Consider the following 48,462-nt stretch of genomic DNA (forward strand, 5'->3'; position numbering starts at 1 on the left):
GGGATCGGCCGAACAGCCGACCCCGCGCGAAAATAATAGTTATTTTACTGAAGCGATATAAAGTACCAAATCAAGAACTTTGCAGGAGTAGCCCCACTCATTATCATACCAGGCAACCAGCTTGACAAAAGTATCGGAAAGCTGAATGCCGGCTTTGGCGTCGAAAATACAGGTGCAGGATTCGCCGATAAAGTCGCTGGAAACCACGTCTTCATCGACGTAGGCAATGATGCCTTTCATGGAGCCTTCAGAGGCCTCCTTCATGGCCTGGCAGATCTCATCATAGGTGGCGGGCTTGGCCAAGCGGCAGGTGAGGTCGACCACGGAAACGTCCGCCGTCGGTACACGGAAGGCCATGCCGGTCAACTTGCCGTTCAGTTCCGGAATGACTTTGCCGACCGCCTTGGCAGCGCCGGTGCTGGAGGGGATAATGTTGAAGCCGGCGCCGCGGCCGCCGCGCCAGTCCTTCTTAGAGGGACCGTCGACCGTCTTTTGCGTCGCGGTAACGGCATGAACAGTAGTCATCAAACCTTCAAGAATACCGAACTTGTCGTGCACCACTTTTGCCAACGGCGCCAGGCAGTTGGTGGTGCAGGAAGCGTTGGAAATAATGTCCATGTCTTTGCGATAGGAGGTATGATTTACGCCCATAACGAACATCGGCGCGTCTTTGGAAGGCGCGGTAATGACGACCTTCTTTGCTCCGGCTTTCAGATGCCCTTCGGCCTTGGGAATTTCGGTAAAAGCGCCGGAAGCCTCGATCACATAGTCTGCGCCAATTTGTCCCCAAGGAATCTGGCTCGGCTCTTTTTCGGTAAAAACTTGAATCGGCTTGCCGTTGACGATCAGCTTGTTATCTTCGGAAGTAACGGTTCCTTTAAAGCGGCCATGCACGGAATCGTACTTGGTCATGTACGCCATGTAAGGAGCATCGATAAAGGGGTCATTAATGCCCACAAACTCTACATTAGGATTGTTGATGCCCGCCCGCAAAACCAGGCGACCGATACGACCATAGCCATTAATTCCAATTTTGATTGCCATGTTATCCTCCAAATTCTTTTCTAAGACCGGGCCGGTAGAGCGTCAAACGCTTTCGGCAGATATAAGAGCATGAAATAATTATAAAATAAAATAGCAATCTTTAGGATAAAAGTCAAGCTTTACAATTTGTTAGATCATTCAACGCGCGCCAGCGTGAGCACGTCTATTCGCGCAGCGCCGGCGGCCTTAAGAACGCGCGAGCATTCGTTCAAAGTGCTTCCGGTTGTGAGCACGTCATCCACCAAAACAATGTGACGACGCCGCACTGAGTCAGGATGGCGGACGAGAAATGCTCCCTGCACATTCCTGCGCCTTTCTTCGGCATTTAATTTTGCCTGCTGCTCCGTATAACGAACGCGTTCAAGGACACCGGCGGCGCAGGGCAAGCCGATCTGCCGTGAAAACAATTGCGCCAACACCTCCGATTGATTATAGCCCCGTTCCCGAAGTCGCGCCGAATGCAGAGGAACCGGAACCAGGCAGTCTCCTTCGAGAGTAAGGCTTGCCCAGCGCTTTAGGATTTCTTTTTCGAAAAAAGCATCCAGCCGTGATAGGCCTTGGTATTTGAAAGCATGAATGATCTTTTGCAGTTCAGGAGTGTAAGAAAAAAAAGCGGTGGACAAAGTAAACCAGCAGGGATGCAATAAATGACTGCCCGTCTGTTCAGCAGGAAGAGTCAACCTGGTCGATGGTCTTAACAGAGAGCAGCAGTTCGAGCAGACAAAGTCCCCTGCATTGTCAAGTCGCTGACGGCAGAGCAGGCAAAGCGGCGGATAGAGAAAATCGAGTAGATCGCAAACAAAAATGCGAAGCGGACGAATAATCCGCTTCGCATGCGAATTCCGGTTTCCCCCCATTATAAACGCCGTTAGAATTTGACCGACAAAACCAGTTTGGGTTCGAACCGTTCCTGCGGTTGGAAAACGCCGCTGCCGGGCTCGGTCTCTTCGAAGGTCCAGATATAGTCGACATACAGAATCAGATAGGGATTGATCTTGTAACCGATTCCGGCGCGCGCCAAGCTGCGATTGTCCAGCGTCAGAACGTCGCCGATGGTTTCGATCTGTATTTTATCGTAAGTCGCATGCATGGCCAGCACCGGCATCAGGTTCGGTGCATCGAAAGCGAAATGGAGGGTACCGCCCAATTCTTCTTTGTCATAATAGCTGTACATGCCCAGCAGACGGATTTTGTCGTCCATCACACGGCCCCATAACTCGCCGAACCATCCCTTAACCTCGTCCTGCATGCCGAGCAGCAGATCCGTTTTGTGAAGGTTCAGCTCTTTGTTATAACGTTGTATTTCATAAAAGGCATCGAAAAAGGAGGGGACGAACTCCTTGCTGAGGACTCGTCGTTCGAACTTGGCATGCAGCTCGGTATTGCCGGCCAGGCTGCTTAAATCGAACGCCACGCCGCCGTAATGGCCGTTACCGAAAGTGCGGCTCTTTTGCTCGATCGAGCTGTAGCCGTAAATCTGCGACCAATCGTAGTAGAAATAGAGTCCCAAGCTGCTCTTTTTGACGATCGGGAGCTCAAGATCGGCTCCGTAGACCGAAACACCGTCGGAAGTGGCGGAAACGCCGTCGGGATCCACATCGCGCACCAAAGTTCCGCCGAGGGTGAGATTCTTGAGCACCGGCACATCCAGCACGGAACGCAAAGGTCGTCCGTAGACCCGACCGCCGATAATTTCTGCACGCGCAAAGTTGCTAAAAACCGACTCGAAACCGAAGGAACCGAAATCGATATCAAGCGCTCCGCCGAATTTACGGCTGTCATAGGAAGCAGCATTGGTATAGTAATTGAGAACCGATCCATGTCCAAGGCGGGCGGCATCCATGGTTCCGGCATGTACATAAAGCGGATCGTTCTTTCTTCCCCAACGAATGTAGCGGATTTGCTGAAGGATGTCTGTGGGTTGATCCCAATCCTGCGAGCGAAGCTTACCATCCTTTGTGTTGAACAGCAAATTTACGTTTAAACCGACGCCCAATTTGCCGAAAGCAAATTCCGGACGCAAGTGCACGTTGAAATAAGTCTCCGATCCCTTGTCCGAATCAATGGCGGTAAGGCCGATGCCGCCATAGAAAACGTTGCCCGAACTGCCCATGTAGCTCAATCCCCCATCCGAAATTTGCGCTTTGAGGATCGCCGTTGAAAATACCAGTAACGCCGCCAGACACACTGTCTTTTTCATGTCACGTCCTCCGTTTTGAGATTTTTTGCCCTTTAACGGGAGTGAGAACACCTCTCCTGCTTTTCCATCCTACCACAAATCTTCCATGCCGGGCGGAATATCGAAATGCGTCGCCCACTGGAAATGACCCTGACCGCCTTCCGCAACGGCTTTATCCAATAACAGCAATCGTTTATGCTCCAGCTCTTCGGCTGCCAGGTATTCAAACATTTCCTTGACCTTTTTGCCTTTAGATTTTGCCGCCGCCGCACGATAGAATTCGTAAGCCTTTTCTTCGGCGCGAATTCCAAGATCGACGGCCTGCTCGGCCGTGATGTCCGGCGCAACTGTCTTGCCGCTTAATTCGGTTTTGGAAACATCGACCTTCGGCTCCTTGCCGCCGGAAAGCTTGCGATAGAGATCCGACAACTGCTCAAAGTGCCCCTTTTCGATCGCCGCCAGGTAGGCAAATTTATTCTTTACTCGCGGCTCTTGAAATTGGTTCGAACAATTAGTGTAGAAATCCATGGCGCCCTTTTCACGGCTGACCGCCACCTCAAGCGCCGACAACGGATCAAGGTCTCGATCGGCGGCATCAGTCAAGTGCCCGGCCAATGCTTCGGCGAAAGCCTTATTGAAGAACGGCAAGTCTTCGGGTTTGCGCGAGCTGATCACCTGGCCGTCCACACAAACCGGCTCGTCCACGTAAATGGCGCCCGCGTTAATGACGTCGTCGCGAATACCGACATAGCAGGTCAATTTGACGCCCTCGAGAACCTTTGCCGAAATGAGCACCTGGGGTCCGTGGCAGATCACGCCGATCGGCCGCCCGGTCTTCCAAAACTCGCGTACAAACCGCAGCGCCGTCTCATCGACGCGGATGCGCTCCGGCGCTCCGCCGCCGGGAATAATGATGCCGTCGTAATCCTCAACCTTGATTTGATGAATCGTCTTGTCCGGCTTTAAAGTCAGCCTGCCGTATTTGCCGGTGAGCTCGGAATCGTCCAAACCGACCACGTCTACTTCTGCGCCTAATGCGCGCAAATAGTCGCGCGGCACCGGTGTTTCTTCATCATGAAATTGCGGTCCGATCAATATGGCAACCCGTTTATTCTGCAAATTCATAGAGCATCTCCTGTCTTTTTCAGAATTTCAACAACTTTTCCAAAGCCGCCAGCTTGTCGCGCAGAATTGCTGCGCGCTCGTAATCCTCGATGGATACGGCCCGCTCCAATTCCTGCATCAGCCTTTCTTTTTCAGAGAGCGGTCGCAATTCGGAAATTTCCTTATACCACGACTCCAAAAACTCGAGTTCAGGAAAGTCGGGCCCCACGCGATCACTCCATTTTTCATTAAACTCGCGAATACTTGAAATACCGTCATGTATGATGTCCAACGCCATCTGATAGTCCCCGTGCTCGATTTCCAGCATGGCACGGGCACGCGCGTTGATCATGATCACATACGGACGATGCTGGATGAACTGCCAGACAATTTCGTCATTGTCGCAATAGCGTTCGATAAAAGTAAAAAGGCGTAGATTGCGCGAGGTATCACGAACGACGCGCGGAAAATCGCGCAGCTTCATGAGCGCAAGATAGCGGTGATAGTATTGTACGGCTTCCAACTGCAGCTTGACGCAATCTTCGGGTGAAAGATGAAACATCTTGGGGTGACCCGCGCTGCTCAGCATTTTGGCCTGCGATTCGAAATATTCGAAATAGGAATCGGCGTTATGCGGTCGTTGCCCGTCCGGACGGCCGTCCAATTCCATCTGCATAATACCCAAATCGAGGCGCATCTGCACCTTGATGGTTCCGTCGTCACCCTTGATATAGCGGACGTTAAGGTCCTGCTCGTCGAACGGCCAATTGCGGAGAATATGACTGATGTCTTCGCTCATGTTCAACCCGACCATCGATTTAGGCTTTGAAATAATTGACGGCGTTGCGGAAAACGGTTACTCCATCCCCTTCTTTAGCCAGGCCTAAGCGCGTCCATTGCGGATGATGCGTGGGGTGAAAGTGACGCTCGGGATGCGGCATCAGTCCAAAGATCCTGCCGCTTTCATCGCATATTCCGGCAATACCTTCAATGGAACCGTTCGGATTCATCGGATAGCCTGCCGGATTGCCGTCTTTATCGACGTACTGCAAAACAATTTGCTTTTTTTGTTTCAACTCCTGCAGCACCGTTTCGTTTCGTACGACAAACTTTCCCTCTGCATGCGCCACAGGCAGCCTAACGATCTGAGGCATGCCTTGAGTAAAAACACAGGGGGTTTGGTTTACATGAAGGTATACCCAACGGTCCTCGAATTTTCCCGAGTCGTTGTAGGTGAGCGTCACCTCCTGGCCGGCGCTTAGATCGAGCCGCGGCAGCAAACCTGCCTTGACCAACACCTGAAAGCCGTTGCAAATTCCAATGATAAGCTTTCCGGCGGCATAAAAGTCCTGCAGCTGATCCGCCAGCTTGAGGCGCAGTTGGTTGGCAAGCACCTTGCCCGCCGAAATATCGTCGCCGTAGGTAAAGCCTCCCGGAACGGCCAAGATTTGGTAATCCCGCAAGCTGACGGTCCCCTCGAGGAGACGATTAATATGAACCAAGTCGGCCTGCCCGCCGACGGCATCAAAGGCGAATTTGGTTTCCTGATCGCAGTTCGAGCCGGCAGCTCGGAGAACAAGTACTCTTACTTTTGCCATTACCACCTCAAAGTCGTTTGCCAAGATTCTTTCAGTGCCGCAATCGGTTCAGAGACGATCTCGTCGCCGCCCAGCCCTTTGATGCGCAGTCGGTTGTCTTTTGTGACCCTGCCGATCTTGGCATGCGGAAGACCCTTCAGCATTTCTTCGAACTCGCGGCTCTTTTCTGCTTTCACCTCCACCACGAAGCGGCTGTTCGATTCGGAAAAGAGCAGCAGGTCGTCGCGGTCGACACCCTCAGCCGGTAGGGCGGACAAATCGACATCAGCGCCCAACCCGCCGGCGAACGCCATTTCCGCCAGGGCGACACCGATGCCGCCTTCGGAGCAGTCATGGCAGGCCGCAACCGTTCCCGCAGCCATTGCTGCGGAGAGAGCTTGAAACAACTTTTTGGCCGCTTTTGCGTCTACATGCGGTACGGCGGCAGACGATCCGCCGATGAGCTCCAGATAATGGGAGCCGCCCAGCTCGTTTTTGGTCAGTCCGACCATGTAAAGGGGATTCTCCGGCCTTTTGAGATCCATGCTGACCGCCTTGGTGCAGTCTTCCATGACGGAAATGGCCGAGATCAGCAATGTGGGCGGAATAGCGATGCTTTCGCCGGTTTCGGTCTGGAATTCATTGTTCAAACTGTCCTTACCGGAGATAAAGGGGGTCGCAAAGATCTTGGCCGTATCGTAGCAGGCTTGAGCGGCGCGCATCAGGCCGCCGAGCCGATCGGGTTTGTCGGTGTTTCCCCAGCAGAAATTATCGAGCAGCGCCGTACGTTCCAGGCTGCCGCCGACGGCTATGATGTTGCGGAGGGCTTCGTCGATGGCCGAGGCCGCCATCCAATAGGGATCAATGAGACCGTATTTGGGATTGAGGCCGTTTGACAAAATCACGGCGCGCAGCGAATCGAGACGCGGTCGTACGATGCAGGCGTCGCCGGGACCGTCATTTTCGACGCCGACGAGAGGCTTTAGCACGCTTCCGGCCTGCACTTCGTGATCGTATTGGCGAATCACCCACTCCTTGCTGCAGACGTTCGGCGCCGCCAGGATCCGATGGAGAACTTGCCCCAAGTCATGCGCAGGCTTACCCGGCGATTCGACGATCTGCGGCGGCTGCCAGACGGCCTTACGGACGATTCGAGGCAAGCCCTCATGCAGGAACTCCATATCCAGCTCGCCGACAACCTGCCCCTGATAACGCAGGCGAATTTTTTTGTCGCCCGTAGTCCGGCCGATGACCGTCGCTTCGACGTCTTCGGATGCAAAGAGCGTCAACGCCTCCTCCAGTTTGTCGGGCGGAACAAAGATCACCATCCGCTCCTGCGCCTCTGAAATCCAGATTTCCATGTAGGTCAGGCCGTGGTATTTGAGCGGCACCTTTTCGAGATCGACCTCGGCGCCGGTCGATTTGGCCAGCTCGCCGACGGCGGAAGAAAGCCCGCCGGCGCCGCAGTCCGTAATGGCGCGATAAAGTCCGCGATCACGCGCCTGCAGCAGCGTATCGACCAGCTTTTTTTCGACAATGGGATTACCGATCTGCACGGCGCCGCTCCAGATCTCCTCGCTTTCAGAGTGCAGTTCGCCCGAGGAGGCGGTGGCCCCGTGGATCCCGTCACGTCCGGTTCTACCTCCCACCACGACAATATAGTCGCCAGCCGTGACCGTTTTTTCGATCATATTGCGCGGGATCAAACCCACATTGCCGCAAAAGACCAGCGGATTCCCAAGATAGCGTTCATCGAAAAAAACAGCGCCGTTGCAGGTGGGAATGCCCATACGGTTGCCGTAATCCCGCACTCCGGCGACAACGCCCTGCATAACCCTTTTGGGATGCAGAACGCCTTTGGGCAGATCTTCATGCCGCATGTCGACCGGCCCAAAGCAAAAGACGTCCGTATTGATGATCGGCTTGGCGCCCAAACCGGTCCCCAGTGGGTCGCGAATGACGCCGCCGATGCCGGTGTTGGCACCGCCGTAGGGTTCCATGGCGCTCGGATGATTATGAGTTTCCACCTTAAAACAGACCGCATACTGGTCATCGAATTCGATGACGCCGGCATTGTCCTTGAAAACCGACAAACACCAAGGTTTGTTCAGCTCGCGGGTGACTTGAAAGATGGTCTTTTTCAAGGGATTATCGATCACCTCGCCGTTGTATTCGACCAGGCCGGTTAGGGTTTTATGCGAACAATGCTCTGACCAGGTTTGAGCCAGCATCTCCAGCTCGACGTCGGTCGGTTCGCGGTTCAGCCTGCGGAAATGCTCCTGAATGGCCGACATCTCGGCTAAATTGAGAAACAGATCGCGCTCTCGGCTGATGCGCATCAACTCTTCCGGCGAGGCCTGCAAAATGGGCACGTGCACCAATTCAAAGCGGTCCTCGACCTTCGGCATAAAGATTTCTTCGCCGGGCTGGACAACATGTTCGTTTACCTTGTTCATCAGCAGCTTCTGCACGATCAGCTCTTTCTGTGCATCGGACAAGCGGCCGATGATTTCATAGCGTCGGGCCGTTTTTGCATCTTGAACACCTTCGATGCCGAGATCCCGCACGGCCTTGAGGGTCGTCTCGGCAACCATATCCGTTACGCCGCGATTGTAGGTGATTTCGACCGACCAGGCATCGCCCGCTGCGCGCCGCAAATAGCCGTCGACGGCATAGTCTTGTGTGACGCGATCGGTCAACAATTCCTCGGCAATCCGTCGTTTATCCGCAGGTGTTAAATCACCCAGCAGATAGGTAACATGAAAAAAGAAGACCCGTTCGATCGTTTTAATTCCCAAATCGGCGGCTCCGCTCACAATCGCCTGGGCTTCGGGGTCGAAAAGATCCGCTTTATGCGCTCGTTCGATTCGCGTTATCACAGGATTTTAAGCCTCCACATGTTTAAAAAAATGTAAACAAAAATGCCAGGAAAAGCAATTGCAAAGTGTTTTCGGGCAGAGTATATTGCAGAATAAAAGAGTATCTGTCCAACTGTGGAAAGGGACATGCAGGTTTATCTCAAGGCAGGCCGCGAGGAATCGCTTCTACGGCGCCACCCGTGGATCTTTTCAGGTGCAGTGAGTCGGACGGAAGGCGAAGCCGCTCTCGGCGAGACGGTAAAAGTGGTCGCTGCCGACGGTCGGGTTCTCGGTCGCGGCGCCTGGTCGCCGCACTCGCAGATTCGCGTTCGGATGTGGACGTTCGACGAAGAGACGCAGGTTGATGCGGAACTTGTCCGCAGCCGATGCCGAAAAGCGACCGACCTGCGCGCTCCGCTCGTCGAAAAAGGCAACACAGCTTTCCGTTTGGTGAACTCGGAATCGGACGGCCTGCCGGGTGTCATAATCGACCGCTACGACCGCACGCTCGTCTGTCAGTTTCTCTCCGCCGGTGCCGAATTTTGGCGCGAGACAATCATCGGCGCCTTTGCCGCCGGCGGCGAGTGGCAGTGCATTTACGAGCGCTCGGACGTCAAAGTAAGGCAGCAGGAGGGCCTGCCGATGCGCAGCGGCCGCCTGTGGGGGGAGGAGCCGCCGGAGCTGATCAGGGTCACACAAAACAGCCTAAAGCTGTTCGTCGACATTCGCCGCGGTCACAAAACGGGGCTCTATTTGGATCAGCGGGAAAACTATGCCGCAGCAGCGGATTACTGCCGCGGAGCCGAGGTGCTCAACGCCTTCAGCTACAGCGGCGGCTTTGGATTGCATGCTCTAAACGCTGGTGCACGGAGCGTGCTCAATATCGACTCGTCGCAGACGGCCCTTGATCTATGTCGACGCAATGCCGTAGAGAACGGTTTCGATCCCGAGCGCATGCAGACCCTGCGCGGCGACGTCTTTCAGTTGCTGCGCAGGCTGCGGGAGGAGAATCGTCTTTTCGACGTCGTCATTCTGGATCCGCCGAAATTTGCCGAGAGCAGCCGGCAGGTTCAGCAGGCAAGCCGCGGCTACAAGGACATCAACATGCTGGCCATGCAGCTGCTGCGGCCGAACGGCGTGCTGCTGACTTTTTCATGCTCGGGACATGTATCGCCGGCTTTGTTTCAAAAGATCGTCGCTGACGCCGCGCTGGATGCCGGCCGCGATGCACAAATATTGCGCGTGCTCGGACAGGCTTCCGATCACCCCATCCTGCTTTCCTTTCCCGAAGGCACTTATTTGAAAGGATTGGTCTGTCGAATCTTATGAACATCGACGAGCAGGATATTCGCTTCCTCAAGCGGGCCATTCAATTGGCCGAGGAAAAGTCGAGCGACGGAAAGCACGGCCCGTTCGGCGCCGTGATCGTAAAAGAAGGCCGAATCCTGGCCGAGGGCTGGAATCAGGTTGTAGCAACCTTTGATCCGACGGCTCATGCCGAGGTGGTCGCCATCCGCCAAGCGTGCCGGCTGATCGGCACTTGGGAGCTTTCCCGCTGCACGCTTTATGCGAGCTGCGAGCCTTGCCCCATGTGCCTTGCGGCCGTCTATTGGGCGCGAATCGAGAGGGTGGTCTATGCAGCCGACCGTCGCGACGCCGCAGCGGCAGGCTTTGATGACGAACGGCTCTATCAGGAGTTACACATTCCGCCTGCTGAACGCTCCTTGCCGATGCGGCAGGCGCTGCAGGAGGAGGGGCGAAAGGTGTTGGCAAAATGGATGGAAAATCCCAGGCGTATTCCTTATTGACTTCTCTAACCGAAACTCAATCTCGAAAGGTAATCAATGGCTGAAATTCCTCTCTGGCTCAAGTGGGCGCGGGAAATTCAGGCTTTGGCACAGACAGGCCTTACTTTTGCACACAATGAGTATGAAATAGACCGCAACCGCCGATTGATGGAAATTGCCGCGGAAATTGCCGCTTATCATACCGATTTCGGCAAGGAAGAACTGTTGGCCGATATGCTGGCGCAGCCGGGCTACGCCACGCCCAAGATTGACGTCCGCAGTGCGGTACTGCGCGACGGCAGGATCCTGCTGGTCAAGGAACGTCAAGACGGCTTGTGGTGCATGCCGGGGGGGTGGGTGGATGTGGGCGAAGGGCCTGCAGAAGCCGCGGCGCGCGAAGTACGCGAAGAAAGCGGCTACCTTGTCGAACCGGTAAAGGTGGTGGCCGTTTGCGACGCCAACCGCTCGGGCAGACCTCTGCAGCTGTATCACGCCTTCAAAATCATTTTCCTCTGTCGGTTGGTCGGCGGCGACGCGCTCGATAGTTACGAGACCGAAGGAGCCGACTTTTTCAGCTTCGATGCCCTACCGCCGCTCTCGGAGAACCGTACGCACCGTCGACACCTGGACATGGTCCGCGCCCATCTCATCGATCCTTCGACGCCGACCTTTTTCGATTAACTTTCCCTCTCCCATACAATAACTTAACATCCGCTTTATGCTCTCCTAAATTCTAAGGGTTATCTTTACGCACCCTTAATAAAGGAGAGCTGCATGCTGAAAATTGTTGTCGACACTGTGGCGGTTTGGGATATGCGAATTTTCCACCGCATTTTCAACCTGAACGGTAAAAAGGCTCTCGACGGTTTCATGTATCTGTTGTCGAGACTTGGCGACGGCTATTTTTACGGCTTCATCGGCGCCCTGCTGCCGTTCATCGATCGAAATGCGGCCGTCAAAGTGATCCCCGCCGGGCTGCTCGCTTTTGCCTTGGAGTTGAGTGTCTATAAAATCTTGAAAAGCAAAACAAAAAGATTCCGTCCGTTCGAAAAGATACCGGGCATTCGCTGTCTGCTTCCGCCTCCCGACCGCTACAGTTTTCCTTCCGGTCACAGCGGCGCCGCCTTTTTGATGGCTACGCTTTTCGGCACTCTTGCGCCCGCATTTTTTATCCCGCTTTTCATTCTGGCAGGATTGATCGGATTTTCCCGCATCTACAACGGACTGCATTTTCCAAGCGACGTCATAATGGGAATGACTTTGGGAATCACCTGCGCCAAGATCGGCGTCGGCATCTTTTTCTAAGGATAACTATGAGAGTCGCCTATTTTACCGAAAGTCTACCGCCGAATACCGACGGTGTCGTTAAAACCCTTGTCCGCCTTGTGGAGACGCTGCAGGAACAGAACATCGACTTTTTATTCTTTTCACCGGTCGTACCCGACGAATCCTATTCCTGGCGAGACAGGGTAATCAAAGTCAAATCGGTACCCCTTTTCCTCTACAAGAGCTACCAAGTCGGCCTGCCGTTTTTCGAGGGAATCACACGACGTTTGGATGAATTCTCGCCGGACATTATTCACATTTGCGCCCCGAGCTTTTTGGGGCTTACAGGGTTGAACTATGCGCTCAAGAACTCCCTTCCCGCCGTCACCAGTTATCATACACACTTTGTAGACTATTTTTCCTATTTCGGCCTCTCCTGGCTCGAGCCGACCGGATGGTCTTATCTGCAATGGTTTCACAACAAGTGCGAAATGACGTTTGCCCCCTCTCCAAGCGCCCTCGCTGAACTGCGCCGGCGCGGAATTCAAAATGTCTCGCTTTGGCAAAGGGGCATCGAGCTGGACCGCTTTTCTCCGCACTATTATAATCCTGAATTGCGGCGCTCGATCGGCGCGGAGGACAAACCCATCCTCCTGTTCGTCGGCAGGCTGATCAATCATAAGGATTTGGAAGACCTTGTCGAAGCTTCCCGCATCCTTGCCGGCCGCGGCCGCGATTTCAAGCTCGTGTTGGTCGGCGACGGGCCCATGCGGGCCGAATTGGAAGAAAAACTGCCGGATGCCCATTTTACCGGCTTCCTTTACGGTAAAGAACTGGCGCAATGGTACGCCTCTGCAGATATCTTTGTTTTCCCATCGACAACCGAAACCTTCGGCAACGTCATCCTTGAGGCCTTTGCTTCCGGAATTCCGGCCGTCGGTGTAGCTGCAGGCGGTGTGGCAGACATTATCACCCATCATCATGACGGCCTGATCGCCAAACCCAAAAATCCGCGCGACTTTGCCTCCGCCGTCGAACGATTGCTGCTCTATCCTCATCTGGCCAAAAAACTCGGGCAGAATGCGCGGATTTCCGCTCAGCGATATAATTGGCAGGAAATTAATCGCCAACTCCTCGATCAATACCAAGAAATCATCAAAAGAAAAAAAAGCCAAACCTTGGAACGTTTGGCCGCCTAAAGCCCGCTATGGCTTCGACGTTAACAACTTGAAGGATAAAAAATGCACGGCAAAGGTTCCCGCATTGACCTGCATCTGCACAGCCGCTACTCCCGCTCCGCTGACGATTGGATGCTCGAAAAGTTCAAAATCCAGGAATGCTACTCCGATCCATTGACCGTCTATCGCATTGCTAAAAATCGCGGTATGGACTTTGTCACGCTGACCGATCATGATACCATAAACGGGGCTCTGGAGATCGCTCATCTTCCGGATTTTTTCATCAGCGAAGAGATCACCGCGTTTTTTCCTCAAGATCGGGCCAAAGTGCATGTCCTGGCGTACGGCATCAATGAAAAACAGCATGCCGATATTCAAAAATGCCGACGCAATCTGTACGAGCTGATTTCTTACCTTCGTTCCGAGGGGATCGTCCACGCGTTGGCCCACCCGTTTTTCCGAATGGGGCCTCCTCTGACGCTCGATCATTTTGAGCAAATGCTCGTACTGTTCAATGTCTTTGAAGTCAAAAACGGCGGCAAACAGCTGGTACCGGACAACCTTCTGGACTTGATCTTTCAACACCTGACGCCCGAGCGTCTATACCAGTTGGCGGAAAAACATCGGCTTGAGCCTCACGGCGCCGAACCCTGGCGCAAAAGCCGCATTGCCGGCTCTGATGATCACGGCGGCATCCTGATTTCCGTCCCTCATACTCGAGTGGAAACGTCAGCAACACCGGCAGAGCTTTTAGCCAACATCAGCGCAGGCCGCTGTCTTCCGATAGGGCACGGCGGCTCTCCCCTTGCCGTAGCGCACGGCGCCTTGGCCGTCACTCTGCAGTTTGCCAAACGCAATAAAAACCAATTTGACCCGATCGACAACGAACTGATATGGAAGCTCCTGGAAAACGTCTTTGAAGAGCTGACGCAACATAACCGTATTGCCCTGGCTGCAGCATTTCTCGGCGCCGAGCTGAAAACGCTCATCCGCTGGAAAAAAGGCAGGCGTTCCCGCAGCAAAATTTTTAAGAAGTTTTTAAAGGATCAAGTTGTGATATCCATGCTCAAAGGGGAACGCCGCTTCGATCATGAGCAAAATCTGCGCTTTTTCGGCGTCGTCAACCGACTGATCAATGAGTTGTTGAGCGAAATGATCCAATCGGACGACGAGGGCATCAAATTACGTAAATTCAAAAAGCTTGCCGTATTGATACCACTGCTGATTTCGTATCTGGTTTCTTTCCGTACCGAAAACGCTGATCGCCCGCTGATGCGTAAGGCGGCCCGCGCATTCCTTCCGCCGGAATTACTGCTGCCGCGTAAAATTGCTGTTTTTTCCGATCACCCGCCGAGCAGCGCGGAAGAATTGGAAGACATCCACGATGTACTGGCGAAAGAGCTCGAATCGGGGTTTACGTGCACCTATTTTTCGCTTCATAAAGAAAAAGCCGCCTGCGAAGAGCAGCTGAATTTTAAGCCCGTGGCGTTACTGCAGCGTCAATTCAATTTTCATCTCCCTCCCATTTTAGAAACTGCGTTCGCGCTTTCCGAGCAGAATTGCGAGCTGATTTATGTCCACACCCTCGGACCAATGGGAGTTTTGGGCATGCTTTTGGGGAAATTGATGAAAATTCCCGTCATCGCCGGTTTCAACGAACGGTACGTAAGCGAAACCACGCTGTTGTGTCGGGATAACCGATTGGCCTCACGTTTGATCGCCATGGTATACTCGCTTGCCGACGAGATTCGTCTATTGGACTTTCCGTCTGCGGAGGCGGAAGCGATCCTGGAACGCAGCAAAACTCGAATTTCCATTGTCGGAGAGAGCGTACAGTTAGGTCTCGAACCAGCTCATGCCCTTTGAAGGAAAAATTCGACACAAGTTATCCGGCCGAAACGGATTTATATCATACGACTGTGAATTGGAGGTATGAAATGAAGAAAATAATAAGTGCCAAATCGGCCGGAAACATTTTGCTGATTATCTTTAGTGCCCTCATTGTATTTCATATCCTAGTTTTAACCGGCCTTGTACCTGCCGATATCGTTTGGGGCGGGCGGGTAAATACTTTGCAAAGCACTTGGCGCGTTTTCGAAATGATCTCTCTTGTTTTTACGATTTTGTTTGCAATCATAGTTGCGGTCAAAGTCGGCTACATTAAAATCACAAGGTTCGATTCCGCCGTAACCATGTTTCTTTGGCTGATGTTTGCCTTTCTGCTTTTAAATAGCTTGGGCAACCTTGCGTCCGAATCATTACAGGAAAAATTGATATTCACCCCGATAACGATCATCGCCTCTTTATTAGTGCTTAGATTGGTGGTTGAAAAATAGAAAAATTGTGCACGGGCCTGTCCATTCCTCCCATAGCTTTCGACGCTTTTTTAAAATTATAACGAGCTGTTTTTATTGGGAAGAGTTTTCGAAAGAATCAACGCATCGCAAGGGCGCGAAAACAGAAAAAGACTCCGATGCCGAGGAGCGCCGCTCCCATAAACCGATTCAGAATTCCGAGTTTTTGCACGCCGATATTGGCCCGATAGCGGCCGATCAACCAGACCTTCAGCAAATCTAAAAAGACGGAAGTGCCAATGAGAGTGATAAAAAAAAGACAGTAATCTTTGGTCAGGTATCCATAAACGCTGATGCTCATGCCGGTGATGGTCAGCCAATAAAAGATCACGCTTGGATTTGTTACATTGACCATTACCCCTTTTAGGAAAAGCGGCAAGATCTCTTTTGCTTGATCTATCGAGCTCGAAGGCTGTTGGATTAAAGCTGAATTCGCTCTCTTGATTAAGAGCCGTAACCCCATGATAATAAGAATCAACCCTCCGATGATTCCCATGATCAATTTGCTATGGGAGTTCTGTAAAAATTGTGAAACCCCCATCCCCGAGATGCTCATGACCAGCAAATCCGAACCATGAATTCCAAATACGACCCAAGCCCCACCTTTAAAACCGCGGTTAAATGCCGCATCCATCTGCAGAATCAGGCCGGGGCCGACGGCGAAACTGAGACTTGCCGCTAAAACGAAAGCGCTGAAAAACGACGTCACAGATTCACCCTTTGGAGAATCAATTCGCACACTTCCCGAACGGCGCCCCGTCCGCCGGGCCTCTGCGTTACAAAGTGGGCAATTCGCTTGAGCTCCTCGGCTCCGTCTGCCACAGTGACGGCGATTCCGACTTTATTGAAAACGGAAAGATCATTGAGGTCATCGCCGATGTAGGCTGCCTGCTCCCATTCGATTCCCTCTGCCTTGAGGATTTTTTCGAGCTCCGAGGATTTATCCAAGCATCTTTGAACCAGATAATCAACCTGAAGTTTTTCGGCGCGATTTTTTACAAGCGCGGTGTTTTCCGATGTCAATATAGCAAGTTTTACCCCTTTTTCCTTAACCAAACGAAGGCCAAGGCCGTCGCGAGTATTAAATTTTTTGAGCTCATCGCCGCGCTCGGTGTAATACATTCCGGCATCGGTCAAAACGCCGTCGACGTCCAGCGCCAACAGCTTGACGCCTGCGATACGCTCATGGAAGTTGCTCGGCTGAAGGCCTTGGGCCAGACGCCGCCGAAGAAGCATTTCGACGATGTCAAAGTCGAGCTGGTCGTCGATTTCGTAGGTCAGTTCCTTCGGGTGCAGTCGGCGACAAATTTTTTCTCCAAACCACTTTCCTTGAGCGACAACGCTGCGGTCAAAAATATAGACATTGCCGTCATCATAGAAATATCCCGCGATTTCCTGCCGGCGCAGGTTCTGATGCGTGGCATATTCAATCGTTTTCACATAATAGCCGGTCGCGAGCGTGTCGTACCCGCCGGTTTGGAATTCGCGCACCGCCTCATCAATCGTATCGACATTTCGCAACGGCGAGGTGGGCTGAAGCAAAACGATTGTATCGGCATCGAGTTCGCGGCTATGGTGCTGCAAAACCTGCGCGGTTGTCGTCTCGTCCGAGGCCAGCTTGGGAGGCCTCAGCAGTACCTTGGCTCCGTAGCGTTTCGCCGTATCAGCGATTTCCAGGTCTTCCGTCGAGACGTAAAAGTCATCCAGCAGGGAGCTTTGTCTGGCGGCTTCGATCGTCCAATAAATGAGAGGGAAACCGGCGATCGGTTTGATGTTTTTTCGGGGAAGGCCTTTGCTGCCGCCGCGTGCCGGTATTATGCCGACGATCATTTCTTCTCCAGTAGAGTATGATAAAATTCAATGATTGCTTCCTTGGGTAACTTTTTTCGCCAATTGGAACCCAAGGCATTGTTCAAAGGCCGCTCCATCAACAGAACAATGTCGGCCATTTTGCCGAGCAGCTCGGCGTCGTAACTCAAGCCCTGCGGCATTTTCAATTCGATCTGCTGCTTGTCCAGCATTCGGCGGAATTCGTAGACATATGCGGGATAATACTTTTCCAGTTCGTTGAAGATGATGCAGTTGGCCTCGCCGTGACGAATATGGAAGGCCCAGCTGATGCCGTAAGAGAGCGCATGCACCAATCCCACTTCGGAATAGACGATGGAATAACCGCCCATAAGGGAAGCGACCATAAGGTCTGCATCGCTGCCGCCGGTCAGGAAAACAGACGCGCACATGTCCAGCGCCTTGGAGGCAAAAGCGGCGGCAAATTCGTTGATAAAGTTGCCGGAAAGGGATTCTACGCAATGGATGTAGCAATCCATGCCGGTATAAAAGCGCTGCAGTTTAGGAACGGTCTGCAAAAGCGTCGGATCCAGTATGACAAAATCGAACAAGGTAAAGTCGCTGTTGATGCCCTGCTTTTTCGTCGGACCGGTGAGGACGGCAGTACGCGACACCTCTGCTCCGGTTCCCGAAAGCGTCGGAATGCCGATCTTGTAGACCGCCGGGTTCTTGACCAGATCCCAGCCTTGATAATCTTCCGCCTGTCCGGGATTAGTCAACAACACGGCCAGGGCTTTGGCCGTGTCGAGCGTAGACCCTCCGCCGACGCCGACAACCACGGCCGGCAGTTTGTCCGAGTACGCGAGCGTTCTATCGCGCAGGCGATTGACTTCCGCCGTTGTGGGTTCCTGCGAAGTGTCCAGAAAAAAGACCAGATCCTCATCCGTCGGCGAGAGAGCGGAAAATAATGTTTCATCATCCTTGAAAAAATGATCGATGATAAAGACAACATAACCCTTTCGCCGCAGCGGATTTAGGACTTGCGGAGTCTGCCGGACTGCTCCTGCGGCAAAGATCAATTGGGGTACCGGTTTGAAAATACGAAATTGCGGCAACATCACGCTTTTCCTTTCAGTTCGTTAAGGGCGGCATCCACGGAAGCGATTAGATAATCGACCTCTTCATCCGTCATATCGCTTCCAAAAGGGAAGGAGATCATATTGTCGAAAAACTCGTCGGTTTGGGGGCAATCGGCAGAGACATAGCCGTGACGCTGAAAGAGCTCATATCGGTACAACGGATAATACTGCACGACACATTTGATTTTGTATTTGTTGTAGAGCAGACGGATCAGCTCGTCTCTTCCGGCCCCATTCGAAAGTTTGGAAACTCTTGCCGGAAGCAGGTGCAGGGCGGAGACGCATTCAGAAGGAATTTTTTGAAAAATCAATTCCGGGTGATGGGTTAAGCTTTTGACGATTCGATTCCGAATTTCCAACCGGCGCTTCAATTGCTTATCCAGACGTTTGAGCAGCAGATTTCCGGCAAAGGCTTGTATTTCCCCCAAAGCGTAATTATGAGGAATCGCTCCGGGAACCGCCTCGATGATGTTGGTCATCGCCGGAATCCAATAGTCGGTTTGATTTGCAAAGGGCCGTTGACCGATTTTGCGTAATCCCAAGATTTTTTCAGCATAATCGGAATTATCAGTAACAATCATGCCGCCTTCTCCCAGCGTCGTAATGTTCTTCTGGCTGTGGAAACTAAAGCAGCCGAAATCCCCGAAGGTACCGACGGCTTTTCCTTTATATTTTGCCCCCGGCGCCTGAGCGCAGTCTTCGACCACATAAAGGTTGTGCTGCTCGGCGACTTCCATCAGCGCATCCATTTGCACCGGCAGGCCGTACAAATGAACCGGCACTACAACGCGTGTCTTCGGCGTGATTTTACTGACGACATCATCTATATCCATCACAAAAGTTTCCGGATCAATGTCGGCAAAAACGAGTCGGCATCCTTTGCGCATAAAGCCCAAGGCGGTTGCCGTAAAAGTATGAGCCGGCAAAATAACTTCATCGCCGGGACCAATATCCAGAATCATAGCAGCCAAGTCGAGAGCGGCCGTCGCATTGCAGACTCCGAATGCATAGCGGCTGCCGATGTATTCGGCAAAGTTCCTTTCAAATTCCTGCAGATACGGCCCCATCGTCAGAGTTTTAGCGCGCGCGATCGCTTCGGCCAATTGGGCGATTTCTTCGGCTGTGAGGCGCGTCTGAATAGCCGGAAAATCCAACTTTAAAGACATTCTTTTACTCCCGTCATAATTTCGATTGCAGATGGTTCTTTACGATCTCAGCTATTTTTTCCGCCGACTTGCCGCCGTTTTGAATCGGCAGCAGGCGACGCAGCTCGTCAAGATTCAAATCGCAGTGAACCTCTTTGCCCAGCGCCAAAGCGGCGTAAACCACTGACGACTGCCTCGTGATAAAGACGTCGCAATTGGCGGTCATCGCCAGGGTATCGCATTCTGCCAAGATCTCGGCTCCCGGCGCCCACCGCCTAATTTCGGCAGCCGCTCTTTTGACGTTTTCCGCAGGATGAAGCTTGAAGACCAGCGGTCGGCCGTCGGCAATACGAACAGCTTTTTGAATAAAGCCCTTGCGGTCTTCAAATTCTCCGCACTCGCGCAGATTCGAGGTTACGGCCAGTACATAGCCGCGCATGGGAAACGTATTCTCCTTGTAAGCGGCAAAGTTGTCGAAATTGGGAATGCCGGTAACGTAAATTCGATTCGGATCGGCGCCTTTGCGGACGAAAAGCTCTTTGTAGCCCTCCGAGGCGACGAAAAACAGTGTGTAGGCATTCGAGAGACCGGTTGCCGAAGTGCCCGCCATCCATCGAGGTATTAGGCCCGCTTTATAAACTCGATATCTTTTTCGTTCCGGGTCCGTCATACCCTCCTGAATCAAAAAAATCGGTCGATTGCGGATATTGCGCTGAATAATGAGATCGGTGCAGGTAAAGACGGCATCATAAACATGCGCCTTTCCGGCTTCATCCATGGCACAGTTATTTTGCACCAAAAACCGGAGCGTCGCTTGTCGATGTTTCCCTCCCAGAATAGTGTTGTGAAATATGGTGCGCCACAGTCTTTCCGGTTCAATTCCTATGTAGAAAGGCGAAAAAAAGCACTCGTCTTGAGAAAAAAAGCGGGAAATTTGATAAAGCTGCGTCGTTTGATTCAGTGAACCGCAGATAAAAAGCAACTTCATGATAGAGAAAGGCACCTCTTACACGGCTTTGGAACACTGCCGGGAAATAAACTCGGGCAACGAATGAATGCCGGCGGGTTTGATTTTTTGATTATACCATGTCTGCAGGCTCTTTTTTCGTTGTGTCCGCGGCGGACGGAGCTTGGCTCTGACCGCAAGTTCGCTCTCATAGACCCGTTTAATTCCGTCGCCCATAAACAGGTTAAGGCGGCGAATTCCTTCGGTCAGTTGAGCCAACTCCTGCATGTCCAAAGAAGCGGCCTGATCAGTGCCCCACATGGACTTGTCAAGGGTGATGTGCCGCTCGATAAAGGCTGCTCCCAAAGCGACCGCCACAATACTGGGCAGCGCACCCTGCTCGTGGCCCGAATAGCCGATGACGGCTTCGGGATAACGTCGTTTGAGGGAATTGATCATCAATAAATTGACTTCGGAATCGGGACAAGGATAGGAGCTGGTCGTATGCGCCAGCAGGATATTTCGTTCATCGAGCAGGTCTACGGCCTCGTCGATTTCATCCAGAGTCGACATGCCTGTAGAAATCATGACCGGTTTGCCGATTTTTTTCATGACCGCGAGCAGCTCCGCGTTGGTCAACATAGCGGACGGCGCTTTATGGAGCGGCGGATTGAACTGTTCAATAAATTTAAGCGAAGGTACATCCCAACTAGACGCAAACCACAAAATGCCGATTTGCCGGCAGAAGCGGTCGATTTCTTCAAAGTCGTCGGCGTCAAGTTCTATTCGATGTCGATAGTCGATATAGGTTAGTTCTCCCCAAGGTGTCTGGCGCTTCACATACCATTGTTCCTTCGGCACGCAGAGTTCAGGAGTCCGCTTTTGAAATTTGACCGCATGACAACCGGCGGCAACGGCTCCTTCGATCATTTTTTTGGCAATTTCCAGCGAACCGTTGTGATTAATGCCGATCTCTGCCACAATAAAAGGGGGAAATGCTTCGCCGATCCATCGATCGGCGATTTTGATGCGAGGCAAACGCAAAACCGCCATGTCGACTCCTTTGCAGATTAATTTTCTCTAAAAACTACAAGCCTATTGTTAGCGGATTATTAGAGATATGTTAAAATTCCAGTTTCACCGGCCGACCGATTCCAAATTTGTTGTTTTTCACAAAACTGTTTTTAAGTTAATATCATGCATAACGGGCTGGTCTTAGAATGAAAATTGGTTGCGGTTTATTTATTTTTCTTCTTTTATTTTTTTGCTTGGAACAGCCTTTCTCGAGGGTTTCACTTGAAGGTAAGGAATGGTCGTTGCTTAATATGATCTCTGCCGATTCGCTTCGCCGGCATATCGAATTTCTCGGCAGCGATTCGTTGGAAGGGCGCGCCGTCGGTACGCGCGGTGAACGAAAAGCAGCCGACTATATTGCTGCCAGATTGCGCGCTTACGGCCTCAAACCCTTAGGAGACAACGGCACCTACTTCCAGACCATTCCGATGCACGGCAGCCGAGCGCTCAAAGAATCCGAACTGACACTCTTTTTCGGTGATGAAAAACATGAATTGCGCCTTGGTGAAGACTATTTGTTGCTCAAAACCGGCGCACAGACCTTTATCCCGCAGGCGGTGCCGTTGGTTTTTGTCGGATTCGGCATCATTGCGCCGGAATTTGATTATAATGACTATCAAAGCCTGGATGCCGAGGGGAAAATCGCCGTCATGCTCACCGGCGAACCTTATTCCGGCGATCCCTCCTATTTTGCCGGCGAGGACCCGACGATCTATTCGCTGCTGGAATCCAAGCAACGCACGGCCGTCAGTCGCGGCGCCATGGGGTGTCTGTTCATACCGGCGCCCATGGATGCGGATTTTCGTGACTGGGAAAAGAAAAGGCGCGAGTTTGCATTCGAAGAGGTTACGCTGGCCTATTGGCCGTCCGGCCATTTCAGCGCCGTGATCAATCCGGACTCGGCGGCAAAATTATTCCGCAAAGCCCCTTTTTCGCTTAACCAGGTTTATGAAATGTATCGACGCAGTACCGTACGCAGCTTTGCTATGCACGCTTCCCTATCCTTTCACGGCCGGTTTCTCGAACGCGATTTCATCGGCACCAACGTCCTCGGCCTAATCGAGGGCAAGGAGAAAGGCGTCAAAGCTTCTTTCCTCCTTATTTCCGCGCATTTCGATCATCTCGGCATCGGCCCGAGCGTTAATGGAGATTCAATTTACAACGGTGTACTCGACAACGCTGTAGGAGCTGCGGCGGCGTTGGAATTGGCGAGAGTCTTTGCAGCGTCGCGCCTTGACTGCAGCCCGTCGATGATCTTTCTTTTTACAACCGGCGAAGAAAAAGGTCTGATCGGCTCGCGTTTATACTGCGACCACCCGCCGGTGCCGCTGCACAAAACCCTCGCCAATCTCAACATCGACGGCTTGGCGACGTTGGATGACTTTAAAGATGTCGTCGGCGTCGGCGCCGAATTATCCACACTCGGCGATTACTTGAAAGAGACGGCTGATCGTCTCAATCTACGAGTATCCCCAGTCCCTTCGCCTTTCCTTGCCCACGAATCCTTTGCCAGATCGGACCAATTGTCTTTTGCACAAGCGGGGATTCCTGCCATCCTTATTTCGGAAGGATTGAACACTAAAAACCTCACCTTAGAACAAGCGCTTCAGTATCTGCTTTATTGGTATGAAAATATCTATCATTCACCGTTCGACGATTTGTCGCAGCCTATCCATTACGGTGCAGCCGTCAAACATGTTCAAGTCCTTGCAACGTTTTGCCTGTCGCTTTTGAACGCAAAAACAACGCCCCAGTGGCGGCCGGGAACGGGCTTTCTTGCCGAACGACTGCGCACGATTGCCGAAAAACGGTAGGCAAGAGGATGTTATGAAAAAATGGTGGACTTGCTTCTTGCTTCTTACGGCCTGCTTATGCGCTCCCCCTGTCCGAAAAAAGCCGACAATTATTCGCATTGTCGGCTCGGACACTCTTTTGCTCTTGACCGGCCGTTGGGCGGAAGAATACATGAAACAACATCCGGAAGTTTCCATTCATTTTGAAGGCGGCGGGACAAAAAAGGGAGTTGAGGCTTTAATCGATGGCCGCGCCGACATCTGCACTGCATCCAGACCGTTGAATCCCTCCGAAGTCCGACTCCTGGCTGAACGCTATAAGGTCATCGGCATGAGCCATCTCGTAGCAAAAGATGCATTGAGCATCTACCTTCATCCGGATAATCCGGTGCAGAATCTGACTCGAGCACAACTGAAGGATATTTTTACGGGCGTCATATCAAATTGGCGCCAAATCGGCGGCCTGGATGAGCCGATTCTGGTAATTGTTCGCTCCCCTAATTCCGGCACTTATCAATACTTTAAAGAGCACGTACTGAACGGCGAAAATTATGTTTCGACAGCCGTTGTCATGCCGACGACTCCGGCGGTAGCCAAGGCGGTTGCAGAGCATCGCGCCGCGATAGGTTACGGAGGCGCCGGCTTCGGCAGCAATGTACGGCACTGCAGCGTCGACGGAGTAGAGCCGACAGCTGAAAACGTCCGCAACGATTCCTACCCGCTTGTGCGTTACCTTTATTTTGTTACGGCCAATACCCCGAGAGGCGCCGTCAAGGCATTTATCGATTGGGTGCTCAGAGACGGGCAAAAAATCGTTGGGGAACTCGGCTATTTCCCTCTCTGGGGCGAACCCTAGCAGATAGCGCAAGGGGACTTTTGCAGTTCCTCTTAATTATTTCTTAACGTTGCGCTGATAATGCTTTAACCGGTACAGTGTAAATTTTGCCGCTCAATTTGCAGAAACCTGTAGTAACCAAAGAAAGGCGGCAAAATATGTTACATCAGCTTTTGCGAAAGCGTAAGCTTGTACTGCTCTTGGGGTGGGTAATCACGTTACCCCTTTTCTCTCAGACAACCGGAAAAATCGTCGGCAAAGTTGTGGATGCCGAGACCAATGAAGCCATGCCGGGCGTAAACATTGTTGTCGTCGGCACAACCAGCGGAGCGGCCACCGACCTCGACGGCAACTATGTCATCCCCAACCTCGCACCGGGCGAGTACAGCTTGAAATTTTCATTCATCTCCTACAAAACGGTTACGATTCAAGGCATTCAGGTGCGGCCGGGGAAAGAATCCAAGATTGATGTAGCCCTTCAGCCGTCGGTCATCGAAATGTCGGAAGTGGTCGTTTCGGCAGAGGCGTTGAGAACAAGCGAATTCTCCGTCCTGAACATGCAGAAAAACGCCAACATGATTCTCGACGGCATGAGCGCTGAACTGATCACCAAAAACAACAGCTCCGACGGTACCGACGTTTTAAAACGGATGGCAGGCATTACCATTTCAGAAGGCAAATACGCTTTCATTCGCGGCGTCAGCGACCGCTACAACACGACCATGCTCAACGGAGCCTCTCTGCCGAGCACGGATCCGGAGAAACGCAGTTTTGCCTTTGACTTGTTTCCGGCTAATCTGCTCGAAAATATGACGGCGGCCAAAAGCGCTACGCCGGACAAACCGGGTGATTTTTCCGGCGGCCTGATTGAAATGAATACAGTCGATTTCCCCTCATCAAAAATCTTTACGCTCAGCTTGTCGACAAGTTACGACCCGCAAACAACTTTTAGGGATTTCGTCACTTATCAAGGCGGCAAAACCGACTTTTTAGGCCTCGATGACGGTACGCGCGCCATGCCCTCACTTATCAATAAAACCAAAGTCGGCCGCGGCACCTATAACTCCGACGAATTGCGCGAAATCGGCTTGGCATTTAAAAATAATTGGCAGACCCACACAGTCCAGGCCCCGCTGCGCGGCAGCATGAAGCTGAGCTACGGGAATTCGCACACCTTCGGTTCGAACGTTTTCGGCTACATTGCCGGATTGAACTATTCCAATCAGGATGCGATAACGGATCTCCAAAAAGCAAACTATACGTACGACGGGCCTCGTTACGAATTCGTCGGTACCGACTATGCCAACTCGGTAAACCTGAGCGGCATGGCGAACTTTAGCCTTCGTTTGGGTCAGAATCACAAGCTCAGCTCGAAGAATATCTACAACTTGAACAGCGATAATGAGACGACCGTTTACGAAGGTCCTTCGTATTATTTCCCCGATTACCGCCGCACTTACTCGCTGACGTTCGTATCGCGTTCGCTTTACTCCTCCCAGCTGAAAGGGAGCCATCGGTTTTCACTTTTCAATGGGCTGACTTGGGACTGGAATGCAAGTTACGGCAAATCGGAACGGGATGAGCCGGATACCCGCCGCTATGTTTACAACCGAGATCTTTATGACCCGGAAGAGGAATTCCGGTTCCTGCTTGATCAATCGCTTTCAACTCGCTTTTTCAGCAGGTTGGACGATATCGACCGCGGGTTCGATACGAACTTTTTAATCAAGTTATGGCGGAATCCCAATCTTCCGGACATCAAATTCGGATTTTTGTATAACGATAAAGAAAGAGATTTCGAAGCCAGAACCTTCGGCTTTTGGAACGTCCCCGGCGGAGATTTCCGCAAAGAAGATGCTCTGATGAGAGCACCGATTGAGGAAATTTTTCAGCCGGAAAATTTCGGTAACCGCTTTATCGAAATCATCGAAATTACCAAGCCTGCCGACAGTTATCGTTCAAAGCAGTTCATCAACGCGGGCTATTTGATGACCACCTTTAAGATTTACAGCAGATTAAAGGTGATCACCGGCGTTCGATATGAAATGTCCCGGCAATACATGGATTCTTATACCATCACCAATGAGCCGGTGCGCGTCCGCTCTCTTTATCGCGACTGGCTGCCGAGCGTCAATCTCAGCTATGCTTTGACTCAAAAGAGCAATCTGCGGGCGGCGTTTGCCAAAACTCTGGCTCGCCCGGAATTTCGCGAGATTGCGCCGTTCAGCTACTTTGATTTCTTAAACTATGAGCTGGTTGAGGGCAATCCCCATCTCAAACGGACTTTGGTGAACAATTTCGATCTTCGTTATGAATTCTATCCCTCCAATGTCGAGTTGATGGCGATCAGCGGATTCTATAAAGAATTTGATGATCCTATCGAGCAAATCTTGCTGGCCGCGTCGGCCTTTCAGCCCATCCGTTCGTACGAAAATGCCGATCGCGCCTTAACATACGGCGTCGAGTTCGAGCTGAAAAAGGGATTTGCCTTTATCGATCCGCGTCTGGCGCCTCTCTCCTTTGCAGGCAACCTCAGCCTCATTCATTCCGAGATCGATCTTGCCGGTGATAAAGCCTTTCAAGCGGACAAACGACCGCTGCAGGGCCAGGCTGACTTTATTGCCAACGCCGGTTTATACTATGAAGCAACAGACGGCAAATTTACGGCATCGGCCGTCTATAACAAAGTCGGCAAACGCATTCACAGCGTCGGGTTTGCCAATTTGGGCGACGTAATCGAAATGCCGAGAGACCAAATTGACCTTACTCTTACCACCAAAATCTTTGACGGCATCAAATTCAAGGCTGCTGTTAAAGATCTTTTGAATAAGGATCATCGTTTCATTCAACGTTCGCCTTTTGGCGACAAGCCTGCGGAAATTTCCCGTAAAGGTCGTGTATTCTCTGTGGGACTCTCTTATCAGTTCTAGTGATTCTCGGAAAACCCCCTGTCAGAAAGCATTGCGTTTTTATGATTCTTTAACCTAGACTTCATATCCGGTTATTATAAGACAACGACATTATCCGCGCAAGAGATCGACCATAAAAAGGCTCTTGCGCGGTATTCATTAATACTAGAAGGAGGTTCAATGCGTTATTTTTCCAGAATGATTTTAATTGTTCTGCTGACAGGAGGTTTGCTCTACCCGGCTCAAGCCGTTTTAGAGGGCAACATTACTGCTAACCGTACCCTTTCTGCGGATTCTACCTATCTTTTGCGCGGCTTTGTGCGGGTTATGGAAGGTGCAACTCTGACGATCCCGCCGGGCACTATTATTTATGGTGAATTCAATACGCAAGGTTCTCTCATTGTCAAGCCGGGCGGCAAGATCATCGCCCAGGGCTCGGTCAATAAACCGATCATCTTTACCAGCGAATTCGCCAGACCAGGTTCCCCCCAACCCCCGCAGCGCGGCGACTGGGGCGGCGTCATCATCCTCGGTAAAGCCCCCATCAACGTCCCGGGCGGCTCCGCCGCCATCGAAGGCCCAGGCGACACCTACGGCGGCAACGACCCCGACGACAACAGCGGCGTCCTCTCCTACATCCGCATCGAATACGCCGGCATCGCTTTCTCCCCCAATAACGAAATCAACGGCCTCACCTTCGGCGGCGTCGGCAGAGGCACCAAGGTCGATCACATCCAGGTCTCCTACGCCAACGACGACGCCTTCGAATTCTTCGGCGGCACCGTCAACTGCAAATACCTCATCTCCTACTCCACCCTCGACGACGATTTCGACACCGACTTCGGTTACTCCGGCAAACTCCAGTTCCTCCTCGCCGTCCGCGACCCCGAAGTCGCCGACGTCTCCGGCTCCAACGGCTTCGAGTCCGACAACGACGGCGCCGGTTCCACCAACGAACCCAGAACCGCTCCCACTTACTGGAACGTCACCCTCATCGGACCCCTGGCCACGCCGACAACGCCCATCAACTCCAACTACAAGCGCGCCATGCACCTCCGCCGCTCCTCCCAAAACAAAATCCATAACGCCCTCATCATGGGCTGGCCCGTCGGCATCCTCATCGACGGCCCCAACACCGTCGCCGACGCCAAAGCCGGCGTCACCTACGTCAAAAACTCCATCATCGCCGGAACCACCAGCAACTTTAAATCCACAGACACCGAATTCGAAAATGCCATGGCGGCCTGGTTTATTAATCACGGCGGCAAGACATTCGCAACCAATAATGATGTCAAGTTGGTCGATCCTTTCAATCTTCTAAACCCCAATCCGATGCCGAATCAAGGTTCGCCCATCGTCCTCGGCGCCGGCACACCGCCGAACGACGGCTTTTTCGATCCGACCGCCAATTTTATCGGCGCCTTCGGTCGCGAAGACTGGACCGCCGGTTGGAGCACTTTTAACATTCAAGTTCCCACGGCTGTTGAAGAAAAGAGCACGGCCGAAAATCCGAAGGATTATAACCTCTATGCCAACTATCCGAACCCCTTCAATCCTTCTACGGTCATCGAGTTTGCCCTGCCCAAGGCCGACTTTGTAAAACTGACTGTTTACGACATGTTGGGCAGGCAGATCGCCACGCTGGCGGAAGGCCGAATGGAAGCCGGTATTCATACTGTTTCCTGGGAAGCATCGAATTTGCCGAGCGGCATTTATTACTACTCTCTGCAGACCAGTGAAAAAACTCTGGTGCGCAAAATGACGCTTCTCCGTTAAATCAACCGACCGTAAGGCCGATTATTTCCTTCTACCTCGCAGCCCCAGCCCTGCCGTCAAGACAATGGTTTCTGCAAAAGCCGCCTTCGGCGGCAGGGCTTTTTTAGACATTATCCTGCAGACTTTTCACGCTATGCATTTTATTCGGCTTTTCCATAGTTCCTTTTATCCTCGAGAAATTATTTTTCTTCAAATTTAGTTATGGATGTCGTATTTTACACACAAGACGAGGGAATTGACCTATGCAAAAAACTATTCTCATTGTCGATGACGAAAAAGACATAGTCGACCTTTTGGCCTATAATCTCCAGGCTGAGGGATATGCGGTGTCTACAGCCTTTGACGGTGAAGAGGCTGTGAAGAAAGCCGAAAGCGAAAAGCCGGATTTAATTCTGCTGGATATTATGCTGCCGAAAAAGGACGGTCGACAAGTGCTGCGGGAACTGCGGGAAAAACCCTCCACCAGCACCATCCCTGTAATTTTTTTGACCGCCAAAGACAGTGAAATCGACGAAGTGATCGGGCTGGAACTCGGCGCCGACGATTATGTCGTCAAACCGATCGCCATCCGCAAGTTGTTGGCGCGCATTAAAAAGGCGTTCCGCAAACCGGCATCGGAAGAACCGCAGAATGTTTTGCAGTTCGGTGATTTGATCATCGATCCGGCAAAATATTTAGTAACCGCGGGAGGACGCGAGATTACTTTGACTAAAAAAGAATTCGAGATTCTTCTTTATCTTGCTCAGCGACCGAAACGGGTGGTCAGCCGGCGTATTCTGCTGGAGGATCTCTGGGAAGATAATGTCGTTGTCATCGATCGGACCATCGATGTGCACATTCGAAAAATTCGTGAAAAATTGGGCGAACCCTACCTTAATCATATCGAAACCATCAAAGGAGTTGGTTATCGCTTTCGGGCTGACTGACGCCTGCCTATGCACTTGTCGCTTAGACAGAAAATCATTTTCTTGGTTTTAGCGCTTTTATTCTTTGTCACAACTGCCGGCGCTCTCTTTTCCACTTTTGAAATACAGCGCTATTATCGCCGCTTGGTTTATCGGCAGCTTGCGGTCAAATTGAACGAGATTGAGTATTTGATGGAGTCTTTTCCTCCTAATTTGACCGAAGCGGAACGAGATTCTCTGCTCCTAAAATTATCATCGATTTCCGGCCAACGCTTGACTCTCATAGATTCTATCGGTATAGTCCGCTTTGATTCGGCTGTACCGCGCGATTCTCTCTTTCTTCTTGAAAATCACATTAATCGGCCTGAGATTCAGGCTGCCGCACGCGAGGGCTATGGTCACGACGAACGGCGCAGCGCCTCGGTGCATCGAACGATGTTCTACTCCGCAAAGGTGGTTGACAGTCGCTCTCTCTTCCCAATCCGATATATTCGTCTGGCAATGCCTGCAGAAAACGTGCACGCTGTGATGCGGGCTTTTCGCTGGAAAATCTTTGGCGGCAGCGGGGCGGCTTTTTGCCTGATTGCATTTATCAGCTATGTGGCTGCCGGCAGGATTACACTTCCCATTCGCCATCTTTCTCAAGTCGCCACGGCGGTCAAGGAAGGAAATCGTCAGGCGCGGTTTGCAAAAATTCATGACGACGAATTGGGGGCATTGGCCTCATTGCTTAATCAGATGCTCGACAAGCTTCAAGAAGATTTCGAAAAGATGAAACGGCTGGAGCGTGTCCGCTCGCAGTTTCTGGGAAACGTTTCGCACGAGCTGCGTACGCCGATCTTCTCCATTCAAGGCTACCTCGAAACGCTTCTTAACAATCCGGACATCGATCCCCGTAAGCGGCAGGAGTTTATTGCCAAGACCTATCATCAGGCCATGCGGCTGAATAGCCTGCTGACCGATTTGATCGACATTTCCCGTATCGAATCGGGTGAAATGAAGATGTCGTTCTCTCCTTTTGATGTTCATGAATGGCTGCAAAAAATCACCGCCGATTTTCAGGAAACGGCTGTGAAACATTCAATTAATCTGCAGTCCCTGTTGCCGGAAAACAAACGGGTATTGGTTCTCGGCGATCGCGAACGGCTGACGCAGGCCATGCAGAACCTCGTAACCAATGCGATCAAGTACAATTTTCCCGAAGGGTGGGTTCGAGTCGGCTTTATCGAGCATAAAAGCCGCGTCGAAATATTCGTAGAGGACAGCGGACGCGGCATTGCCGAAGAACACATTCCGCGCATATTCGAGCGATTTTACCGCGTCGATAAGGAGCGATCGCGTGATATGGGCGGCACCGGTTTGGGGTTGGCGATCGTCAAGCATATCGTCGAGGCGCACGGAAGCAAGGTATCCGTTGAAAGCGAGTTGGGTAAAGGCTCCCGCTTTTCCTTCCAATTAAAGAAACACGTCCCTAGCAGCGAGCATGAAAGCTGATATGGAAGGCAAAAAAGCTGCCGTTGCCATGAGCGGCGGCGTCGACAGCTCGGTTGCGGCCGCTTTGCTACTTGAACAAGGGTTCGATGTAATCGGCATTACCATGCTGCATTACGACTCGAAATGCCGTTGCGCCGAGCAGGCAGTCGAGGAAGCCTTCCGCGTCTGCCGCGCTCTTTCCATCGAACATCACGTTTTGGATCTGCGGAATGAGTTTAAACAGACAATTATTGAGTACTTTATCCGAGAATATCTGGCAGGCCGCACGCCGAACCCTTGCGTGCTTTGTAACCCGACGATCAAGTGGGGCAAATTGATGTCTTTTGCTTTTTCTCTCGGCGCCGATTATTTTGCCACCGGACATTATGTCAGCCTGAGTTTCGATACTGCAAGCGGGCGGTATCAGATTCGCCGATCGCAATATCGTGCTAAGGATCAAAGCTACGCACTTTGGCGTCTCTCGCAGGAGCAGCTCAGCCGCTCACTCTTTCCCTTAGGGGATTGGCAAAAGGACGATGTGCGCCGTAAAGCGGCGGAACTTGGACTGCCGGCTGCTGAAAAGGCGGAAAGTCAAGACATCTGCTTCATTCCGGACAACGATTATGTCGCATATCTGCGGGAAAGGTTGAGCGAACGCGGCCAACTACCGTCTCCCGGCGACGTGGTCGACGCACAAAACCGCTTTTTAGGCAGGCATCGCGGCTATCCGTTTTACACGATCGGACAGCGTAAAGGGTTGGGGATTGCCGTAGGAAGGCCGCAATATGTGGTCGAAATTGACGCCGCCCGTAACCGCGTTCGGGTCGGCAATAAAGAGGACCTTTTGGCCGACGGCTTGTCGGCTTGTGATGTCAATTGGGTGTCCATTGCGCCGCCTACCGGCGCGCTGCACGTGACGGCTCACATCCGATATAACGATCCCGGTTATCCTGCCGTATTGTATCCGCTGGGAGAGGATAGGGTTAAAATACGTTTCGACGAACCCCGCACGGCGGTTACTCCGGGTCAATCCGCCGTTTTCTATGCAGGGAATTTGCTTCTCGGCGGCGGAATTATCGAAAAGTCGATCGGACGCGGCGAATTTCATACAGATTTGCGCGAATCCGCCGCGTCGCAAGTTTAAGCACGAAAGACCGGCGGCACACCTTTGGCGAGCTGCCGAAGCCGTTCAATTTCGTCCTTTTTCAACGGTTTGGCAGCGGCGGCTATGCGGAAGGAACGATCCCATAATACCGGATCGCCCGGCGGAATGGCGGCTGTTACGCCCTGCATCATCGTCCAGTTGAACGCCAAACGAGCCGTTTCATCGTCCTCTTTGGGGATTGGATGATACCAAACTTTGCGATAAGCAAGACTTTCGCCTTCGATGCGAGCACGATGCGCCAGGCTTTTGAGCGCCAAAATGCCCATCTTTTTCCTGCGCGCGGTTTCGACAACGCGCGGACCAAAATTTCCTTCGAACCAATTCACGAAATTGATTGGAAAAAGGATCGTGTCGAAATCAAAACGCTCCATGGCGGCCAAAGCCGCTTTTTCCGAGTGCGCGGAAAAACCAAGAAATTTGACCTTGCCTTCCTGCTTGGCTTTAAGCAAAACCTCCATTGCTCCTTTCGGACCAAAGGCGATTTCAATATCTTCATCTGTCGTTAAATGATGAAGCTGATAAAGATCAAAATAATCGGTACGCAAGGTTCGAAGGGAATTTTCCAATTCCTTTTGCGCCTCGTCGGCGGTGCGCCGATTGGTTTTGCAGGCTAAAAAGCAGCGTTTGCGGTAAGGCTCCAGGGCAGGGCCCAATCGCTCTTCGGCATTCCCGTAGGTGGGAGCAACATCGAAATAGTTTATTCCGCGATCAAAAGCGCGCGCCACCATTTCGTTGGCGACATTCTGCTCTTCATCCATCACCAAAATGCCGCCGAAACCGAGGATGGAAAGCTTTTCTCCGGTTCGGCCGAGTTTGCGCCGCGGCATTTGATTAGGCGCACCGACTAAAAAGGAGGGCAGCACTGAGGCAGCCAAGGTTGTTTTAGCCGTAATCATTATAAATTCCCGCCTTTTCATTCATACCTCCAATTTTTTTCAATTCACGCAGTCTTGTGAACAAAAAGCGCTTGCAAATCTATTCCGAATATACTAAAGTGAAAAAATAAGAGGAAAACGGCGTGTCGATCAAAGACATTTTGGGCAAATTTGCGTTGGCAATGGCTGTAGGTATCCTTATCGGCCTTCAGCGTGAATTTGCAGCGGAGCAGGATAATAAAAAAATTATTGCCGGAATCCGCACGTTCGGACTTTTAGGGTTGTTGGGCGGCATGGCGGCAATGATTTCGCAGATTTTTTCTTCGCCGATGCCGCTTTTGGTGGTGTTTTCAGCAACGGGATTATTGATTATAGCCGGATCGATCCTTGAATCTTTACGCGGGCAGATCGGCTTGACGACTGAAGTCTCTGCTTTATTGACACTGCTTCTCGGGGCATTGATCTTTTTCGGTTACAGTGTCGCGGCGATTGCCGCCGCTGTCGGCGTAGCCGTTCTGCTCTCTCTAAAGCTGGAGTTGCAGACGTTTGTCCGTTCCCTCTCACGTGAGGATTTGTTGGCAGCGCTTAAATTTGCCGTCATTACCGCCGTGATTCTGCCCATCCTGCCCGACAAGTCTTTCGGGCCGCCGCCGTTCGATCTTTTTAATCCCTATTCCATCTGGCTACTGGTTGTCCTTATCTCCGGTCTAAGTTTTATCGGCTATATCCTTATTAAAATGATCGGTCGAAAAGGGATTGTTCTCTCCGGCGTATTGGGCGGATTTGTTTCCAGCACCGCCGTAACCCTGACGATGACGCAAAAAAGTCGTTCAGTACCTCAGGCAGGCGCTGCTTATGCTCAAGCCGTCTTTTTCTCCTGGGCCATTATGTTCCTGCGGGTAATTGTCGTTTCCACGATCGTCTACTTACCCCTGCTTGCGCGTTTAGGTCCGGCGCTTGCAGCTGCAGCCTTTGTCGCTTTAACTGCCGGCTTTTTCATCGGCAAAAAGCAAAAACTGCAGAGCAACGGTGAAGAGCCGATTTTGACGAACCCTTTGGAACTAATCCCGGCCCTCAAGTTTGCGGCCTTGTTTTCGCTCGTTCTGCTGCTCGCAAAAGCGGCGGAAATTTATTGGGGCGATAAAGGATTGTATGCGGCAAGCCTGCTCTCCGGCTTGGTGGATGTGGATGCGGTTACGCTTTCCGTTGCGCGCTTGGCGGGCGATAGTCAGGCAGCCTTAACGGCGGCTGTGCGTGCAATTTTGCTGGCTTGTTGTTCGAATACATTGTTGAAAACCGGTGTTGCCGTGATCGGAGGCTCCGCATCATTTCGTCGCGCCCTGCTGCCGGGCAGTTTGCTGACCTCAGCTCTTACCGCACTGCTCGCTTTTATCCTCTAAGCTGCTTTTTTACCCGCAAATTTGCTTGAATTCTCCGGATGTTGCGGAAATCATGCGACCCCATTTGTATTCGGAACGGCATAAAAAAAGCTCCTCGGAATGCATTTCAGTGGGAGCCTGACGGTCCGAGGAGCTTGAAGGACGGGAGAATAGGCGGGAGGGGGGTGACCTCTTCTCCCGTTGTCCTGCCGGCTATTTAATCAGCGTCATTTTCTTCATTTCTTTAAAAGATCCCGCATTCAGACTGTAGAAATAAATACCCGGGCTTAATTCCGAAGCGTCCAGCGTTATTTTGTGCGTGCCGGCCTTCAATTCACCGTCGACCAAAGTCATTACGCGCCTGCCGAGCAAATCGTACACCTGCAGCGTCGCATAACCGCTTTCCTTTAACTGAAAGACGATGGTGGTCGTCGGATTGAACGGATTGGGAAAATTTTGCATTAACGCATAGTCCAACGGCGCTGTAACTTCGAATTTGACCGTCTGCGAGTAGCTGAAGGTTCCGTCGGTATCCAGCTGGCGCAGACGGTAAAAGTATACGCCGACCTCGAGCGCCTCCGTATCGATGAACTGGTAGGTTTGCTGGCGCGTGGTGGTGCCGGCGCCTTTTACAAATCCTATCCTTTGCCAATTCTTTTCAGCGCCCATTGCTCGTTCGACTTCGAAACCCAGGTTGTTGGTTTCGCTGACGGTTTCCCAACGCAGGAGAACGGCGCGGCTGACGCTGTGCGGCGCAAATTGGACCGTAAAAGCAGCCAATTCGACCGGCGTGGTATCAAAAAAGTTACAGATGATCAGCATGTTGGTCGTGACGGTAACCGTTATCGGGTTTTCCGTGCTGTTTACGGCGCCGCTCCAGTTGTCGAAAGGATACTTGACGGCGTCATGCGATACCGCACGCAGCTTGATGATAGTGCCGTATTCGAAAGTGTATAATGAATCAGCGTTCTGATAGGTTGTTCCTTGATCCAGACTGATTTGAATAATTCCCATATAGTCCTGGGTACGCAGTTGCACGAGGTATTTCTTCTTTTCAAACACAGCTTCTAACCGCGTACTTTTGCGGATGATGAAAGAATAAATGCTGTCCGTGCTCACAATCGAAGGAATCAGACCTGTGTATTCCAGCCAATGTTTGAACTTGTAGCCGGGATTCGGAAGCGCCGTAACAGTGACAGTTTGGCCGTACGTGTAAACATGCATGACACCCGGCTCGGGAATGGTATTTCCGCCTTGAGCCGGTGTTATGGTGACCAAAAGAGAATCCTTTTCCAGCTTGAAAACGGCCGTCACCTGAACGTTTTTGGTCATTAAAACGCGCGTGCTGGCCTGATTGGGATTTTCGATCTGCACATCCGGCGGACTGACGACCCAATGGCTGAATTCATATCCCGTCCCTTCATTCGCCTTGGCGAATATGTCGGCATAAGTCAGCGCCGTATATTCGGTGGGGGTTGCCGGCGTCGTCGAACCCTGCGCCGGATCAACAACAGGCGTCAGCGTATATTTTTTCAGCTTGAAATTCGCCTCAACTTTGGTGTTCTTGATCATCGTGACAGTGACCTGAGGCGCCGTAATCGTCTGCGTGTCGTCGATCAGCCAGTGGCTGAATTCATAATGTTCGGCGAAAGCAGTCGAGTCGATGCGGATGGTCACTTGCTGCGCGTCGTTGATGCTGTACAAATAGTCATCCGCTTTGGGGATCGTATTGCCCTTGCCGGCCGGATTAATGCGAATAGACAGCTTGGCCATTCCGCTATGGATTTCCACCAGCGCGGTTCCTCTGCCGGTAAAAGTTACCGGTTCCGAAAGCTTTTCACCGGTTTCTGTATTGTAGTAAGCAACATTGCTGTCCGGAATAGCTACAACCGTATTGGTCGCACTGACTAAAAGATAGAATTTCATCGGATTTCCTTCGCGGAAACCCGGGTCGACAACCACGTTATTCTGCTTGAATTCCTTATAAGCCGTCAGAAAAAGAAATTCTCCCTTTTCATATTGGCTGTAATCCTTTTGTAGAATCGTCACGCCGACGCACAACTCACCGTCGAACACACCGACTTTATCTCCCGCTTTCGGCATCAGGCCGTAGTAATTAAAGCCTTTGAAAAAGATATTCATCGGATCGTAATTGCTCGGCGGCTTGACAAAGCTGGCAGGCGTCACTTCGGCGAATGCCGGTGCCTGCATCAGCAACAGCACTGCGGCCAAAATAACCGGCAGCTTCCCCATCCCTTTAAACTTGCTTTTCATGGCATATTCCTCTCGACTATTGGTTAAACTATGATGCTCAGCAATTGTTTTGCACCCGATTGATATCGATTGCAAAAGAATGGCTGTGCTATTTTTAGTTCTTGGCTCCCGTATAAAGTGTTCCTTCTCTGCAAATCGGGAGGAAGCCGAAGCTTCCTCCCGACAGCAGGGTTTGGGTTATTTGGCAAACATCATTTTTCTGGTTTCAGTGAACGAGCCGGCGGTCATCTTGCAGAAGTAGATGCCCGAAGCGACCCGCATGCCTTCCGCGTTGGTGCCGTTCCAAGAAACCTCGTAAAAGCCCGCCGTCTGTTTGGCGTCGACCAGCGTCATAACCAGCTTGCCGGTGACGTCATAGATCTGCACTTTCACGTCGGCATCATTCGGCACGGCGTACCGAATGGTCGTGCTCGGATTGAACGGGTTCGGATAGTTCTGCTCGAGCGCAAAGGTCTTGGGCATCTCGGCGGCCTGGAACTTGACATCAAAGCTGACCATCGCCGTTCCACGCGGCTCAAAGGCGGCGGACAATTCCACCGAGCTTTCCTGCGACTGCTTGAACTGCAGCTTGTCGGCAGGAATCTCGAATTCCTTGTCCAAATCCTTCTTCCAAACGCGGATGGAGATGGCATTGCCTCTGGTAAAGCCTTTGCCGCTGCCGTCGTCCATGGCGGCGATCAGAGCCAGAGGCTGGGAAGCATTGATTTCATGCTCGACCACCACGGAACCGACCAGCTTTTTGCCGTCGAACACTGCCACCTCATCACCCATCTGCAACGGCTGACCGTCGATCTTGGCTTCGGAGATGTAGATGTTCATCGGCATATAAGGATTGCCCTCGTCACGCACAAAGTACTTGGGCGGTGCCGGTTCGTTGACCACGGCCAACTTGGGCATCTGCGACGGACAATTGATCGCAAAACTGGTCGCCGTGGTAACATAGACATAGTAGCCTTCACCGGGTTTCATGTTGCCGATGCCGTTGTACCATCCAACGAACGCCAGCTTTTCGAGCGCATGACCATATTGGTCCATCGCCTTCTTGAGTACACCGGCATTGATCAACGGCTGCAGAACCGTCAGTGCATTCTGTTCCGCGTCGATGCACGGATAGCTGATGATGTTCCAACGGTCATGCATGTTGATCGTAATCGGCGTCGGCAGAATGGTACCCGGAACCTGCAGGATCACATCCTGATTGACGTTGATGTAATATCCTTCGGCCGGGTTCCAGCTGCCGATCGTATTGATCCAATTGCCCAGCAGTCTTTCGATGGTGCCTTCGTTGGTCCCAACGACTTTGACCAGCTGCTGCACGATCGGATTAAGGATGCCGCCGCCTGTGGGCGTCGGATTGGCTGTGTTGAACAGGTTCGTGCTGCCGCTCGGCTGCACCGCCAGCGAAAAGATGTTCCAACCGCGCCGCAACTGAATGAACTGGCCGGGGATCTCTTTCTGCGTACGGTACAATTCGACTCGAGTCGAGCTCTGACCGGTGAACACGACCGGATTGGTTTCGACAACATCCTGATCGACCTTAAAGTACTGCACTTCGGTCGCCAGATAAGTATCGCCGGTCTTTGAGTCGTAGAGGCGATAGGTGATCGGGTTGCCGTCGCGGAAACCGTCGCGCGCAGACGTACCCGGATCGTCCGCCGAAGCGACGATGATCGCCGGCGAGGTCTTGCTCGCAGCCTGCGTCAATTTAACGACGCCGACGCAATACTGCCCGTCGAACACGGCAATCTCGTCACCTACCTGCAGCGCCTTACCGGGATAGAACTCCGCCTTGGTCACGTAGAAGGTCATCGCCTTGTAGGGGTTGCCGGACCAGACGGTCTGGAAATGCGTCAGGATCGGCAGAGAACCTTCGGGTTTACCGACGGCAAACACGGCGCCTTCGTTGCGCAGACCGCCGCGGGTCTGTTCGGTGATCAAAGTCGGACCGGTTGAATAATTGGCATTGTCATAGCTGTGACAATCGCCCTGAATCGTCCAGGTGTTGTCCATCTCCGAGGGCTTGCCATGGCGACGAATGATGCGCAGCTTGGAAGCGTCGGTATAGTTCTTCAGACCGGTCGCCTTGACTTCCAGATCGAAAGGCTGTTGCGAGTATGAGGTTCCTTCCGTCTGAACGTACCAGTAAAAGTCGGAATACGTATTCAACGTTACGCCGCATTCGTCGGTGATCGGGAACCCTTTCGAACCCTGCGGATACTTGTCGATATGCTGCACAATGATGCCCAAATTGTGCGGAATGACCACAGCACCGTTAACGGGTTTGAAAGTGAAAACCATCGGACGATAGGCGTTCAGCGAACCGACCGGGAACTCCTGGCGGTCACTGCTTGACCACGCCTCCACTTCAAAGTTCTGCAGCCGCTTCATGATTCGACCGATGGCGTAACCGGTGTTGCCGGGAGCAACGCCGCTGCGGTCAAAGCCCTGGCCGTAACCAGGCGACGGCGCGCAGATTTCGACGTAAGCATCACCCTCGGTGTCGAGCAGACCGTTGGTGAAGGTGATGTGATCGACATGCAGGCTGCCGCCCACAACGCCGACGATGTTGGCCGGTTTGGTCTTATTGATCTCCAGCCGAGCCGGTCCAGGCTGAATCGGCATGGGATGCGGCGTACCGTGTCCGCCGGGCATCGGCGGCCGCAGATCGATGCCGTCTTTAGGTACATACACCGTCTGATCCTGATCACCGGCAAAGCAGAGCGGCGACCAGAACTGGCACACCGGGTCGGTCGCCAACGGATAGACGTTGGACTCATTTTGGATGTACACATCGCCATAGACCGTAATCTTGGCATTTTCGCCCACGATTACGTCGTTGCGAATGGTCAAAGTATGCGGTCCTAACACCTCAACCGGCTTGGTAATCTGCACAAAGCGGTTCTTGGTGTTGCGGTAGCGGGTGAAGGTGAGCTCCTCAACCCTGTCGGGCAATTCCGGGCCGGAGAAGAGGAAAGCCGGCGCATGATCGTAATCCAGACCCGGATCCATCGGATTGTTGTCGCGGTAGATCACTTTATAGTGCGAACCGTCTGCAACAACCGAAGAATTCTCTTCGATTTCGCCGTCCACGCGGATGATGACCAGGCCGTCGATAAAGGTCAACGATTTGCCGTCCACCACCTTCAACACGCCGTTGCGCAGCAGCAGCGTATCGGAAACCGAGTTGCTGACCGGCAGCCGAATGGTCTTGTAGTTCTTGGGCGCCGTATCATCCTGCTCGTTCGGCCAGGTGCGGACGATGAAGGTCTTGACGATGCCCGAGTTTTCCGGCCAAACGTTTTCAGGCAAAAGCTTGTTGTCCGCCTGATGAACGGCGATGAGGCGGATTTTGCCGAGATAGACCGGGGGCATATCGAAAGAACCGGAATGATACTTGACCGTTACGCCGTCGGCAACGATCATTCGCCCGCGATGCCGAAACTCTTTCAGATCACGGTTCTTAAGAAAGAGATTCTTGGTGATCGTATAAGCGCCGTTTCCGGTTGTAGTGATGTCGACGCCGCTCTGTGATTCGATCCAGAAATTCGGAATTTGAAAGTTGCTGTTGCCGTGCGCAAACGGTGAAGCATCCGAATTATAGACCAAATAGCCGGTCGTCGCCTCATAAGTACCGGCAAGTCGGGTAAAGGTGTTCCTAATGATCAGATCGTTCGAGCCGAGATTGACGGTGCCGTCCTGGTGGATGTAGGTATTGGCGACTGTTACGTCATACTCGTTGCCCAGAATGTCGACCGACTTTTGTACGGTCAGGTTGGTGATCAGCGGGCTTTGGAAAATGTACCAGTTCATCGGCGGATTGACGGCGTTCAAATAGAGGGTATTAGGACCCGCCATGGTTGCCGTCTGGTACAGATAAAAGTTTTTGCCCAGCAGCGCCAAATCGGCGAACAAATTCACCGTACCATTGCGCATAATAAAGTCTTTGGTAATAGCCAGCGAATCGGCGCCGTTGTTCACCAAATCCAACTGAGAGGCCGTGAGATTAACCTCGGTATTCGCGTCGATGCGCGGATAGTCGATGCCGGTTAGGCCAAGCCTCATGGTCTGGACGCTGCCGTTGAAAATGAGCTTTCCGGCAGCAGTGCTGAGGATCTGCGCCGTGCCCACCAAATCAATGTTGGCGCCGCGCACGGTGTAGACATAGTCGCCGATGTTGATCATGGCGTTGGCGCGATGAGTCAGATCGCCTTTTTGCACCAGATTGCTCTTGAGCGTCAAGGTGGCGAAATTGTGCGTCCGCAGCCAGTCAATGTGCGGCCGGTTGGTGTCGGTAAACTCGACCTCAAGCGATGAGGACTGCGGCGGCACGTTCTGGACAAAGTCGATGCTGCCGGGATCCAATGCCGCAATCAGCGTGTTCGGATCATTGGAACAGAAATCCGGCATGCTTCCGCTGCCGACCGCCAGTCCGCGCGCCTTGATCTTGTTGTTCTTGGAATTCGCCGCGACGCGAATGTTCGGCAGATAGTAATCGGATATGATGGTCGTACCGTTGGGATTGGCGAGGACCAGCCAAGCCGTAGGCTGAATCGTAATAATGTGGCCGCCCAAATTGATCAGGGTGCCCATCAGCGTCAGCACGCGCGCGTCGTTGATGATGAGCATTTGATTCGGATTGATCACCAGATCGCCGCGCACCGTGGCATTGGTGTTCAGCCGTACCCAACCGACGCCGTTGGCGCATAGGGTGTTGTTTTGGGTTCGGATGTAGAGGCTGTAGAGCCTGTCCTCCTGAGCTCCCTGCGGCAGCTCCCAATCCGTCGTCTTTTGGTTGCCCTGATATTCGACGTTGACCATGGTCACAAAATTCGGTGCGGCATCAAAGGTGCCGTTCAAACGCACGATCGTCGGATACACAGAAGCGTTGTTGAACGAAATGTTTCCGGAGTTGGTGACCCGGCCGTTGGTCAAGTAAAAGAATTCCGTGCAGGTAATCGGGGCAGTAATCCTGACTCCGATCGGCGTTGTAACGTTGTTGACGGCAAAGCTGCCGAAAGGACCACTGCCGCTGACATTCTGTACGACGGCGCCCTTCATCTCGACGAAACCGCCGTTGACGGCGTTAAACCCGCCGTTATTGGTAAAGCTGGAAGGAATTCCGGCGGTGGTGTCCTGCCCGACTGTAACCGCACACTGATCGATCAGCACGCGGCCGGTGCTGAAAATTGTGTGGCCCAAAACAACGAAAACGCCGGCGTGAAAGGTGACTCCCGGAGAAACCGTATTGTTGTCGATAACCATCGTACCGTGCCATACGGAACCGGGCTTATTGCCGTTGATGGTTTGCGCCGTTACGGAGCCAAGCGGACTAACATAAAGCTGAACATTGTCGACACGGGTGGTGCCGAAATCGACGTTGGTGCCGTTTTGGCCGAACTGGTAGAGAGCGCCGCCGAGCCGCAATCTGCGAGTTCCGGCGCTGCCTGTATCGCCGCTCATCTCCCACTTGCCGCGGATGAACTGACCGTCTCCGAACAGTCTGACGTTCGAATCGGTGGTGCGGAAGCGGACCGTACCGCCGTTGACCTCCACATTGCCGAGATCGACAACTCCGGGAACGTCGAAAAAGATGACGCCGTTGTAGGCCTTCAACCAGCCCAGCGCATCCAGGGTGCGTCCGTCAACTGCGGTGCCGCTGCCGATGGTAATCTGTCCCGTGGAGTTATTGACGATGCCGCCGATTACGCCGCTCAGCGTCGTCTGGCCGGCATTGGGAACGTTCATGTTCGCCACGCCGTTGGCGGTGAGAATGCCGACCCGCTTGGTTGTGTTGATGACCAGCGTCCGGTTGGTCCCAGAGGCAGCATTGACGGTCACATCCGGCAAAATCCGATCCCCTAAAAGAGTAGCTGTAACATTGTTACTGGTGATGACAAAATTCAGCAGACCGTTGGTGATGTCGCCGCTGTTGTTGTGTCCGTACGTGGCTCCCTGAGAAATAGTCAGTGTATAGCCGCCCAAGTCCAGATTGCAGTCCGTTTCCAGCGTCAAAGAACCGTTCATCTGTTTGCTTTCATTCAACTGCAGATCCGTTTTGGTGCCGGTGGCAGGAAGAACCGGAGCTCTAACCCACAGCTCCCGTATAACGTTGGTGCTCGCCGAAGGCGGCATCTCCAAACCGGTCACCATAGGAAGGCCGCCCGGTCTTCCGCCGGTGTATTGAAAGCTGGCCTGCCCGGCAAACTGCAGCTGGCCCGTAGCAATGCTTCCCAGCGTCCTCTCCACCCACGCGCCGTTCTTCATAGTTAAATAGTTGGCGCCGTACACCAAACATGGAGAGGTCGGTGAAGCAGTGTTCCCCTTCAGCCACAACCTTTCAGCAATCAAAAAGTTGCTGATAAATGTCGTGTTGGCTGTCACGACCCAGGTGTTGACGGTCGGCGTCCCTCCGAAGGTCGTAAACGTGATGACTTTGCTGCGATGGATCGGGTCTGCAGGCAAACAATTTTCCGGATTAACCTCATTGTAAATAAAACCGTTTGCATAGTGTACCTCGATCACATCGCCCGTTACGCTCGCAACAGCGATGGCGCCGTTGATGGTCGCCTTTGGACCGATGGTGCCGCCTTGATACTCGCGGGCCTCACCGTTCCAGTTGTCATTCCCCGTCTGCCCGTTGACATAGTACGTTTTGGCGCTTGCCAAACCGTAAAATGTCAAGCAAAGCAGCATTGCGAAGACCCATATTCTTCGCGGTGTCCATCCTTTCATTGAAACCTCCAAAAATTTAGTTGCCTACAACGCTGCTGATCCAAGTTGCCCTGCACCTGACCTTAAAAGAATTCGATAGCGGCAAAAACACCGTATATGTTAAGGCAATTCAGGTGCCAGTTCTATAAAAAATATGCCTTTTTGCTCAAGAATCATCCGCTCTGCAACGTCTTTATGCTTATTCTTAATAAAGTTATATGTTCATGATCCCGTAAAAAAATTCAACAGCTCTATGCTGTACCCTCAAAACAGATCCGCAAATTTTTGCACTTCTCGTGATACAATTTTTAATGACTGCAGCAGCTTGAAACAATCTATGAAGAAAAATCGGTTTCTATTCTCTAATTGAAGTACCACCCTTTATCTTTTGTTGTATGCAAGTGCAATGCCGAAATATTAAGAAATAAGCTTTTGGGCGAGTTATAAAACGCAAACAAAGTGCCGGCTAATCCACTTTTTCTTCAACATATACCGGCCCACTGATCTCTTGTTAATATTTTTGTTATGACCCTTTCACCGTATCGGATTGCAGCGAAAGAATCTGCAACGTATTGAAAACATGTAATATTTGCATGACACTGGAACAAAAAAGAGTCGCTATTTTGTTTTTAGCCTCCTATTTTTTAAATTTAATCAGGAGGTCGAATGGTACGCTCGTTGTCGAAAAAAGCACTTTCCGGAAAAATTTTTTCCGTTATCTCTCAAATTGCTGAAAACCTGAAGGTTGAAGCCTATGTTGTGGGTGGTTTTGTACGCGATCGGCTGCTGAATTTGTCCCTTAAAAGGGACATCGACTTTGTGGTTGTCGGCGATGGACCTGCTTTTGCCGAAGCCGTCGCTCAAGCCTTGGGAGCACACAAAGTCAGCATCTATCAGAATTTCGGCACGGCGAGCATTCGTCATCGCGGCTACCTTTATGAGTTCGTCGGCGCCCGGAGCGAAAGCTATCGCGGCAACTCGAGGAAACCGCAAGTGGCCGCCGCCGACCTGCCTGCCGACTTGGCCCGTCGCGATTTTACCATCAACGCCATGGCCGTCAGCCTCAATCGCGACTCTTTAGGGCGCCTCATCGATCCCTTTAACGGCCTAGCCGACCTGCAGGCGCGCATCATTCGGACGCCGTTGGATCCCAAACAGACCTTTTACGATGATCCGTTGCGTATCCTGCGGGCGATCCGCTTTGCTACGGTTCTCGATTTCAACATCGAAAAGCAGACGCTCGCCGCCCTCGCATCGGAAGCGCACCGCCTGAACATTATCTCTCAGGAGCGCATTACGGATGAGCTCAATAAGATTTTACTGAGCTCCAAGCCGTCCCTTGGCTTTTATCTCATGAAAGAAACCGGCATACTCGACGTCATTTTGCCGGAAATCGCCGCTCTGGCCGGCGTAGAACAAGTGGGAAAACACAGCCACAAAGACGTCTTTGACCACACCATGAAGGTGTTGGACAAAGTGGCGGCCGCCTCGCCGAAATTATCGCTGCGTTACGCTGCTCTTTTTCATGACGTTGGCAAGCCGGCAACCAAAGCGTTCGATCCTGCCTCCGGTTGGACCTTTCACGGCCACGATGAATTGGGACGACGCATGTTCAAAAAAATCGGCGAACGCCTCCGGCTGCCGAAAGATCTTATCGAAACCGTTCAAAAGCTGATCAAGCTCCATCTGCGCCCGATTCATTTGGCCGAAGAGGGGGTGACCGATTCCGCCATTCGCAGGCTGCTTTTCCTGGCCGGTGACGACATCGACGATTTGATGACCCTCTGCCGTGCCGACATCACCTCGGCCAATGCGGAGCGCGTTAAAAGGCATCTTGCCAATTTCGATTTGGTCGAGCGCCGGCTGGTCGAGGTCGAAGAGAAGGATCGCCTGCGGAACTTTCAACCGCCGGTGCGCGGCGACGAAATCATGCAGGTGCTGGGTCTTCAACCCGGTCCGCTGGTGGGCAAAATCAAAAACGCCATTGAGGAGGCCATCCTCAACGGCGTCATTCCCAACGAACACGATGCGGCGTTCGATTATATGATGCAGATCAAAGACGACATCCTCAGCTCTGCTTCCGCATCCCTCAAGCCCGCCAAGGCCGCTGCCGATTCAAAGGCGAGTTGAGCACCTCCAAAGCAATGTTGACGTCTTCCACCATTTGAAAATCGTACATGCCGGCGCAGATAAAGTCGGCGCCGTTTTCAAAAGCATAGCGGAAAGCATCCCGCGGATGGATGGCGCCGGCCGCCATCACCTTGAAGGCGATCCACGGCTGCGCCAGATTGCGCATCACCTCAATGGTCCGCTGCGGATTGTAGTCGAAAATATTGTCGTGCCATTCGGGATTCTTGGCGCTCCAATAGTTGTGATGATGCAGGGTCTTCATCCAAAAGTCCGGTTCGAAACCGTATTGGACGCAAGCCTCGATGGTTTCGATGCGGTGCGCGCCGATGCCGACCATCACCCGGCGGTCGCGAATGTATTGAATCGCCTGCGCCAGTTCATCGACGCGGCCGTGACTCATGTAATAGTCCGCCGTCTCGCCCTGGATATAACAGGCTGCAGCGCCGTAATCGATGGCCCGCTTGATGCGGTCGAGATACTCGTTGAACGGCACTGCATAGACGCCGCGATCGTAGTTCAGTCCGGCGCAGTCGGAGATGAACTGAATCTTACCGATGTTGCGCCGCCAATACTCATCGATCAAAGTGCAAAGAATGGGATTGGTGAGCAGCGTATTGATGCCGCAGCGCTCGGCGGTCAGAAGCGTGGCAAAAATCTTGTCCTTGTTGTGATAAGCCTTGACCAATTGTGAAACATAGATCAGATCGCGCGAATGGGCCCAGCCGGAAAGCAGGTTGCCTCCTAAAATCAGACGACTGAACTCCACCTCCTTGATCTTGGCCTTGGGTATTGTGCCCGTTAATTGACTTAACTCGGCCGGATTGAACAGTTTGGTGCTCGGGCTGGTCATGGCGTCGATCAGATTGCGTTCTTCCCAGCTTTGCCACTGGCGTTTTTTCACCCAGGCATAGGCAAAAGCACCCATAACCGGCAGTGTCGCCGCGGCGCGCAGAACCTCCCGGCGAGTCAGTTTTCCCTGCGGCACCGCGGTTTCCAAGTTTTCAGCGGCATTCGCTTGGGTCTTTCGTTGAGGAAGAAGCGCCGCCAAGCCGATCACCCGACCGGTGGGAAAGGCTGCCGTCACCGCCAAAGCCGACAGCTCGATCAGAGTTTTATTGACCACAAGATAGTGCCCCTCGTGCGGTACGCCAAAATCCAGGCCGACGAACGGCGGATTGGCCAGATAGTACAAAGCGAGCAGAACGATACCGGCAACAGCGGCAGGCCGCACCGCCAATCCCGTCATCAGGGCCGCGCCGATCAGGATTAATCCCCAAATGTTCAGGAAATCAACAACGACCAAAACCGACGGCGTTGCGGCCATCCGTCGGAAAATAGGAGCGAAAATCCAAGAGGAGACACTGAGGTACTCGGCCGAAGTCCAGTTTCCCATGAAAAGCTTCACCAGCCCTTCATAGAGAAAATGCCAGCCGATTGCCGCGCGCAGCAGGACTAGAAAAAGCTTTTGCACCGGCTTCATCGAATCGTCCATGGCATCCTCACTTTTGCAAAAACGGAGGCTGAAGAAAGCTCAGCCTCCGTACAAATTACCAGCCTTTTCGATAATCGGTACGGAGCATAGCCGTGGCTTCATCGTTGCCCTTCACGACCATTGCCTCCGGATCGAATTCCAATGACTGGTAAGGGAATTTGAGGGCAATATTGCCGAGCAGAACCGTCTCGGTAAGAGGCCCCGCATAGCTGAAGGGAGCGCTGGACGGCTTGCCTTCCTTGATCGCTTTGATGAAATTCTGCTCGTGCGATCCATCGATACGGGGGATCGTCTTCGGCGGCACTTTGTAGGCGCGCATGGCGCTTTCGGGAATCAGCCGCGTCATACCGTCGCCGCTGAGCAGCTTGCCCTTTTCGCCGACGTAGAGCTGGCCGTTGATCGGCATGCGGCGATTGGGCTCGAGCTCTTCAGGACGCGGCGGCTGCAGACCGCCGTCGTACCAGATCAGCTTGACGGGCGGCATGCCTTCGCGTTCCGGGAAATAATAAGTGACGATGGAAGCGCGGGGAAACGTCTCGCTTAAAGGCCGCTTTTCCCAGATATTGTCGTCCTTAAAATCCATGGCAAAGCTGGCGGTCACGGACTTGGGGTATTTCAATTTGAGGGCGGTGTAAGGGTGATCGATCATGTGGCAGCCCATGTCGCCGAGCGCGCCGGTGCCGAAATCCCACCATCCGCGCCAGTTGAAAGGATGGTAGATTTTATTGTACGGCCGAAAACGCGCCGGCCCGATCCACAAATCCCAGTCCAAGCCTGATGGAATCTCCATTTCCGCCGGCCGCTCATAGATACCCTGCGGCCAAACCGGCCGGTCGGTCCAGACATGTACCTCGTGCACCGGCCCGATGGCGCCGTCCTGAATCCACTCGCACTCCAGGCGAATTTCTTCGCCCGAATGTCCCTGATTACCCATCTGTGTAACAAGCTTGGGATTTTTAGCGGCCGCTTCGGAAAGCTGTCGCGCTTCGGCAACCGTATGCGTCAGCGGCTTCTGGGTATAGACGTGCTTGCCTAGTTCCATCGCCGCCAGGGTAATGATTGCATGCGTATGATCGGGAGTGGCGATTATTACGGCATCGATTTCTTTGCATTCATCGAACATGGCGCGATAATCTTTGAAGCGCCTGGCCTTGGGGTATTTCTCGAATACCGGCGCCGCAAAATTCCAGTCCACATCGCAAAGGGCAACAATGTTTTCGGTGGCCATTTCATGGACGTTGTTCTGCCCCATGCCGCCGACGCCGACGCAGGCAATGTTCAAGGTGTCGCTCGGCGCCTGATATCC

The 48,462-nt window shown here is 52.5% G+C and carries 34 protein-coding genes; 16 read left to right on the forward strand and 18 right to left on the reverse strand.

What is annotated here, in order from left to right:
- Positions 1 to 39: 39 nt before the first annotated feature.
- The 7 genes from gap to purL form a co-directional block, all read right to left on the reverse strand.
- A complete protein-coding gene (gap, locus tag ONB24_03445; GenBank protein ID MDZ7315156.1) occupies positions 40 to 1,044 on the reverse strand; it encodes a type I glyceraldehyde-3-phosphate dehydrogenase in 1,005 nt (334 codons plus the stop codon).
- Between the two features lie 134 nt (positions 1,045 to 1,178).
- Positions 1,179 to 1,667 (reverse strand): ComF family protein, encoded by a 489-nt coding sequence (locus tag ONB24_03450; protein ID MDZ7315157.1) that lies wholly within the window; start codon positions 1,665 to 1,667, stop codon positions 1,179 to 1,181.
- Positions 1,668 to 1,912: 245 nt separating this feature from the next.
- Positions 1,913 to 3,244: a hypothetical protein gene (locus ONB24_03455; GenBank protein ID MDZ7315158.1), complete on the reverse strand. Its 1,332-nt coding sequence runs from the start codon at positions 3,242 to 3,244 to the stop codon at positions 1,913 to 1,915.
- Positions 3,245 to 3,313: 69 nt separating this feature from the next.
- Entirely contained in the window at positions 3,314 to 4,348 is a 1,035-nt protein-coding gene (locus tag ONB24_03460; protein ID MDZ7315159.1) for a DJ-1/PfpI/YhbO family deglycase/protease, read from the reverse strand.
- 19 nt (positions 4,349 to 4,367) lie between these two features.
- Positions 4,368 to 5,141, reverse strand: coding sequence for a UvrB/UvrC motif-containing protein (locus tag ONB24_03465; GenBank protein ID MDZ7315160.1), 774 nt, complete (start codon positions 5,139 to 5,141; stop codon positions 4,368 to 4,370).
- Positions 5,142 to 5,145: 4 nt separating this feature from the next.
- Positions 5,146 to 5,925: a phosphoribosylformylglycinamidine synthase I gene (gene purQ, locus ONB24_03470; GenBank protein ID MDZ7315161.1), complete on the reverse strand. Its 780-nt coding sequence runs from the start codon at positions 5,923 to 5,925 to the stop codon at positions 5,146 to 5,148.
- Complete coding sequence (purL, locus tag ONB24_03475; protein ID MDZ7315162.1) at positions 5,925 to 8,783, reverse strand: phosphoribosylformylglycinamidine synthase subunit PurL; 2,859 nt, start codon at positions 8,781 to 8,783, stop codon at positions 5,925 to 5,927. The genes purQ and purL overlap by 1 nt, the downstream gene beginning before the upstream one ends.
- A gap of 126 nt (positions 8,784 to 8,909) precedes the next feature.
- Between purL and ONB24_03480 the strand changes: the two genes are divergently transcribed.
- The 7 genes from ONB24_03480 to ONB24_03510 all read left to right on the forward strand — a co-directional run bounded on the left by ONB24_03480 (position 8,910) and on the right by ONB24_03510 (position 15,329).
- Positions 8,910 to 10,091 carry a class I SAM-dependent methyltransferase gene (locus ONB24_03480; protein MDZ7315163.1) on the forward strand — a complete coding sequence of 394 codons (1,182 nt, stop codon included), beginning with the start codon at positions 8,910 to 8,912 and terminating at the stop codon, positions 10,089 to 10,091.
- Positions 10,088 to 10,570: a nucleoside deaminase gene (locus tag ONB24_03485; GenBank protein ID MDZ7315164.1), complete on the forward strand. Its 483-nt coding sequence runs from the start codon at positions 10,088 to 10,090 to the stop codon at positions 10,568 to 10,570. The genes ONB24_03480 and ONB24_03485 overlap by 4 nt, the downstream gene beginning before the upstream one ends.
- A 36-nt stretch (positions 10,571 to 10,606) precedes the next feature.
- The gene (locus ONB24_03490; protein MDZ7315165.1) at positions 10,607 to 11,230 is read left to right on the forward strand and encodes an NUDIX hydrolase; all 624 of its coding nucleotides are present in this window, start codon (positions 10,607 to 10,609) and stop codon (positions 11,228 to 11,230) included.
- A 93-nt stretch (positions 11,231 to 11,323) separates the two neighbouring features.
- Positions 11,324 to 11,854, forward strand: coding sequence for a phosphatase PAP2 family protein (locus ONB24_03495; protein MDZ7315166.1), 531 nt, complete (start codon positions 11,324 to 11,326; stop codon positions 11,852 to 11,854).
- Between the two features lie 8 nt (positions 11,855 to 11,862).
- Positions 11,863 to 13,014, forward strand: coding sequence for a glycosyltransferase family 1 protein (locus ONB24_03500; protein MDZ7315167.1), 1,152 nt, complete (start codon positions 11,863 to 11,865; stop codon positions 13,012 to 13,014).
- A 42-nt stretch (positions 13,015 to 13,056) separates the two neighbouring features.
- Positions 13,057 to 14,859, forward strand: coding sequence for a hypothetical protein (locus ONB24_03505; protein ID MDZ7315168.1), 1,803 nt, complete (start codon positions 13,057 to 13,059; stop codon positions 14,857 to 14,859).
- Positions 14,856 to 15,329 (forward strand): hypothetical protein, encoded by a 474-nt coding sequence (locus ONB24_03510; GenBank protein ID MDZ7315169.1) that lies wholly within the window; start codon positions 14,856 to 14,858, stop codon positions 15,327 to 15,329. The genes ONB24_03505 and ONB24_03510 overlap by 4 nt, the downstream gene beginning before the upstream one ends.
- A gap of 97 nt (positions 15,330 to 15,426) precedes the next feature.
- Here the strand turns inward: ONB24_03510 and ONB24_03515 are convergent, their stop codons facing one another.
- The 6 genes from ONB24_03515 to ONB24_03540 are packed head-to-tail and all read right to left on the reverse strand — an operon-like array spanning position 15,427 to position 21,418.
- Positions 15,427 to 16,056, reverse strand: a complete 630-nt coding sequence (locus ONB24_03515; protein ID MDZ7315170.1) for a LysE family translocator — start codon at positions 16,054 to 16,056, stop codon at positions 15,427 to 15,429.
- On the reverse strand, positions 16,053 to 17,177 hold the full coding sequence (locus tag ONB24_03520; protein ID MDZ7315171.1) for an acylneuraminate cytidylyltransferase: 1,125 nt from the start codon (positions 17,175 to 17,177) through the stop codon (positions 16,053 to 16,055). Before ONB24_03520 ends, ONB24_03515 begins: the two co-directional genes overlap by 4 nt.
- Entirely contained in the window at positions 17,174 to 18,253 is a 1,080-nt protein-coding gene (locus tag ONB24_03525) for an iron-containing alcohol dehydrogenase family protein (GenBank protein ID MDZ7315172.1), read from the reverse strand. Before ONB24_03525 ends, ONB24_03520 begins: the two co-directional genes overlap by 4 nt.
- Positions 18,253 to 19,440 carry a DegT/DnrJ/EryC1/StrS family aminotransferase gene (locus tag ONB24_03530; GenBank protein MDZ7315173.1) on the reverse strand — a complete coding sequence of 396 codons (1,188 nt, stop codon included), beginning with the start codon at positions 19,438 to 19,440 and terminating at the stop codon, positions 18,253 to 18,255. The genes ONB24_03525 and ONB24_03530 overlap by 1 nt, the downstream gene beginning before the upstream one ends.
- 13 nt (positions 19,441 to 19,453) lie before the next feature.
- The gene (locus tag ONB24_03535) at positions 19,454 to 20,407 is read right to left on the reverse strand and encodes a hypothetical protein (protein ID MDZ7315174.1); all 954 of its coding nucleotides are present in this window, start codon (positions 20,405 to 20,407) and stop codon (positions 19,454 to 19,456) included.
- Positions 20,408 to 20,425: 18 nt separating this feature from the next.
- Positions 20,426 to 21,418 carry an N-acetylneuraminate synthase family protein gene (locus tag ONB24_03540; protein MDZ7315175.1) on the reverse strand — a complete coding sequence of 331 codons (993 nt, stop codon included), beginning with the start codon at positions 21,416 to 21,418 and terminating at the stop codon, positions 20,426 to 20,428.
- A 272-nt stretch (positions 21,419 to 21,690) separates the two neighbouring features.
- On the opposite strand from ONB24_03540, the gene ONB24_03545 reads away from it, so the two are divergent.
- The 7 genes from ONB24_03545 (at position 21,691) to mnmA (ending at position 32,274) form a co-directional block, all read left to right on the forward strand.
- Positions 21,691 to 23,253, forward strand: a complete 1,563-nt coding sequence (locus tag ONB24_03545; GenBank protein ID MDZ7315176.1) for a M28 family peptidase — start codon at positions 21,691 to 21,693, stop codon at positions 23,251 to 23,253.
- A 13-nt stretch (positions 23,254 to 23,266) separates the two neighbouring features.
- Complete coding sequence (locus ONB24_03550; GenBank protein MDZ7315177.1) at positions 23,267 to 24,088, forward strand: phosphate ABC transporter substrate-binding protein; 822 nt, start codon at positions 23,267 to 23,269, stop codon at positions 24,086 to 24,088.
- A 137-nt stretch (positions 24,089 to 24,225) separates the two neighbouring features.
- Positions 24,226 to 26,997, forward strand: a complete 2,772-nt coding sequence (locus tag ONB24_03555) for a TonB-dependent receptor (GenBank protein ID MDZ7315178.1) — start codon at positions 24,226 to 24,228, stop codon at positions 26,995 to 26,997.
- Positions 26,998 to 27,156: 159 nt separating this feature from the next.
- Complete coding sequence (locus ONB24_03560) at positions 27,157 to 28,752, forward strand: T9SS type A sorting domain-containing protein (protein ID MDZ7315179.1); 1,596 nt, start codon at positions 27,157 to 27,159, stop codon at positions 28,750 to 28,752.
- A gap of 242 nt (positions 28,753 to 28,994) precedes the next feature.
- Positions 28,995 to 29,678, forward strand: a complete 684-nt coding sequence (locus tag ONB24_03565; GenBank protein ID MDZ7315180.1) for a response regulator transcription factor — start codon at positions 28,995 to 28,997, stop codon at positions 29,676 to 29,678.
- A 9-nt stretch (positions 29,679 to 29,687) separates the two neighbouring features.
- On the forward strand, positions 29,688 to 31,151 hold the full coding sequence (locus ONB24_03570) for an ATP-binding protein (protein MDZ7315181.1): 1,464 nt from the start codon (positions 29,688 to 29,690) through the stop codon (positions 31,149 to 31,151).
- Complete coding sequence (mnmA, locus tag ONB24_03575) at positions 31,141 to 32,274, forward strand: tRNA 2-thiouridine(34) synthase MnmA (GenBank protein ID MDZ7315182.1); 1,134 nt, start codon at positions 31,141 to 31,143, stop codon at positions 32,272 to 32,274. The genes ONB24_03570 and mnmA overlap by 11 nt, the downstream gene beginning before the upstream one ends.
- On the opposite strand, the gene ONB24_03580 is transcribed toward mnmA, so the two are convergent.
- Complete coding sequence (locus tag ONB24_03580) at positions 32,271 to 33,122, reverse strand: aldo/keto reductase (GenBank protein ID MDZ7315183.1); 852 nt, start codon at positions 33,120 to 33,122, stop codon at positions 32,271 to 32,273. The two genes, mnmA and ONB24_03580, sit on opposite strands and share 4 nt — an antisense overlap.
- 191 nt (positions 33,123 to 33,313) lie before the next feature.
- Here ONB24_03580 and ONB24_03585 point away from each other — a divergent pair, with 191 nt between their 5' ends.
- On the forward strand, positions 33,314 to 34,570 hold the full coding sequence (locus ONB24_03585; protein ID MDZ7315184.1) for an MgtC/SapB family protein: 1,257 nt from the start codon (positions 33,314 to 33,316) through the stop codon (positions 34,568 to 34,570).
- A gap of 192 nt (positions 34,571 to 34,762) precedes the next feature.
- Here ONB24_03585 and ONB24_03590 read toward each other — a convergent pair whose 3' ends face one another.
- Complete coding sequence (locus ONB24_03590; GenBank protein ID MDZ7315185.1) at positions 34,763 to 36,823, reverse strand: T9SS type A sorting domain-containing protein; 2,061 nt, start codon at positions 36,821 to 36,823, stop codon at positions 34,763 to 34,765.
- A gap of 177 nt (positions 36,824 to 37,000) precedes the next feature.
- The gene (locus ONB24_03595) at positions 37,001 to 43,555 is read right to left on the reverse strand and encodes a T9SS type A sorting domain-containing protein (protein ID MDZ7315186.1); all 6,555 of its coding nucleotides are present in this window, start codon (positions 43,553 to 43,555) and stop codon (positions 37,001 to 37,003) included.
- A gap of 645 nt (positions 43,556 to 44,200) precedes the next feature.
- Here ONB24_03595 and ONB24_03600 point away from each other — a divergent pair.
- A complete protein-coding gene (locus ONB24_03600) occupies positions 44,201 to 45,664 on the forward strand; it encodes a CCA tRNA nucleotidyltransferase (GenBank protein MDZ7315187.1) in 1,464 nt (487 codons plus the stop codon).
- Here the strand turns inward: ONB24_03600 and ONB24_03605 are convergent.
- Positions 45,624 to 47,156, reverse strand: a complete 1,533-nt coding sequence (locus tag ONB24_03605; GenBank protein MDZ7315188.1) for a DoxX family protein — start codon at positions 47,154 to 47,156, stop codon at positions 45,624 to 45,626. The two genes, ONB24_03600 and ONB24_03605, sit on opposite strands and share 41 nt — an antisense overlap.
- Before the next feature lie 55 nt (positions 47,157 to 47,211).
- Positions 47,212 to 48,438, reverse strand: a complete 1,227-nt coding sequence (locus ONB24_03610) for a Gfo/Idh/MocA family oxidoreductase (protein MDZ7315189.1) — start codon at positions 48,436 to 48,438, stop codon at positions 47,212 to 47,214.
- Between the last annotated feature and the right edge of the window lie 24 nt (positions 48,439 to 48,462).

It is taken from the genome of candidate division KSB1 bacterium, from assembly GCA_034505495.1.
In the GTDB taxonomy this organism is placed as follows: Bacteria; Zhuqueibacterota; Zhuqueibacteria; order Residuimicrobiales; family Krinioviventaceae; genus Fontimicrobium_A.

Coding starts and splice junctions, on each gene's coding strand:
- ONB24_03485 (MDZ7315164.1), top strand. CDS start 10,088: ATGAACATCGACGAGCAGGATATTCGCTTCCTCAAGCGGGCCATTCAA.
- ONB24_03495 (MDZ7315166.1), top strand. CDS start 11,324: ATGCTGAAAATTGTTGTCGACACTGTGGCGGTTTGGGATATGCGAATT.
- ONB24_03570 (MDZ7315181.1), top strand. CDS start 29,688: ATGCACTTGTCGCTTAGACAGAAAATCATTTTCTTGGTTTTAGCGCTT.
- ONB24_03550 (MDZ7315177.1), top strand. CDS start 23,267: ATGAAAAAATGGTGGACTTGCTTCTTGCTTCTTACGGCCTGCTTATGC.
- ONB24_03520 (MDZ7315171.1), bottom strand. CDS start 17,177: ATGATCGTCGGCATAATACCGGCACGCGGCGGCAGCAAAGGCCTTCCC.
- ONB24_03540 (MDZ7315175.1), bottom strand. CDS start 21,418: ATGGCGGTTTTGCGTTTGCCTCGCATCAAAATCGCCGATCGATGGATC.
- purQ (MDZ7315161.1), bottom strand. CDS start 5,925: ATGGCAAAAGTAAGAGTACTTGTTCTCCGAGCTGCCGGCTCGAACTGC.
- ONB24_03590 (MDZ7315185.1), bottom strand. CDS start 36,823: ATGAAAAGCAAGTTTAAAGGGATGGGGAAGCTGCCGGTTATTTTGGCC.
- ONB24_03560 (MDZ7315179.1), top strand. CDS start 27,157: ATGCGTTATTTTTCCAGAATGATTTTAATTGTTCTGCTGACAGGAGGT.
- ONB24_03500 (MDZ7315167.1), top strand. CDS start 11,863: ATGAGAGTCGCCTATTTTACCGAAAGTCTACCGCCGAATACCGACGGT.
- ONB24_03525 (MDZ7315172.1), bottom strand. CDS start 18,253: ATGTTGCCGCAATTTCGTATTTTCAAACCGGTACCCCAATTGATCTTT.
- ONB24_03460 (MDZ7315159.1), bottom strand. CDS start 4,348: ATGAATTTGCAGAATAAACGGGTTGCCATATTGATCGGACCGCAATTT.
- ONB24_03605 (MDZ7315188.1), bottom strand. CDS start 47,156: ATGGACGATTCGATGAAGCCGGTGCAAAAGCTTTTTCTAGTCCTGCTG.
- gap (MDZ7315156.1), bottom strand. CDS start 1,044: ATGGCAATCAAAATTGGAATTAATGGCTATGGTCGTATCGGTCGCCTG.
- ONB24_03535 (MDZ7315174.1), bottom strand. CDS start 20,407: ATGAAGTTGCTTTTTATCTGCGGTTCACTGAATCAAACGACGCAGCTT.
- ONB24_03465 (MDZ7315160.1), bottom strand. CDS start 5,141: ATGGTCGGGTTGAACATGAGCGAAGACATCAGTCATATTCTCCGCAAT.
- ONB24_03595 (MDZ7315186.1), bottom strand. CDS start 43,555: ATGAAAGGATGGACACCGCGAAGAATATGGGTCTTCGCAATGCTGCTT.
- ONB24_03530 (MDZ7315173.1), bottom strand. CDS start 19,440: ATGTCTTTAAAGTTGGATTTTCCGGCTATTCAGACGCGCCTCACAGCC.
- ONB24_03480 (MDZ7315163.1), top strand. CDS start 8,910: ATGCAGGTTTATCTCAAGGCAGGCCGCGAGGAATCGCTTCTACGGCGC.
- ONB24_03555 (MDZ7315178.1), top strand. CDS start 24,226: ATGTTACATCAGCTTTTGCGAAAGCGTAAGCTTGTACTGCTCTTGGGG.
- ONB24_03490 (MDZ7315165.1), top strand. CDS start 10,607: ATGGCTGAAATTCCTCTCTGGCTCAAGTGGGCGCGGGAAATTCAGGCT.
- ONB24_03505 (MDZ7315168.1), top strand. CDS start 13,057: ATGCACGGCAAAGGTTCCCGCATTGACCTGCATCTGCACAGCCGCTAC.
- mnmA (MDZ7315182.1), top strand. CDS start 31,141: ATGAAAGCTGATATGGAAGGCAAAAAAGCTGCCGTTGCCATGAGCGGC.
- ONB24_03580 (MDZ7315183.1), bottom strand. CDS start 33,122: ATGCCGCGGCGCAAACTCGGCCGAACCGGAGAAAAGCTTTCCATCCTC.
- ONB24_03600 (MDZ7315187.1), top strand. CDS start 44,201: ATGGTACGCTCGTTGTCGAAAAAAGCACTTTCCGGAAAAATTTTTTCC.
- ONB24_03545 (MDZ7315176.1), top strand. CDS start 21,691: ATGATCTCTGCCGATTCGCTTCGCCGGCATATCGAATTTCTCGGCAGC.
- ONB24_03455 (MDZ7315158.1), bottom strand. CDS start 3,244: ATGAAAAAGACAGTGTGTCTGGCGGCGTTACTGGTATTTTCAACGGCG.
- ONB24_03565 (MDZ7315180.1), top strand. CDS start 28,995: ATGCAAAAAACTATTCTCATTGTCGATGACGAAAAAGACATAGTCGAC.